The organism is Streptomyces sp. TG1A-60, assembly GCF_037201975.1.
Lineage (GTDB): Bacteria > Actinomycetota > Actinomycetes > Streptomycetales > Streptomycetaceae > Streptomyces.
Map to the genome: position 1 here is coordinate 7,702,085 of NZ_CP147520.1, position 54,971 is coordinate 7,757,055.

Consider the following 54,971-nt stretch of genomic DNA (forward strand, 5'->3'; position numbering starts at 1 on the left):
CGCTCCAGCTCCTGCGCGGTCCACGTCCAGTCGATCCGGCTGTCCTCCGGGGACCGCTTGTGGAAGAAGCTCGCCCGGGAGCGGTCCTGCGGCGTCCACACGGCCTCGCCGGAGGCGATGAGTTCGAGCGAGTCGGCGACGAGCGGACCGATCAGGTCGACCGTGCGGTGGAACAGGTCCGTCGCCGTGTCGTGCGGCCCGACCGGCACCGAACGCTGCAACAGGACGTCGCCCATGTCGAGTTCGGCGTCCATGCGGTGTGCGGTGACACCGACCTCCTTCTCACCGTTGATGAGCGCCCAGATGAGAGGTGAGAACCCCGCATAGGTGGGGAGCAGCGAGTCGTGGATGTTGAGTGTGCCGTGCGGCGGCAGGTCGAAGATCTCCGGCGGCAGCCAGGTGCGCCAGTTGTTCGCCACGATGAGGTCCGGACCGGCCTCCTTGAGGGTGCGCAGGAGTTCCTCGTCGCCCGGACGGTTGCGCAACAGCACGGGCACACCGTGCTGTTCGGCGAGACCGGCGACCGAGTCGCTCCAGATCTTCTCGTACGCGTGGTCGCTCTTCGGATGGGTGACGGCCAGAACCACCTCGTGTCCGGAATCCAGCAGAGCCTGCAGCGTCCGGTGTCCCCAGGTCTGGTACCCGAACATGACGACCCGCATATGAGTCCTCCTCAGCCGTTGCTAGGTAAGGCTTACCTTATTTAACATGACTCTGCTTGGGGGAGGCTGTGTTCCAGCTTGGGAAACTCCATGACCCCTGTTTATGGGAGGCGATGACGCGGTGACGACGCTGCAGACCGGGCCGGATTCCATCTACGACGTACTGGGCATCGGATTCGGGCCATCGAATCTCGCACTCGCCATCGCACTCCACGAACACTCCGTCAACAGCGTTGCGCCGGACGGTCTTCGGGTCGGTTTCCTGGAGAGACAACCCCGGTTCGGATGGCACCGCGGCATGCTCATCGACGACGCCACCATGCAAGTGTCCTTCCTGAAGGACCTGGTGACGATGCGTGACCCCACCAGCGACTTCAGCTTCCTGTGCTACCTGCGCGACCGGGGCCGCCTCGTCGACTTCCTCAACCTCAAGACCCTCTTCCCGCTCCGCATCGAGTTCCACGACTACTTCGAATGGGCCGCTGCCCGCGTCGCGCATCTCGTCGAGTACTCCGCCGAGGTCGTCTCCGTACGGCCCGTCACCCGGGACGGCGAGATCCGCTACTTCGACGTCACCAGCCGCGTCCCCGGCGACCCCGAGCGGCTGACCGTCCGGCGCGCCCGCAACATCTGCGTGGCCACCGGCCTGGAACCACACCTCCCGCCCGGCGCCGCCCTCTCCGAACGGGTTTGGCACAACAGCGAGTTGCTGCCCCGTGTCGACCAGGTCCGGCGTTCCGGACAGCCGGTACGCCGCGCCGTCGTCCTCGGCGCCGGCCAGAGCGCGGCCGAGGCCGTGGACTACCTCCACCGCAACTTCCCCGAAGCCGAGATCTGCTCCGTCTTCGCCAAGTACGGCTACACACCCGCCGATGACAGCCCCTTCGCCAACAAGATCTTCGATCCCGAGGCCGTCGACCTGTACTACGGCGCGCCCCGCGAGGTGAAACGGTCGCTCTTCGACTACCACCGCAGCACCAACTACTCCGTCGTGGACATGGACTTGATCGAAGCCCTGTCCCGGTCCATGTACCAGGAGAAGGTCCAGGGCGGGGAACGGCTGCGGATGATGAACGTCTCCCGCCTGCGCGAGGTGGAGGCCGGCCCGGACGACGTACGGGTGACCGTGGAGTTCCTGCCGACGGGGGAGCGCGAGGTCCTCTCCTGCGACCTCCTCGTCTACTCCACCGGATACCAGCCCCAGGGCGTCGGCGACAGCCTCGGGGAGGTCGGCAAACTCTGCCTCCGCGACGACGAGGACGCGCTCAAGGTGGGCCGCGACCACCGGGTGGCGACCGCGCCCAACGTCACCGCCGACATCTACCTCCAGGGCGGCACCGAACACACCCACGGCCTCACTTCGACCCTGCTGTCCACCACCGCCGTACGCGCCGGGGAGATCTGCGCCTCCCTCCTCGCCCGCCGTGCGACGGGCCTGACGAGGACGGGCCTGACGACGGCGGACGGATGACGAAGGGCGGATGACGAAGGACCGGATGTCGGCGAGCGGGTCGCGCGGCTGGTGGCGACGCGCGCCGGCCGTCCGGCGGGTCCCGCGCCGACGCCGGTGGTGACGGTGCGACCCGCCGAGTCGCCGGGTGTGACCGGCCCGAGCGGCTGACACGGGGGGCACGGGCGCCGCGCAGCGCACGTCCCGCCTACCGGCGGTCGGAGGCCGGGCCGATCGCACCCCGTCGTCGTACGCGCTTCGCCAGCAACCCGCCCAGGAACCCGGTCACCAGCCCCCAGAGGACGGCGAGGCCCAGCGCGGACCACATCCGGGGTCGCAGGAACAGCTCTCCGCCCAGGCCGCCGCCGAGATCGCCGATGCCGAGCACCGACAGCCCGTAGTGCGCGGCGATCCGGGCCACGAGGCAGATCATCAGGACGGTGAGCGTGAGCGCGACCGCCATGTGCGCGGCGTGCTGCCGCGGCCGCATCCGGGCCGGGGAACGGGCGGCCATCACGAACGCCGCGCCGAGCAGCAGCACGGCGTTCACGACCACCAGCCACCACACCCTGCCGTCGTGCTCGGCGAGCGAGCCCAGGTTCAGCGTCGAGACGTCGGGCCCGCGCATCACCTGGTCCAGCACCTTCGGCATCGGCAGCCCGAACGGCCCCTCGACCTGGCTGTCCCAGGTGGCGCCCAGGCCGATCGTGAAGGCCAGCCACACCACGTTCGGCAGGCCCAGGAGGGCGACCGCGGCCGTCTCGGCGGCATGCCCTCGGGTCAGCGCCACCACCAGCGCGATGGCCAGACCGAGACCGACATACGTCAGCAGCAGGACGACCATCGCGTACGCGGCCGGGCGGACCGATTCCTGGAACCGCACCAGCCGCGCCGGAAGTGGCGCCCCCCGCGACACCAGCAGCGCCAGGACCAGGACCCCGGCCAGCCAGAGCAGCCCGAAGAAGACCGTCGGCGCCACGGCCGCCTCGACCCCGACAGCTGCGGACGTGCCGAAGAAGTCGCCCACATCACCGAGCGGGATGTCGAAGGTGTGCCGGGCCGCGAGCGCGAGGCCGATCAGCGCCGCCAGCCACAGGACGGCGATCCGGGTGGCCCAGCCCGCCAGTTCGGTCGCCCCCGTGACCGCCCGGTTCCGCAGGGGCCGCAGAAACCCGGCGGCGATCACCAGCGCGCCGACCAGGGTCACCGACAGCGGGATCACGGTCAGACCCGCCCGGGTCTCGGCGATGGACCCGGCGCCTCCGGAGAGCTCGATGGTGCCGCCGACCGCCGTCACGACGGTGGCCGCGACGACCCGAGGGAGGGCGCCGTCCGGGAGGTCCGCCGCGCCCGCGGCCCACAGTCCGAGCGCCGCCGCCACGATCATCACGATCAGACCGGCCAGGACCGTGCCGAGGGCCTGGAGCCAGCCGTGCCGGGCGACCGCCGGTTCGTGCGCTGTCTGCCGAGGACGCGGGGTCTGAGGTCTCACTCTTGCCACGCTAAGCACGGCGGGGACACTCCGCGCGCCGGGAGGACCGGGCCTTGCCGGCTTGCGGGCAACATGGGGCCAGGGCACACAATAGGCCTGTCATGGAAGAAAGCTGCAGTAAAAGGTGTGAATAGCTCATTCGGTATCGAGTGCGTTGATCGCCGCGGAATCCAACGGCGGGAGAAGACCCGTGAGCGTCGAACAGCCGTCCTCCGGCCGCCCGACCGGACCGCCCTCCGGCCCGCTGTCCGGTCCGTCGCAGCCCGGCCCCACCCCGTCCGGCCCCACGCGGCCGAGCGGCCAGGCGCCGCCCGAACCGCCGAGTGATGCCTCGGGCCCGGGCGGAACCGGCGGTCCGGGAGATCCCGGCGGGTCGGGCGGCGGTCCAGGGGGCCCCGGCGACTCCGGGCAGGGGTCCGGCGGCCCCGGACAGCCGTGGTGGCGTTCCGTCCCCCGTATCGCCCTCATGGCCACGGCGGTCGTCGTCGCCGTGGTCCTGACCGTCGTCTTCACCCGATCCGACGGCTCGGGCGGCTCCGCCGACGGGGAGGTCTTCCTCCAGGCCGCCGGCAACTCCGGCCCCGACCCCTTCACCGAGTCGACGGCGACGGACAGCTCCACCCCGCCCGAGACACCCACCGCGACGCCGAGCAGGTCAGAACCCGCCAACGTCACGCGCGCCGTGGACGGTGCGGCCCCCGGCCTCTACGGCGGCACCCGCAACGTCGCCAGCTGCGACGTGGAGAAGCAGATCAAGGCGCTGCAGGCGGACCCGGCCAAGAGCAACGCGTTCGCCTCCGTCCTCGGCATCAAGTCCTCCGACGTGCCCGGCCATCTGCGCTCGCTCACTCCGGTGCAGCTGCGCGTGGACACCCGTGTCACCAACCACGGCTACCGCGACGGCGCCGCCACCAGCTACCAGGCAGTCCTCCAGGCCGGCACCGCCGTCCTCGTCGACGACCGAGGGGTGCCCCGCGTGCGCTGCGCCTGCGGCAACCCGCTGAAGCCGCCGGTCGCGCTGAAGACCACGCCCGAGCCGAAGGGCGACTCATGGCCCTCGTACCGACCGGAGAACGTCGTGGTCGTCGAGCCCTCGACCGTGACCATCAACGTGTTCGTGCTCTACGACCCCGACCGCGACGACTGGTTCAGCCGCCCCTCCGGCGACACGGGCGAGAAGGACAAGAAGACCACCCCGCCCGTCAACCAGCCGTCCCCGTCGGCGTCGACGTCGTTCTCCGAGGAACCGCCCACCGAGTCGCCCGAGCCCTGCCCCTCGTCGCCGGACGGCGCTCCGAACCCGGAGGACGACGAGAGCCCGTGCCCCTCGTCGTCCTCGGTGACACCGTCGTCCCCGCCCCCGTCCGAGCCGGAGACCGAGACCTCCGAGCCGGAGACCGAGACCTCCGAGCCCACGACGGAGCAGGAGAGTCCCGAGACGGCCGACTCGCCGCCGGCCGACACCACGACGACCGGGTCGGCGTCCCTCCACAGCGTCCCGGAGTCGATCGGGACCCCCGCCTCCTGACCGCCGAGGCGGCGACCGGAGACCCCGAGGCTCACCCGTCGATCGCCGACCCGAACAGCGCGGCCACGTGGGGAACGGAAAAGCGGTGGCGGGCCGCCGTGGCGACGGCCGATGCTTCTTCGCATGAGTGGCCATCGTGTGACGCGATCCGACGAACAACCGTTGCCGGAGCGGAAGACGGGGTGGGACGACGGGTTCGTCGGCCCCGAAGGGGATCCGCGCGGCGAGGGAGGGTTCGAGGGGGAGCGGGCCACCCTGGTCGGATATCTGCGCGACCAGCGGCTGACCCTGGAGATGAAGTGCGCCGGGCTCGACGCCGAGGCCCTGGCCCGCCGCCCGGTGCCGCCGTCGAGCATGTCGCTGCTGGGGCTCGTGCGCCACCTGGCCGGCGTGGAACAGTACTGGTTCCGCGAGGTGTTGGCGGGCCGGGCGGTGCCCCGCCACTACCGCGCCGGCGACGACCCCGACGGGGACTTCAACGGTGCCGTGGCCGACCCCGAGGCCGTCGCCGACGCCTGGCGGACGTGGCGCTTCGAGGTCGGCTTCGCCGAGCGGCTCGTGGCCGCGGCCCCCGACCTCGCCGTCACCGGCCGCCACCGCGAGGAGCCCATCGCCCTCCGCGAGGTTCTGGTCCACATGATCGAGGAGTACGCCCGCCACAACGGCCACGCGGACCTCCTGCGCGAACGCATCGACGGCCGCGTCGGCCAATGACACCCGGGCCGGGATTTCCCTGAGGGCGGAACGCCGACCCCTTCCCCACGAGCCCGGAGTTCCTAGGCTGAAGAGGTGACCCGACCAGTGTCGAACGAAGCCCGCGTCATCCCCCTCCGCCCGGTGACGCCCCGCCCCGCCGGCCCGCCCGCCAAGGAACCCCTGTGGCGCGACCTCGTCGGTGACGTGCTCCGGCGCGAGCGACTCGCCCAGGACCGCACACTGAAGGACGTGGCCGACGCGGCGCGGATCTCGATGCCGTACCTCTCCGAGGTGGAACGGGGCCGCAAGGAGGCATCGTCGGAGGTCCTCGCAGCCGCCGCCCAGGCCCTCGGCCTGGGCTTGGGCGACCTGCTGTCCCTGGCCCAGACCGAACTGACCCGCCATGCGATGATCACCCGCAGGACGACGGGGGCTCCGCACGGGCTGTGCCTCGCTGCCTGACAGGGGCTCATCACCCGCGCCCCGAGAGGGGCGCGGGGAAACCGCGCGAGGCGAGCAGGTACGAACGCCCAGCCGCCGCTCAGCGAGGCGCGTCCATGCCTGCGAGACCTCAGACCTCCACCAGCCGGCGACTCAACACCTCATCGGCGAGCCCGTACGCCACCGCCTCCTGCGCGGTGAACACCTTGTCCCGGTCCATGTCCGCGCGCAGATCCGCCACGTCACGGCGCGTGTGCCGGGCGAGGACCTCCTCGACCTGGGCGCGTATGCGGACCATCTCCTTGGCCTGGAGAGTGAGGTCGGAGACCGTTCCCTGGCGCCCACCGCTCGCGGGCTGGCCGAGGAGCACCCGCGCGTGCTCCAGCACGAACCGCCGCCCGGGGTCCCCGCCCGCGAGGAGCACCGCCGCGGTGGAGGCCGCCTGCCCGACGCAGAACGTCGAGACCGGCGCCCGTACGTACGTCATCGTGTCGTAGATCGCCATCAGCGAAGTGAACGATCCCCCGGGCGAGTTGATGTAGATCGCGATCTCGCTGTCCGGCGTCGACGACTCCAGATGGAGCAGCTGCGCGATGACGACGTTCGCCACCCCGTCGTCGATCTCCGTGCCGAGGAAGATGATCCGCTCGGACAGCAGCCGGCTGAACACGTCGTACGACCGCTCGCCCTGCGGGGTCCGCTCGACCACGTTCGGAATCGTGTACGTGCCCATCACTGCAGCCCCATCCGTCGCCGTGAGGAGGCCGGCCGCACGTCGTCGAGTGACTCGACGACCCGGTCGACCATCCCGTACTCCCTGGCCTGATCGGCCGTGAACCAGCGGTCGCGGTCGCCGTCCTTGGAGATCGTCTCCTCGCTCTGACCGGTGTGCTCCGCGGTGATCCGCTCGATCGTCTTCTTGACGAACTCCAGGTTCTCCGCCTGGATCTCGATGTCGGCGGTGGTGCCCCCGATGCCCGCCGACGGCTGGTGCATCATGATCCGTGCGTTCGGCAGCGCGAACCGCTTGCCGGGCGTGCCCACGCTCAGCAGGAACTGGCCCATGCTCGCCGCGAAGCCCATGGCCAGCGTCGACACGTCGTTCGGGATCAGCCGCATCGTGTCGTAGATGGCGAGGCCGGCGGTCACCGCACCGCCCGGGCTGTTGATGTACAGGCCGATGTCGGTGCGCGGGTCCTCCGCCGACAGCAGCAGCAACTGCGCGCAGACCCGGTTGGCGGAGACCTCGTCGACCTGGGTGCCGAGGAAGACGATCCGCTGGGCGAGCAACTGTGCGGCGAGATGGTCGTCGAAGCGTGACGGCGGGGTGTCGCCCTCCTCGGCACGCGGGGCGAGCGTCCGGGCCCAGCCGGTGAGCAGTGGAGCCACGATTCCTCCCTGTGGATGCACGCGGCCTTCGGTGGCCGCTCCCTCCACTCTCCCCACGGACCGTCCCTCACCCGGACTTTCTCTGCCCACGGCAGATTCGCCGACAGCAGAGCGCCGGCCGCCCGCCTCCGTACGCCGCAACTCGTGCCCGCGCCCGCTGGGCGGTTCCCGCGAGAGGTTCTCCCACCAGGGGGTGTAGCGGTGTCTCGGCAGTTCGTTGCCCTGTCCGGGCAGCGGTCGCACAGGAAGCCGGTGAGGCTCTGCCGTGCGCCACCTGTACCTCTTCGTCTTCGTCCTGATCATGGCGAAGTTCTCCCCGCTCGGTGACGTGCCGCCGTGGCCCGATCCGGGTCACGGCGGCACACTGCCCGAGAAGTGCAGGCGCCTCGCGGTTCAGGGGCTCGCGTCGGCGATCGCGCGCGTGATCGCCCGGGCGAACCGTGTGATGCCGGGCGAGAGCACCGGACACGGCTTCGGCTTGGACGTCGTGAGGGCCAGACAGAAGTGCAGCAGGTCCTCGTCGTGGTGGAGGGCGGTGCGGTCCCGGCCGGGCTGCGTGCAGTGCCCGTCGTGCTCGCGTTCGTACGCGGTGCACGGCAGGTACTGGGTCCAGGTGTAGCGGTCGGAGGCCGGGCTGACGGCCTTCCCCGCGTCGGCGAGGAGGTCACCGGAAGCCTTGGCCTGCTTCCTGTACAGCGCGTTCACCCGACGGATCCGGTCCGGGGTGAACGGGTCCGGGCCCTGCAGCACCCACACGATCTTCGGCCGGTGCGTACCACCCGCGTTCGCGATCTGCTCGGTGAGCTGCTCGGTGGCCGCCGTGTACCGCTGGAAGTACTCCGTGCGGGCCTTGTCGTACGTGATGCCGTCCATGCACGGCGTGTAGTCCCAGGCGTTGCCCCAGAACTGCAGGACGACGTAGTCCGGGCGCAGCCGCCGTACCAGCGCGGCGGCCTTGTCCTTCGTCGGGACGAGCGACCGGTCGGAGGTGCCCTCCAGGTAGTCGCACAGGGTGGTGCCCGAGTACGGGGCGCTGGTGTAGCGGGCGTCGAGGTCGTCCTTGAGGAAGTCGCCGAGCACCTTCTGGTTCTCCATGGCGAGCGAGTCGCCGAGATAGAGGACCTCGGGCGCCGGCTTCACCGTGTCGGCGCCGGGGGAGGCGGTGGCGGCCCGTTGACGGGTGGTGGGTGATGCCTCCGGCGCCGACGCCCGCGGCGGTGCCTCGTCGGGCGCGGACTCCGGATCCCCGCACGCGCCGAGCAGCAGTGCGGCGAGCACCGCCCCCACCACTCCCGCGATCCACGGCTTGCGCATACGGCGACTCCCGTCCCGGCCATCGAAACGGCTCCCCAGGCAAGCACAGCCGGGACCGAGGGGGAAGACCGGTGTCGGCCAGAAGGGGCGCCCGGCCCGGCCGGACGCCCCCGTCCACCGTCAGGTCACGGTGTCATGCCGCCGGAGCACGCGGCACCCGGCTCCGGCGTCTGCTCGCCCTGCACGTACTTGTCGAGGAACTTCCGCACCCGAGGGTCGGATGCCTTGTCCACCTTGAGCTGGTGCTCCCAGGCGCTCAGCACGATCGGCGAGGACTGGTCCTCGTACGGGCTCATGAAGGTGTACGTCGTCTTGTTCACCAGCCCGGTCAGCGACTCGACGTCGGCCTTGGCCGCCTTGTCGTTGTAGGTGATCCAGACGGCGCCGTGCTCCAGCGCGTGCACGGCGTTCTCGTTCGGCACGGCCTTGGTGTACACCTGCTTGTCGCAGTTGACCCACACCTGGTTGTGGTCGCCGCCTACCGGTGGGCTCATCTTGTAGTCGACGGCCTCGGTGACATGGTTCTGGGTGAGCTTCGACCAGTTCTTCACGCCGTCGATGGGCGCGGCCTTCGCCGCCTCCTTCTCCTGCGCGGCGTTGATCAGGTACCAGCCGCCGCCGACGAGGCCGGCGAGGATCGCGCCGGTGACGCCGAGCGTGATCAGGCGCATACGCCGCTCGCGGGCCAGCTCCGCCCTGCGTATCTCCTCGACGCGGGCGCGCCGCGCCGCCTCCCTCGCCTTCGGGCTGTTGTTCTTGCCCTTCGCGCCGCTGTTCTTGGCCTTCGGCCTGGATGAAGCCATGGGAATGTCCTTCTCCCCGCCGTGCCCGCACGGGCGTGGCGGTCCTGCGAGTCGTCTCGGGGGTCTGTCGCTCGGGGGCCGGTGGCGGCCTAGAGGCGGAGCAACTGCAGTTCGTGGAGATCGGGAGGGCGGGCCCGTCCCGGCTTCCCGGATCCGTCGAAGGCGACCGGGGCCGGAGCCGTCGAGGGCTGCCAGCGTGCGGCCGTAAGGTCCGCACCGGACAGCGGAGCGTGGCCGAGGACCGCGCGCGGGTCGGGGGAGTGGCAGCCGTGCTCGCCGGGGCGGTGCTCGGGGCCGTGCTCCACCTGGCCCGCCTGCGCGGCGACCTCCCGCTCCGCCACCGGCGCCGCCGACACCGCGTGCGGACGCTGCGCCGGAGCCTCACCGGGCGGCGCGCCCGAACAGAACAACAAGAACGTGGCCAGGGCCAGCGAGACCACGAGCACCAGGCGGGCCGGCCGGCTCCGGGCGCACGGCATCGCCGTACGTCTGAACGGTCGGCCGGACATGGAGGCACCTGACGAGTCGAGGCGAACGAAAGTGCGAGTGCCGCTGAAATTATCAGACGCCGCGCAGCCGTGGTCCCGCCCCGCGGAACCCGTGCCGGATTCACGCGCTCTGCCTCGTTCGGCGCGCGTCCGCGCCCCGCCCTGGCTAGCGTGAGAGCCGGGGAAACCACTTGTCGAACCGAGGAGAGTGCCAGTCATGGCCGCACATCCCGAGGGAACGCCTTGCTGGGCCGACGCCATGTTCAGCGACGTCGAAGGGGCGAAGAGTTTCTACGGCGACGTGCTGGACTGGACGTTCGGCGAGTCGTCCACCGAGTACGGCAACTACACACAGGCGTACGCGGACGGCAAGGCGGTGGCCGCCGTCGTCCCGCCGATGCCCGGACAGGAGGGCCAGTCCGCCTGGTGCCTGTACTTCGCCTCGCCCGACGTGCACGCCACCGCCGTCAGAATCCGTGCCAACGGCGGCGAGCTGCTGATGGAACCCATGCAGGTCGGCGAGTTCGGCTCCATGCTGCTGGCCCGCTCCCCGGACGGCGTCGTCTTCGGCGTCTGGCAGTCCGGCGCCCACAAGGGCTTCGAGGTCACGGGCGTGCCCGGTGCGTACGTCTGGGCCGAGATCTTCACCCGCGACCCCGAGAAGTCCGACACGTTCTTCCCTGCCGTCTTCCCGTACCGGGTCAAGCAGATGGACGACCCCGACAACCCGCAGATGGACTTCCGGGTCTTCGATCTCGGGGGCGACCCGCTCATCGGCCGTATGAAGATGACCGAGGAGGACTTCCCGCCCGAGGTGCCGTCGTACATCAACGTCTACTTCACCGTCGCCGACTGCGACGACGCCGTCGCCAAGGCCACCAAACTGGGCGGCGTCCTGCGCTTCGGCCCCATGGACACCCCCTTCGGCCGTTTCGCGGCGCTCAGCGATCCGCAGGGCGCGTCGTTCTCGGTCATCGACGTCACCAACACGCGGGGCGAGATGCCGGCGCTGACCGACGTCGACTGAACGGACACGGCGGTGCGCGCGGGGCAAGAGGCCCGGGGACGGTTCCATGCCCCCGCGCATGGCATGATCGAGGCCATGCCGGAACGTGTTGTGGCCGCCTGTGACGGAGCGGCCAAGGGAAATCCCGGACCAGCGGGCTGGGCCTGGGTGGTCGCCGAGAACGACGAGATCCCTGTCCGCTGGGAGGCCGGCCCGCTGGGCAGGGCCACCAACAACGTTGCCGAACTCACCGCGCTGGAGCGGCTGTTGACGGTCACCGACCCGGCTGTCCCGATCGAGATCCGGATGGACTCCCAGTACGCGATGAAGGCGGTCACCACATGGCTGCCCGGCTGGAAGCGCAACGGCTGGCGCACGGCCGCCGGCAAGCCGGTCGCCAACCAGGAACTCGTGGCCCGTATCGACGAGTTGCTCACCGGCCGCTCCGTGGAGTTCCGCTACGTCCCCGCGCACCAGGTCGACGGCGACCGCCTCAACGACTTCGCCGACCGCGCGGCGAGCCAGGCGGCCACCGTCCAGGAGTCCGCCGGCACCGACCTGGGCTCGCCGGAACCGCCGGCCGCACCCGACACGGTCCCGGCCCGCAGGGCCCCGGCCAAGAAGAAGCCCGGCACGCCCGCAGGTCGCACCGGCTCCTCCTCGCCCCGCACCATCAAGGCGAAGTTCCCCGGCCGCTGTGTGTGCGGTCGCCCGTACGCGGCGGGGGAGCCCATCGCCAAGAACGACCAGGGCTGGGGCCATCCGGAGTGCCGTACGGCGGAGAAGGCCGGGGCCCGGTAGCCCTGGAAGGGAGGGGTGCGGTGGTCACACGACGGTGCCGCGCCACTGCCCGGTCTCCTGGCCGCGCTCCTCGATGAACCTCTTGAAGCGCTCCAGGTCACCCTTGGTCTGCCGCTTCACGACCCCCAGCTTGTCGGCGACCTTGTCGACGGCGCCCTCCGGCTGGAACTCCATCTGCAGCATCACCTTGGTGCGCCCCTCGGCGAGGTGGTGGAAGGTGACGACGCCGGCCTGCCGCGCCTCACCGGCGACGGTCGTCCACGCGACCCGCTCGTCCGGGACCTGCTCGGTGATCTCCGCGTCGAACTCCCTGCGCACGCCGTCCACCTTGGTCACCCAGTGGGTGAGCGTGTCAGACCGCTGTTCGATCCGCTCGACCCCGCTCATGAACTCGGGGAACGTCTCGAACTGAGTCCACTGGTCGTAGGCGGTCCGTACGGGGACCTGGACCTCGATGGACTCCTCGATCTGCGTCATCGGTCGCCTCCTCACATCGTCGGCGTATCGGTCGCGGCCGATCGTCCCGGCCGCGTCCGGCGCGGGTACCCCGGGACCCCGCGGATCAACATGATCAGACCGCGTCGAACGTGTAGTGCGCGGTGTGGTCGAGCATCGCGGCCGGGGTCGTGTCGTTCCACGGCCTCATGGTCTCGTCGAGGTCGACCACGTTCGGCGTCCCGGCCGCAGGCAGATACGTGGCACCGGGGTGGCGGCGCTGCCAGTCGGCCCACAGCTTGTCGACGAACGCGTGATGGAGCCAGAAGACGGGGTCGTGGGGGAGACACCGGTGCCCATCTGGCCGCCCACCCAGACGTGCACCCGGTAGTGGAGGTTGACGCCCCGCCCCCCTTCCAGGTGATTGCGGAAACCGTCCGAGGCGCTGTTCCAGGGCGCCATGTCGTACGTGGACATCGCCAGCACGGAATCCACCTCGACCCGGGTCGGCAGCTGCCGCACCGCGCCCCCGAGGGACCGCCGCGGGTAGGTGCGGTCGTCGATGCGCACATTGATCGACCAGTTCCCGGTGGACGCCGCGAACGGGACAAAGTGACGCGAACCTGCCCGCGTGGCGCACTGCTACTCTTCGTGGTCGATTGATTGCTTTATGTAGTGAAATGGGAGTGTGTGTGAAGATCGTGTGCGTCGGCGGCGGACCCGCAAGCCTCTACCTCTCGATCCTGATGAAGCGGCGGGACCCGTCCCACGACATCACCGTCCATGAACGGAACACCGCCGGATCGACGTACGGCTGGGGCGTGACCTACTGGTCCGGGCTACTGGGCAAGCTCCGCGAGAACGACCCCGAGACGGCCCTCGCCATCAGCGAGAACTCCGTCAACTGGAACAGCGGGGTGGCCCACGTCCGTGACCGTACGACGGTCCAGCCCGGCGACCAGGGCTTCGGCATCGGCCGGCGCCGCCTGCTCGAACTGCTCGCCGAACGGGCCGGGGCCCTCGGCGTACGGGTGGAGTACGAGCACGAGATCACGGCCGACGACCTGCCGGACGCCGACCTCGTCGTCGCGGGCGACGGAGTCAACAGCGTGGTGCGCGGGCGGTACTCCGAGCACTTCGGCAGCGGCATCGCGCTCGGCCGCAACGTCTACAGCTGGCTCGGCACCACCAAGGTGTTCGACTCCTTCACCTTCTCCTTCCAGGAGACCGACCACGGCTGGATCTGGGCCTATGCCTACCCGTTCAGCGGCGAGCAGAGCACCTGCGTCGTCGAGTGCGCCCCGAAGACGCTGAGCGGCCTGGGCCTGGACCGCCTGGACGCGGCGGACGGGCTGGCCCTGCTGGAGAAGCTCTTCGCCGACATTCTCGACGGCCATCCGCTCCTGGGCCGCGCCCAGGACCACGGCACCGCCCAGTGGCTCCACTTCCGCACCCTGACCAACCGCACCTGGCACCACGGCAACGTCGTCCTGCTCGGCGACGCCGCCCACACCACGCACTACTCCATCGGCGCCGGCACCACCCTCGCCCTGGAGGACGCCATCTGCCTGGCCGAATCCCTCGACGCCCACCCCGAGACGGAGGCCGCGCTCGCCGCGTACGAACGACGGCGCACGTCCGACCTGCTCCGGCTGCAGAGCGCGGCCCGGCACAGCGCCCAGTGGTATGAGAGCATCCAGCGCTACATCGACCTCCCCCGGAGCAGATGTTCGCCCTTCTCGGCCAACGCCACTCCCCGCTGCTGCCGTACCTGCCGCCGCAGCTCTACTACCGGCTGGACCGCGCCGCCGGCCGTCTGGAGGCCCTGCGCCGCCTCAAGGGCTGGCTGGGCCCGAGGCTGGCCCGGACATCCCAGTCGCGCACGCCGGCCGCCCGGAAGTAGCCGCGTCCCCAACCTCACAGGGCAGTACCCCTAGCGCACGCCGCGAGGACGGAACTGGACGCTGATGCGCGGCCCCACGGCCCGTGTCGACTTGGGGACCGCGTGGTCCCAGGTGCGCTGGCAGGAGCCGCCCATCACGATCAGATCGCCGTGGCCCAGCGGGAACCTGAGGGTCTCCCCGCCACCGTGCGGGCGCAGGGCCAGATCGCGCGGGTCGCCCACGGACAGGATGGCCACCATCGTGTCCTCCAGGGCGCCCCGCCCGATCCGGTCGCCGTGCCAGGCCACGCTGTCCCGGCCGTCGCGGTAGTAGCACAGCCCCGCCGTGGCGAACGGTTCGCCCAGCTCGACGGCGTAGCGCGCCGAAAGCGCCTCCCGGGCCTCGTCCAGGACGGGGTGCGGAAGGCGCTCCAAGGCGCCGTAGAACGCGAGCAGTCGGGGCACGTCCACGACCTGCTCGTACATCTGCCGCCGTTCGGCCTTCCAGGGCACTTCCTCGGCGAGCCGCGTGAACAGCGTGTCGGCCCCGCCGAGCCACCCGGGCAGCAGATCGACCCAGGCCCCGGTGCCCAGCTCACGGCGGCCCAGCCCGTCGAGGGGGCCGAGGCGCAGATCGTCGGACTGGTCGAAGAGGGAGCCCTGGAGGTGCATGGCCATACACGCAGCGTACTCCACATTCGAAAACGTGTTCGTTCTCGCCTGTGGGGTCCGCCCCCGGTGGCATGGGCTCTCCTCGTCGCCCACCCTCTCTCAGTGCTGCTGAGCCTTCTGCGGAGTCAACTCGCTCGGCCGTACGACCACGAAGCCCTCGCCCTCCAGCTTCAGCTGGACGGCCTCGCCGGAGCCGCCGCGGATCATCGAGCCGAAGGACTGGGAGCGGTGCAGCGAGGTGTGGAGGTTGGCCGTCCAGCCCACGACCGCGTCCGTGTCGACGAACACGGGCAGCTGCGGGGAGACCGGGATGACCAGCGGGCTGCCGTCACAGACGAGACCCAGCCTGCCCTGCCCGGTGAAGACACTGTTGAACAGGCCGCCACCGGTCACGCCGGCGCCCTTCACGGTCTTGATCTCGTACGACAACGAGGCGTCGAAGCAGAGCACGTTCCGGCCGTTGACGGTGAACACGTCACCCGCCTCGATGTCGACGACGAAGCAGTTCTGCGCCTCGTGCGCGAACCAGGCCTCGCCCTGCCCGCGCACCGCCATCAGCGGCAGCCCCTCCCCGGTGACCGCGCGCTTGAGCATGCCGCCCACGCCCTGGCCCTTGCGTTCGAACTGCAGGTTCCCCCGATGGGCGATCATCGCGCCCTGCCGGGCCAGCATCTCGCCGTTGACGGCATACCTGATCGACTTGGTGTTCTGGACGCTCATCCCCGGCGCGTACGCCGGCTGGACCATGTTCTCGTTCGAGAAAAGATCGCTCTTCATGTGGGCATGCTGTCCCGGAGCGCCCGATTCCGCCAAGCGACGCGCGCGTCGCGTCACTTGAGGCGCCTGACAACGTCCTGACCGGAATGGTAAAAGCGGACATGACCAACAAGACCGTCGGCGTCGACATCCCGGACCGCCGGGGCCGCACCGGGCTCGACCGCACGGGCCGGGACCTCAGCGGCAACCCGCGGGTCAAGGTGCGGGACGTGAAACTGCTCTCCAGCCACTGGTACGTGGAGCGCGCCACCACCTTCGACTTCCAGCACACCGACGGCACCTGGAGCACCCAGGAGCGCGAGACGCACGACCGGGGCAACGGCGCCACCGTCCTCCTCTACGACGCCGAACGCGAGACCGTGCTGCTCACCCGGCAGTTCCGCTACCCCGTGTACGTCAACGGCCACCCCGACGGGATGCTCGTGGAGACACCGGGCGGCTTGCTCGACGAGGAGGACGAGCACCCCGAGGTCGCCGTGCGGCGCGAGGTCGTCGAGGAGACCGGCCACACCATCGGCGAGATCCAGCACGTCTTCGACATCTACATGAGCCCCGGCTCGGTCACCGAACGCGTGAGCTTCTACGCCGCCCCGTACGGCCCGTCGACCCGCACCCACGAGGGCGGCGGCCTCGACGAGGAGGGCGAGGACATCGAGCTCGTCGAACTGCCCTTCCGTCGGGCTCTGGAGATGATCCGCAGCGGGGAGATCGCCGACGCCAAGACCGTCATGCTGCTGCAATGGGCGGCCCTGGAAGGCCCGTTCAAGACCTGACCGCCACCGCTGCCGCGTCCGTCAGCCGTTCTCCAGCGCCTCGGCCGCCACAGCGGCCACCGCCTCCGCCGCCGCCGTCAGCGCGGGGGAGTCGAGCCTCCACTGCTGCCAGAACAGCGGCGCGTCCACGGTCCGCTCCGGCGCCAGGTTGACGAGCCGTCCGGCGTCGAGCAGCGGCCCGGCCTGCACGGCGGGCACCATGCCCCAGCCCATGCCGGTGACCACGGCGTCGACGAAGCCCTCCGACGTCGGCACGTAATGCCGCCGGGCACTGGCCGGGCGGCCCCGCGTCAATGCCCGGACGAACGTGTCCTGGAACTCGTCCCGCCGGTCGAAGAACACCACCGGCGCGTCGACGATCGCCTCCTTCAGCGGCACATCCGACCCGGCGCCGAGCCACCTCCGCGCGAAGGCGGGAGCGGCGACGGGCACGTACCGCATCCGGCCCAGCGCCCGGACCGAGCAACCGGCCACGGCGTCGGGCGCCGAGGTCACCGCCGCCATCACCAGCCCCTCGCGCAGCAGCCGGGCCGTGTGCTGCTCGTCCTCGCGGAGCAGCTCGTAACAGGGGCGCAGCTCCTCCGGCACCCGCGTGAGGGCGGGCAGGAACCAGGTGGCCAGCGAGTCGGCGTTCACCGCGATCGACACGCGCGCGGCCTCCCCGGAGCCCGTCATACCGAGCGCGGTGTGCGTGTCGTGTTCCAGCCGGGCCAGTTGGCGCGCGAAGCGGACGATCACCTCACCGGACTCCGTCGGCCGCACCGGCTTCTCCCGGATCAGCAGCACCCGGCCGACCCGCTGCTCCAGCGCCTTGACCCGCTGGCTGACCGCCGACGGCGTCACATGCAGGCCACCGGCCGCCGCGTCGAACGTACCCTCGTCCACCACCGCGAGCAGGGTGCGCACCAGATCGAGCGGAAGCTGCGACATCATGGTTGCTAATGATACGTAAGAATCTTTAGCTGTACGCATGGCAGTGGATTTCCTAGCGTCGTCCGTGTGATCAGTGAAATGACCGCCCTCGCCGCCGGATTCGGCACCGGCCTCTCCCTCATCGTCGCCATCGGCGCCCAGAACGCCTTCGTCCTGCGCCAGGGACTGCACCGCGACGCCGTGCTCCCCGTCGTGGCGATCTGCGCCCTCTCCGACGCGGTCCTGATCACGCTCGGCGTCGCCGGGGTCGGTGCCGTGGTCGTCGCCTGGCCCGCCGCCCTGACCGCGGTCGCCCTGGTCGGCGGCGGCTTCCTGCTGGTCTACGGCGCTCTCGCCGCCCGCCGCGTCCTGCGGCCCGCGGGCGAGGCGCTGCGCACCGAGAACGGGACGACGGGCTCCCGGCGCCGGGCCGTCCTCACCTGTCTGGCCCTGACCTGGCTCAACCCGCACGTCTATCTCGACACCGTGTTCCTGCTCGGCTCCATCGCCGCCGATCGCGGCTCCCTGCGCTGGACCTTCGCCCTCGGCGCCGTCTTCGCCAGCCTGTGCTGGTTCGCCGGCCTCGGCTTCGGAGCCCGGCTGCTCAGCCGCTTCCTGGCCCGCCCGGCGGCCTGGCGCGTCCTCGACGGCCTGGTCGCGGTGACGATGCTCGCGCTCGGGGGCATGCTGATCGCCGGAGCGTGAGCGACGCCACCGGGCACGTGCGTCGACAGCATGTGAGACGGCGGCGAAATCGCATGTCCCGGCGGTGGCGCCCGCCGCGATAGTGATGTCCGTATCGAAAGATGTACCGAGCATCAGGACGCGCGTGGACACCACCGAGAGCAGCACCGGCGACAACAGCGCCCCGGAGGGCGACTCACTGACGACATCCCGCCGTGGCCGCCGCCGCTGGGCGATGGACACCCGCCCCTCGCGCCGTCCCGCCTACCGGCGCCTGTGGTCCTCGACCATCGTCACGGCGGTCGGCAGCCAGCTGACCGCCGCCGCCGTGCCCAAGCAGATCTACGACATCACCGGCTCCTCCGCCTGGGTCGGCTACGCGAGCCTCGCCGGCTGGTGCCCCTCGTGGTCTTCGCGCTGTGGGGCGGCGCGGTCGCCGACAGCGTGGACCGCCGCACCCTGCTGCTCATCACCAGCACCGGCCGGCCCTACACGCCCCGCGCGATCAGCGGCCACTGAGCCGGTCGGCGCCGACGACGAGCGGCGGTCGGCTGCGTGCCGGGCTCCGTTGCGGGGAAGCGGGCGTCACAGCCGGGCGTACTCCAGGCGTACGGTGGTGGCGAGGCGGGCGAGGGCTTCCTCGGCGCCCCCGCGGTCGGTCTTGTCGAGGAGGGCGAGGGCGTCGGCGGCAGCCAGGCGTACGCGCTGGGGCACTTCGTCGAGGGCGGCCATGCGGTAGGCGATGGTACGGCGGGCCGCGCGCTCCTCGGCGCTGACGCCGTTCGGCCCGGTGCGCGGGAAGACGGCGGCCTCGTAGGCGGTCACATGGATGAGTACGCCGTGGGCGATGCCCTCGGCGTAGCCCCGCTGCCCGGCCTGCCGCTGGGCGGTGGCGAAGTGCGCCATCGCCCGCCGCCGTGCGATGAGCGAGCCCACCATGCCGACGAGCCCCGCGCAGACGGCCGCCCCCAGGGCGATGAAACCACCGCCGAGCAGTGCGCCGATGAGCGCGCCGCCGGCCATCAGCAGGCAGGTCAGCCCGGTGGTGAGCATCAGCAGGGCGCGCGCGGGAGTGAAGGAGGCCATGACGTGCAGTGTCTCAGCCCGAGCCGGGTGCCTGCAGGGAGGGCCGGGTCACGGGCGGGCGCGGTGACCGTGCATGTCGGCAGGTCGCTGCCCGGGCTGGCGGGTCGCTCGTCGTCACGGGGCCCCGGACCTCGGTACGGGCGGCCATGTGGTGAGCACCGTTTCGAGTGACCCGGGCTCCGCCGAGTCGACGGATCCGGCAGACGGCGTTCGTCGCCAAGGGGTGCCGCATGCTCCGGTTCCGCTGTCAACTACCCACTGGCGTACGAAGATCGGGTGTCTGCATAGGGTGGGGCTTGTGAGAAGCAGCGACACCGGTGAGGCGGTCGCGTACCGGAGCGCGACCGAGGGGGAGACCGCCGTCCGATGAATCAGATCCTGTATGCCGGGGCGATCGGCCTGTTCCTGACACTGGTCGGCACACCGCTGCTGATCAAGCTTCTGGCCCGCAAGGGCTATGGGCAGTTCATCCGTGACGACGGCCCGCGCGGCCACCACGGCAAGCGCGGCACCCCCACCATGGGCGGTATCGCCTTCATCCTCGCCACCCTCGTCGCGTACGCCGTGACCAAGATCATCACCGGTGAGAGTCCGACGTACCCCGGTGTCCTGGTGCTGTTCCTGATGGCGGGCATGGGTCTCGTCGGGTTCCTCGACGACTACATCAAGATCGTGAAGCGGCGTTCGCTGGGACTGCGGGCCGGCGCGAAGATGGCCGGCCAGTTGATCGTCGGCATCCTCTTCGCTCTCCTGGCCATCCGGTTCGCGGACGACCGGGGCCAGACGCCGGCCTCTCTGAAGCTGTCGTTCGTCACCGACTTCGGCTGGACCATCGGGCCCGTGCTGTTCGTCGTATGGGCGCTGTTCATGATCCTGGCCATGTCGAACGGGGTGAACCTGACCGACGGTCTGGACGGCCTCGCCACCGGCGCGTCGGTCATGGTCTTCGGCGGCTACACGTTCATCGGCCTGTGGCAGTTCCAGAACTCGTGCGCCAACGCCATGGAACTCACCGACCCTGCCTCCTGCATCGAGGTACGTGATCCGCTCGACCTCGCCGTCGTCGCCGCGGCGCTGATGGGCGCCTGCTTCGGGTTCCTGTGGTGGAACACCTCACCCGCCAAGATCTTCATGGGCGACACCGGCTCCCTCGCCCTCGGCGGCGCCCTGGCGGCCCTCGCCATCTGCTCCCGTACCGAACTGCTCCTCGCCGTCCTCGGCGGGCTCTTCGTCCTCATCACGCTGTCGGTCGTCATCCAGGTCGGCTCCTTCAAGCTGACCGGCAAGCGTGTCTTCCGCATGGCCCCTCTCCAACACCACTTCGAACTCAAGGGCTGGTCCGAAGTCCTCGTCGTCGTCCGCTTCTGGACCATCCAGGGCATATGCGTGATCGTCGGCCTCGGCCTCTTCTACGCGGGGTGGGCCACGAGCTGAGGCACGTGACCGGCGGCGGCAACGGGCCCGCACAGTCCGGCCGTCCCCACGGCGTCGGCGCACCCTGAAGAGTTATAGGGACCGCTCGAACAGCGCGGCACGTAGCTTGGCCCTGGCCGCACGGCCGAATGCCCACAACGAGCCAGAGGAGAGCGGGACATGAGGATGACGGCGAAGCGGCTGACGGCGGTCGCGGGCGGACTGGTCATGGCGGCCGGCGCCCTCACGGTCGGCACCGCGTCCACCGCGTCGGCCGCGACCTGCTACGGAGGCGCGGTCGGCAAGACCTTCAACATGGGGCAGGACGAAGCCGAACACCGCTTCGGCCCCTACACCACCTCATCGCGGTGCAACGACATCAATCTGAAGATCACCAGCTGGGGCAACGCCAACCCGCTGTTCGTGCGGGTCTGCTTCCACCCCTCGTCCGGTGGGACGACGTGCAACGCGTGGAAGGAGTTCACCAAGAAGGGCGACCTGAACAAGTGGCGCGTGATCGCCACCGACGTCAAGGACGGCACCAGGTACAGCGTCTCCATGGACTTCGCCAGCAACACCTTCAAGGGGGACCTCGCCCACTGACCACGGCCGGGCCTGTCGGCTACGAGGCACGCGGCGCCAGCCTGAACACCACGTTCCGCCGAAGCGGCCCCGTCGGCACGCTCGGGTCGTCGAAGTCGTCGGCCGGGTCGCGGGTCATGCCGAGGCGCCGCATCACCGCCTGGGAGCGGAGGTTGGCGGCGGTGGTCACCGCGGGGATCTCCGCGAGGCCGAGGTCCCCGAAGCCGTAGCCCACTTCGGCCCGCGCGGCCTCGGTGGCGTAACCGCGGCCCCACGTCGAACGGCCCTCCGGTTCCGGCGGGTCCGTGCCGCAGTCGTCCGCCGACGCGGCTGCGAAGGACAGCCCGCACCCTGACCCGGCACCCGAGTCCGCGGCCCGTGGCCGGGGCGGCGCGGGCGGGGGATCGGCGAGCGTCCCGCGCGGTTGGCGCTCGGAGCACTCCAGGGTGACGCCGGCGGTGTCGGCGGGATCGGCGTTCGCGCGCCGGACCGCGTTGGTGGGGAGTCCGCCGGTGGCGAAAACGGCGTCATCGGGGACCGGGGAGCGTTCCCCGTGGGCGAGGCGCGCCGCCGTGTGCCGTGCCCCGGCGGCGCAGGACGGATGCGCGGGTGCGGCCATCCGGACGAGGCGGGGCCTCCTGCACGCGATCAAGGCAGCCTCACCGCGTCCGGGTAGCGCTGCACCCCGCCGGACGGGGCGTCATGGACGCTCCACCCGGGGGTGTCCGCTGCTGCGGCAGGGCTCCGTCGGCGGGACGCGCCGACACTGACTGCCGTCATCGAATCCTCCTTGTCGCTCAGGGCGGTGGCACGGGCCGAGGTGGCGGGCCGCCGGTGCTGTTGTCGAAGACAACAGCACCGGGCACACAAAACACCAGGTGGTGGAGGGGTTGTGCGGGTGCGGGCGGGTAGTGGCGCGAGCTGCAATTGTTCCTCAGTATGGCGAGCGTCGACGAGGGCCCGTCCCTTGGGGAGCGGCACGTCCGTGCCGGCTGGCCCGGCATGCGTGGCAAGAGGGTGGTGGTCACCGGGGGCAGCCGGGGCCCGGGTGAGGGCGTCGTGGCTCCTGCTCGCCGAGGGCGCCCGGGTGGCGACCTGCGCGCGGACGGCGGCGTACCGACGGGCGTTCGGCGGCGTGCCCCGGAACGTGCCGATGGCGGCGGGAATCAGGTGGTCGGGTCGGAAGGAGCGTCAGGCCGCGGCCCCCAGCACCACCCGTGACCGGTGTTCGAAGTCCTGGACGAGGGGCTCGTGGCGGCGGGTGGTGAGGCGGCCCCGGAAGTCGCGGAGGGCCTGGATGGAGCGTTCGCTGTGGACGCCGCTGAGCGTTTCGAGGGCGTCGGTGGCGGTGGCGATGGCCTCGTCGAGCCGGTTCTGCTGGAGGTGGGCGGTGGCCAGGACGGACCGGCTGATGGCCTGGCGGCGGCGCCGGTCGGCGTGGGCGCGCACCGACTCGCGTGCCGTGTGCTCGGCCTGGGCGGCCAGGCCCAGGTCACGGAAGCACAGGGCGGACTCGGCCTGGAGGTAGTGGTGGTCGAGGAACCGCACCCAGGGCGACTCCTGGGCGGTGCCCCGGCTCGCGTCGAGCTGCTTCTCGGCCGCGCGCAGGGCCTCGGCGGTCTCGCGGGGCCGGCCCAGTGCCGCGTGGCCGCGCGCGGACATGGCGTGCAGCCGCATCAGGCCGAGGGGACTGCCCGCGTCCTTGGCGGTGGCGACTCCGGCGCGGGCCAGCGCCACCCCCTCGTCGGGGCGGCCCAGACTGGTCGCGAGGTGGGAGAGTCCGGCGAGGATCTGCCCGCCCAGCACATGGTCGCGGCCCTCCGCACAGAGCCTGAGCCCCTGTGTCATGTACCGCTGGGCCAGGCCGTACTCCCCGGTGTCGTACGAACTCCAGCCCGCCATGGCGGCGAGCCGGCCGGCGGCGGCGAACAGCTCGCGCCGGTGGTGCGGCGGTGTGCCCCGCTGCTGGAGCAGGGGGACGACCCCGGTGGTGAGGTACTGCACGATGCTCGTGCGGACTCCGCCGCCCCCGTAGTGATTGTCCATCTCGTCGAACATGCGGAGCATCGCGTGGACCTGCTCCACCGGCCCGCCCCCCGGCACCGGCGCGAGCCTGGGGGAGTCCCGGCTCTCCACCAGCCACAGCAGCCAGGCCCGCTGAGGGCCTGTCAGCGCGCCCGGTACGAACGGCACCGGACCGAGCAGAGTGCGCCGGGAGGTGTCGGTGGAGCCCAGCTCGACCAGGGTGTGCAGGGTCTCTGCGACGTTCTCCATGTACATCAACGCCCGTCCCGCCACTGGTCGTCCGCGGTCGAGCGGGAAGCCCAGGTCCGCCGGAGTGAGCGCGCGGCCCACCCGTTCACCGAGGACCGCGGCGATCAACTCCGGTGTGTTCCCCCGTGGTTGCTGGCCCTGGAGCCAGCGGGTGACGGAGGCCTTGTCGTAGCTGGTCTCCGCGCCCTGACAGCGGCCCAGTTCGTTGACCCGGAGGGCGAGCGAGGCATACGAACAGCCCGCCTCCTTCAGGGCTGCCGCCAGCGGCTTGTTGGGCCCACCGGCCCCCTTGACCGGGTTCCTCGATAATCCGTTCGTCACGGCGGCCATCCAGGTGTCGCATCGTGCCGGCGCGGCTCGAGTCGTACCCGCCCGGCGCCGACTCCGGGGCGGGCCGGAGGGAGTCAGAGAGACACTGCGCACCGTGTGTGGCAGGTCACTCGATCACTATGGTGGCCGAAGAACTCAGCCCGCAACCTGCGTTCTGATAATTTCAGAACGAACTGCGAGGATCTGTTCGTGTCAACGGATCGCGTGGCACACTGCACGCTGTGGATCCCGCCCCGGGAGGTTGCGCGTGAGTGAGACCCGCGTCGGAGGGAACGCCCCAGCGGCGCCCACGGTCCTGCGCATGGTCCTCGGAAAACGGCTCCGGCAGCTGCGGGAGCAGGCCGGAGTCTCCTTCGACGACGCCGCCCGCGCCATCGAGGTCACCGCCCTGACGGTCCGACGGATGGAGAAGGCCGAGGTCGGTCTCCGCATCCCCTACGTGAAGGAGTTGCTGCGCACCTACGGGGTCTCCGGCACCGAGATCGAGGGCTTCCTCTCCCTCGCCCGCGAGGCCAACAAGCCTGGCTGGTGGCACAAGTTCCGTGACGTGCTGCCCGAGTGGTTCAGCGCGTACGTGAGCCTGGAGAGCGAAGCCGCTGTCATCCGCCTCTACGAACCCCAATACGTACCCGGCCTGTTGCAGACCCACGACTACGCCGCCGCCCTGATGCGCGTCGGCTTCCCGAACGAGAGCCCCGACGACGTCGACCGCCGGGTCGCGCTGCGTCTCAGGCGCCAGGACCTGCTGGTCAAGCCCGAGGCACCGGCCATCTGGGCCGTCCTCGACGAGACCGTGCTGCGCAGGCCGGTGGGCGGACGCGAAGTGATGCGGGCCCAGATCGACCGGCTCGCCGAGGCGACCGAGCGGCCCAGGATCAGGATCCAGATCATGCGGTTCGCGGCCGGGCCCCACCCCGGGGCGTACGGCCCCTTCCACTACTTCCGGTTCGGCTTCTCCGAACTCCCCGACATCGTCTACACCGAGGGCCTCGCGGGCGCTCAGTACGTCGACCAGCCCGCGGACGTCGTGACCTATCTGGAGGTACTGGACCGGATGTCCGTGCAGGCGGAACCGGTGGCCCGGACCAGGGACATCCTGGCGGCACTACGCAAGGAGTTGTGACACATGGCAAGGACACCCGACGGCCCCGTCCACAGCGGCATGCCCGCTCCCGAACTCGGCGCCGAGGGCTGGCGCAAGCCCTGGAGCGGCACCAACGGAGGATCCTGCGTCGAGGCAAAGCGCCTGCCCGACGGCAGTGTCGCCTTCCGCCAGTCCACCGACCCCGACGGCCCCGCCCTCGTCTACTCGCGGGAGGAGATGGCGGCGTTCCTGAAGGGCGCCAAGGCCGGCCAGGCCGACTTCCTCATCGCCTGACGACCACCCGCGACTCGCCCCGCCCAACGGCCACCCGACGGTTCTGCTTCGCTTGGTGACCGCCCGCCGTTTCGCTCTGCCTGTCGGCTCTCCGCCACTTGGTTCCGCGCGACGGCTGCCCGCCGCCTCGCTCCGCCTGACCCGCCGCGCTGCCTTCCCCTCGGCCCAAGGGCCGTCCGCCGTTGCGCTCCGTCCGAGGGGAGCCGGCGGCTCGGCTTGGCGTGGCGGGCGCCTGGCTTCTGCGCTCGGGCCGGTGGCTCCCAGGGATTCCGCTCGGGCTGAGGGCCGCCCGAGCCCTCCGTTTCGTTCGATGGCCGACCGCTGTTCGGCGCTGTCTGCCGGCCGCCCCGTCGCCTGGTTCCGCTCGACGGTCGCGTGGCCACGCCGCTCGGCGGCTGCCCGGCTGCCCGGCTGCCGCGCTCGGGCCGATGGCTGTCAGGCGATTCCGCTACGTCCGTCGGCCGCTCGGGCACTGCGTCGATCACTACGCCCGCACAACCGGACAACCCGTCCACGCACTCCCGTCGCCTCCCGGCCGCGCACAGACTGGGGATTCGACACCCGCCGCGTACCACCGAAGGGAGCGGCATGCGTACGCCGCCTCGTGTCCCGGGCCGGGCCATGCCGCCCGCCGGGCACGCCGGCCGCCCCGGCCGGGCCGCTCCCGAGGGGCGGGGATGATCCCACCGCCCATGCTCACCCGGTACCGGGCCCTGATCGTCGAGGGTCACGAAGGACTCGGCCGGACCCACCTCCTCGGAGAGCTGGCCCACCTCGGCTTCCAGGCCCGGCACCTGCCGCCCGTCCTCCACCATCCGGACCCGGCCCTGCCCTACCGCGAACTCCTCGTAGGGCCCGGCCGCCTGGCCGTCGCCGCGCATCTCGTCGCGGAACTCGTCCACGGGCCCGCTGCGCCGGGGCCGTTCCCGGCTCACCTGGATGCAGGCCCTGGACCCCGTCGACGCCGTCGCCGAGCGCGACGGGGCGATGGTCCACCTGACCACCACCGAGGTCACCGAGACCGCCACCGCCTACGCCCGGGCGTTCCGCACTCTCGCCCAGCACGTACCCGTGGTGACCCTCGATGTCGGTGAGCCGGGCGGCCCCATCCGCGCCCCCGCGTCTTGGAAGTCCCAACCTCGGGCGGCGACACCGTAGTTGACGGTAAGTTAGCGACGACCACGCGATGTGAGGCAGGAGAGTTCCCATGGCAGACGGCCACCCCACTCCCGATCAGGAAGCCCTGTCGAAGATCGACACCACGGTGCCGCACTCGGCCCGCATCTGGAACTACTGGATGGGCGGCAAGGACAACTACGAGGTCGACCGTGTCGCGGGCGACGCCTACCGCGAGATCGCGCCCAACATCGAGTCGATGGCCCGCGCCTCCCGCGTCTACCTCATCCGCACGGTCACCTTCGTGACCCGCGAACGCGGCATCCGCCAGTTCCTGGACGTCGGCACCGGCCTTCCGACGTACGACAACACCCACCAGGTCGCCCAGAGGATCGCCCCCGAGTCCCGCATCGTCTACGTCGACAACGACCCCCTGGTACTGCGGCACGCCCAGGCGCTGCTCACCAGCACCCCCGAAGGGGTCACCGACTACGTCGACGCCGACCTGCGCGACCCGGACGGCATCCTCGAAGCGGCCGGGAAGGTCCTCGACTTCAGCGAGCCGGTCGCCCTGATGCTGATGGGCATCCTCGGCCACATCCAGGACTACCAGGAGGCCCAGGACATCGTCCGCCGCCTCCAGGCCGCACTGCCGTCCGGCAGCTACTTCGTGCACTACGACAGCACGGACACCGACGCCGAACTCAAGCGCGCCCAGGAGGGCTACGACGACACCGGCGCCGTCCCGTACGTGCTGCGCAGCCCCCGGCAGCTGAACGCGTACTACGAGGGCCTGGAACTGCTGGAGCCCGGCATCGTGTCGTGCCCGCTGTGGCGCCCGGAACCGGGGACGAACCCGGAGCCGACGGACGTGTACGGAGGAGTGGCGCACAAGCCGTAGGACCACCGTTCCGGCGCGCCAACCGGGTGACGCGGGAGCGTGCGATGACGGTCGTGTACTCCCGGACACTTCGGGTAGGCCCCCCGCATGACCGGCCCCGCCGACTTCGACCGGCAGGTCCTCGACGCTGTGGAGGACCTGGTGCCGCTCTGGTTCTCGGTGGTCGAGGACGTCACACCGCGGCTGTCCCCGAGACAGATCCTGGCGCTCAGAGCGGTGCGCCGCCGACCCGAGCTGAACCTCACCGCCCTGGCCGAGCAACTCGGGGTCGGCCTGCCCACGGCCAGCCGTCTCTGTGACCGGCTGGAAGCGGCCGGCCTGCTCCGGCGGTGCGCCCGGCTCGGCGACCGGCGTGAGGTGCACCTGGAGGTGACCGCGCGTGGCCGAGGGTTCCTCGTGGAGGTGAGCGAGCGTCTGGCGGCGCTTCTCACCGATGCCTTGGGGGCACTGCCGCCGACGGAGCGTGCGCGGGTCGAACAGGTGCTGCGGGCCCTGCCGTGACGGGTCAGGCGAGCTGGGCCGTGAGATTCCCCGCGCCGCTGTGCACATGGCACAGCAGCAGGCACACGTCGTCCTCATGCTCCTCGTCCAGCAGGGGGTGCAGGAGCCGGTCGGCCGATGCCTTGAGATCGTCGTCGAGGGTGGCGGGCGGAAGCTTCCCGAGGGTCGAGGCCAGCTGCTCGATGCCCGGGTCTATGCCCTGGGCGCGGCGTTCCACCAGCCCGTCCGTGTAGAGCGCCAGCGTCGAGCCCGGCGGCAGCGGGACGGTGTGGTCGGCGATCTCCTGGTGGAGGGGGATGCCGAGCATGGCGCCGGGTTTGGCGTCCAGGATCCGCACCTGTCCGTCGGGCGAGCGCAGCACCGGCGGCGGATGGCCCGCGGCGGCCCAGGTGAGGGTGGGTTCGTGCGGGTGGAACCGGGCGATGACGGCGGTGGCGTACAGGTCGGGCTGGAGATGGTGCAGGAACAGGTGCAGATGGGTGAGGAGCTGGCCGGGGCTCTTGCCGTCGACCGCGTAGGCGCGCAGCGCGGTCCGCAGCTGGCTCATCATCACCGCGGCGTGCAGACCGTGCCCGGTGACGTCGCCGATGACGGTGATCAGGCTGCCGTCGGGCTGGCGGAAGGCGTCGTACCAGTCGCCGCCGATGTTCAGGCCCCGGGTGGCGGGCAGATAACGCGCGGCGAGCCGCAGCCCCGGCGTGGTGGGCAGCTCGGTGAGCAGGGCGCGTTGCAGGGTCTCCGCGATGTCGCGGTTGTGCTCGAAGCGCCGGGCGTTCTCCAGGGCGACGCCGGCCCGCCGGGCCAGCTCGATCAGCATGAAGGCGTCGTCGGCGTCCCAGCGCTCGTCGGACGGTGACAGCGTGAGCACGCCCAACGGAGCGCGCCGGGTCATCAGGGGGACGCACAGCAGCGGCCGGGCCGGGTCGAGCGCCGAGGGCGGCTGGTCGTCGACCCCGGGCAGACCGCCGGGGTGGTCGGCGGCGTACTGGGGGCGCCCCCGGCGGGCCGCGAGGACGGCGGCGGCCGGACGAGGGCCGCCACGAGCCACGTCGTCCTCGCCGTCGAACAGCCATACGTCGGCGGTGCGGGCGTATCGGGGCACCAGGAGCTTCGGCAGCAGCCGCACGATCGCATCCGGGTTGAGGGACGCGGTCAGGGCGGCGCTGGCGTCGGCGAGGAAGGTGAGTCTGCCGCGGGCGTTCTCCGCCTCCTCGCGGGCCTTCTGCTCGGCGGCGAACAGTTCGCGCTGCGCGAGCCCTGCCGCGTCGAGCTCGGCGTGCAGGGCGAGGACGCCCTGGTTGGTCTGGTGCAGTTCCTCGCGGTGGAACGCGACCAGCGCCTCCTGCTCGTCGAGCTTTTCCAGCAGCAGCGCGGCGTCCTCGTCGGCCCCGAACAGGGCCTCCGCGAGCGTCGCCTGATCACCCGCCACATGCTCGGAGTCCGGCAGTTCCGCCTCCTCGGAGCAGGCGACCGTCAGCCGCCAGGGCTGCCGGAACTCGCCCGGCCGCCGGTTCGCCGACGTCACCTCGACCAGGAACCGGCTGCCGCCCGGCTGCGCGGTGGTCGCGCGGGCGCTCAGCAGCCAGGTGCCTCCCTTGGTGAGGCACTGCCGCAGCTGGGCGCTGAGCATGGACACCAGGCGGGCCCGGTCGGTCGGGGACACCCTGTGCGCGGTGGCCAGGCGCGCGGTGGCGATACGGGCCCGAGCCGCGTCGGTGACGGAACTGATGTGCCAGGTACGGGTCATGGGAGGCGGTCCGGCGGGGAGGGGCTCAGTACCGCGACGGTGGTGTCGTCGCGTACCGGCCGGGCGGGGCTGCTCGCGTCACGCACGATCACGGCGGCGATCGCAGCGGGGTCGAGGGAAGGGCTGTGGGCGGCGGGGCCCGGGCTCCAACGGCTCGGCAGGCCGTCGCTGTGCAGCACGAGAAGGCAGTCGTCCCCCCAGGCCACCTCGTGCTGCGGCAGGTGCGCCGCGCGATGGGCGCCGACTATGCCGGGCCGTGACAGCAGCGGCTGCCAGGTCGCGCCGTCGCGCAGCCGCGCCCCGATGTTGCCGACGCCGGAGAACAGCAGCCGTCCGGCGGCGATGTCGAGTTGGGCGACGGCGACGGCCGCGCCCCGGGTGTCCCGCAGCGCCCCCTCCAGCCGCCGCAGCAACTGGGCGGGAGGCAACTCGGGCGTTCGGCACAGCTGCTCCACGGCCGCCGAGGAGGCACGTGCCGCCGCCAGGCCGTGCCCCAGCCCGTCGGCCAGCATCAGCGTGGTGAGGTCGCCCGCCCGCACCCACGCCCAGGCGTCGCCGGAATACTCCGCGCCGGCGAAGGGGAGGTTGACGCCCCCGGCGCGCACGGGCGGGGCCGGGGCGGGGGCCCGGGAGCCGCGGCGCTTGGGACGGGCGCCTATCCGCGCCAGGGCGACGGTGCCCCGGCCGACCGTGCTGTGCAGGTCGAAGTCGTCGGCGATCCGGCGGCAGGTGCCGAGGCCCGCGCCGAGCGAGGACGTGGTCGAGAAGCCGTCCCGCAGTGCGCCCGCGACGTCCCGCACCCCCGGCCCGTGGTCGATCGCCACGATCTGCACCAGCGAAACCGCGCCGTCCGCGCGGCCCGGCTCGGGGCGGGCCACGACGTCCAGCAGCATCTGCCCGCCGTCCGCGTGCTTGAGCAGGTTGGTGGCCAGTTCGGTGGCCACCAGCGCGCAGGCGGCGGCGCGGTCCTCGTCGAGCCCGGCGCGGGCCGCCGCGGCCTCGGCGGCCACCCGGGCGTCCCGCACCCGGGTCGAGTCGTGCACCGGTACCTCCCAGACGCGCGGCATCACCGCTCCTCGCGCGGGCGCGGCGCACCCGGAATCCAGGACGTCACCGTCACCGAGGTACCCGAACCGGGGCGGCTGTCGATCGCGAAGTCGTGGACCAGTCGCCGGGCCCCGCCCAGCCCCATCCCCAGGCCCTCGCCGGAGGTGTAGCCGTCGATGAGGGCCTGGTCGAGATCCGCGATGCCCGGACCCTCGTCGCTGAACGTCAGCCGCAGCCCCCGCGCGCCGCCCTTGTCCACGGGGGCGCACTCCATCTGGCCGCCGCCGCCGTGGACCAGGGTGTTGCGGGCCAACTCGCTGGCCGCGGTGACCAGTTTGGTCTGCTCGACCAGACCGAAGCCGAGCTGCGCGGCAGCCTGCCGCACATGCTGCCGTACCCACACCAGATCGAGGTCCGAGTGGATCGGCAGGCAGGCGGAGATGCCGCCGGCGGTCTGCATCACGGACTCTCCTGGCGGGCGTGCCCACGGCGGGGGAAGGTCGGGTCCGGTTCGCCGAGGAGGCGCAGCGCGTCCTCGGTGGTGAGCGCGGTGCGCAGTCCCGGCAAGGTCAGGCCCAGCTCCACGAGGGTGATCGCGACGGCGGGCCGCATGCCCGCGACCACCGTCCCGGCGGCGAGCAGACTTGTCTGGGCGGCGATGTCGCCGAGCACCCGGCCCAGGAACGAGTCGACGATCTCCACCCCGGAGAGGTCGATGACCACACCCGTGGCCCCGCTGCGCGCGACCGTGTCGCTGATGTCGCTCTGGAGCTGCTCCGCCGCACCGTCGTGCAGGTCGCCCTGGAGCGACACCAGGAGGACGCTGCCGAGCTTGAGCACGGGCACGGCTGTCCCGTACGGGGACGGCCCGCCGTACGCGGTGGGGAGAGTGCCGCTCACCTGGGCTCCGAACCGGCGGTGTCGCTGGACACGATGTCCGTGCCCAGCTTCCGCAACGCGTAGGCCAGGGCGTCCGCGAGGCTGCTGCGGGTGAGCACCGAGCTCAGGTCGATGCCCAGATGGACGATGGTCTGCGCGATGGGCGGCCGGATGCCGGAGACGATGCACTCGGCTCCCATCAGCCGTGCCGCCGCCACGGTCTTCATGAGGTGCTGGGCCACCAGGGAGTCGACGGTCGGGACCCCGGTGATGTCCAGGATGGCGAACCGGGCGTGCTGTTCGACGATGGAGTCGAGGAGCCGCTCCATCACGACCTGGCTGCGCGCGCTGTCCAGCGTGCCGATCAGGGGGACGGCCACGACGCCCTCCCACAGCTTGATCACCGGCGTGGCGACCTCCATCAGCTGCAGGCGCTGCCGGGTGATGAGCTCCTCGCCCTCGTTGAGCGCCGTCTCCAGCACCACCAGACGCAGGGTGCCCATCAGGACCGTCAGGGTCGTGGTGCACTCACGCAGATGTACGGCCGGCGAGGCGCCGAACTCGGCGAGGAGGAGGTCGGTGACGGGTGGCCGCAGCGCGTCCACCTCGGCGGAGATCTGTGTGACGGTGGAACCGGCCCTGGCCCGGGCCGCCGCCGTCCGCGCGAGCTGCTCGCGTACGACATGGAAGCCGCCGGCCTCCGCGTCCTCCACACCGTCCGCGGCGGCCACGGCGGCGAGCGCGTCCACGACCGCCCGGCCCGCCTCCACCGCCTCGTCCCGGGAGTGGGTGAAGACGGTGCGGAACAGGGCGGCGTCGGCCCAGCGTTGCGCGATCTGTTCCTGGCGGTTGCGCAGGAAGGTCGCCACTTCCTGCACCGGTGTCAACTGCTGGTCTGCCGTGTCCTGTTCCGGCACGGGTAACTCCTCACGTGCTGTCGAGCTCCCCGCTGCGGGGAACGACTGATGGACGAACTCATCGGTGGGGCCGGCCGGCCTCTTCTCGGCCGAACCAGTCGAGACAGACCACGAGCGCGTCGTCGTCCGCCACGGTGGTGCCGCGGTGACCGGAGAGTTCTCGGAGCACCGCGCCGGGAACCTCGGCCGCGGGCAGCAGACTCGTGGCCGTCACGGCCCGGGCCAGCGCCCGTTCGCCGTATGTCTCCCCGCTGGGCGTGGTGACGGAGTACACCCCGTCGCTGACGAAGACGAGCCGGTCACCCCGCTCCACGGCCAACTCCTGGGCCACGTAGTCCGTCTCCTCGAACATACCCAGCGGCAGTTGCGCCTCCAGGTCGACGTGGGTGACGGCCCTGTCGCGCATGAGCAGCATGCGCGGGGAGCCCGCGTCGACGACCTGAAGACGTCCGGTGGCCAGTTCCAGATCCAACAGCAGCACCGACAGATGGGCGGCTCCGCCGTACCGGGCGTGGACGGCCTGGTCGGCCAGGGCCGCTTGGTCCGCGATGGGGATGCCCGCCCGGCGGGCGTTGCGCAGCGCGTTGATCCCGAGGTTGGTCAGCAGGGATGCCTCGATGCCCTCGCCCATGCCGTTGGTGATGTACAGCTTCAGGTGGTCGGCGTCGGACGACCAGTCGAAGTTGTCGCCGAAGATCCCGTAGGCGGGCTCCAGTTGGCCGCCAAGCGCGTATTCGGGCCGGGTGGAGGAACGTCCCGGCAGCAGTTGCCACTGCATCTCCGCCGCCAGGGTGAGCCGGCTGGAGCGACGTGTCCGGACGTACAGATCGGTCTCCCGCTCCGCGCCGACCAGCTCGTGTCCCAGGACCTCGGCGAGCTCGGTCAGGCCGGCCAGGCCCTCGTCGGTGTGCGCGGTGGACGGCAGTGTGATGCGCAGCACGCCGAGCCGGTCCCCGCGCACGGTGACCGGCAGATGTGCCCGCACCCGGCCGTCGCCGCGCTGCTCGACGTACGGCTCCTGCGACCCGAACGCCCGGCCGGCCGGGCCGTCGTGCACCGGCAGGGGCTGCGGTGGATTCGGACGGGTGGCCACGGGCTGCAGCGTGGTGAGCGAGTAGTCGGCCAGGTAGAGCTCGACGTCCCGCGCCGACCAGCCGTCGCTCAGCACGTCACGGAGCGCGTCCACCAGGCGGTGCGGAGCAGCGGAGCGAAGTGCTCGTGCGGCTGCCACGAATCTGTTCACGATGTCGGATACGCCATTCTTTCCACAGGGACGGCACGGCTCCTGCCCTGCCGAGGACGCCGCGCGCCGGGACTTGTGCACCTGTATCTGGCGGTATGTGCAGTTCGTCCGGCCTGACGGGCTGACAGTGTTCGAGAAGCCTGCAAGAGTGGGGGGTGACTTCCTCCGCCTCGCAGCCGCGGCCGGACGAGGTGGCGCGTATGGCCTCCCAGACGGCCGAGCTGTTGGAGGTCCTGTGGGGGCGCGCCTCGACGGCGCCGGTGTCCGCCTCCCAGCTCCGTGTGCTGTTCATCCTGGAGCACAACGACGGCATCAATCTGCGCATGCTCGCCGACGCACTCGGCTCCACGCCGCCCTCCACCAGCCGGCTGTGCGACCGCCTGGAGGCCGTGGGCTTCGTCGAGCGCCGGACGGGCGCGGCCAGCAGGCGCGAGGTGTGTCTGCGGCTCAGCCGGCGCGGACGGTCCTTCCTGGCGGACCTGCGTGCCCGCCGTGAGCACGCCCTGCAGTCCGTACTGGAGCAGATGCCGACCGTGAAGCGGACCGCGCTGCTGGAGGGGCTGGAGGCGTTCTGTGCCACCGCGGCGGTACAGATCCACGAGGGCGGCGCCACCGACGCTCGGAGCGCCTGACCGCCGCCGACCCGGTTCCGGTCCGACAGCCTCATCCCAACCCTTCCCACGCGCTTGGCCCAGGCTCACTCTGTTGCCTCCCGGCCATAGTTGTCAAACGACAAGTAACGGCCACGGGTAGGCCCGGCACACCGACGGACCAGACCAAGCGGCATGGTCCGTCGGCGCGCTTGCGGACGGGCTCATTCCTGCGCCGGAGGCTCCTCCGGATGCCGGGCGACCTGCCCCGAATCCACGGCGGCCAGCGCCTCGTCGACGCTGTCCACCGTGGCCACGGTGAGGCTGACACCGGTGAGATCGAGGATTCGCCGCACCGCCGGCGCCGGGGAGATGATGTAGACACCGCCGGGGATCAGCCGCACCTCCTGGTACGTCCGCAGGATGATGTTCATCCCGGACGAGTCCATGAAGGGGACGGCCGACACGTCCAGCAGGAAGTGCCGTCGGCCGTGGCGCAGTTGGTTCGCCAGGTGATGTTGCAGCTCGGTCGCCGTGTCGATGTCCAGTTCCCCCTCGATCGTCAGCAGCACGGCGTCCTCACGAGGAAGTTCGACCTTGATCGACAGAGGATTCTGGGCGAGGGACACAACAGCCTCCACAGGCGCTACCGATCGGGACGGGTGCCCCGATCCACGGATTCGACGCATCGTCCGGCGATGCGCCGTGCGCATACCCGCGAATCGTCCGGACACACAGCGCCGATATCACGCGACTCCGGGTTCCAGGAGTCCCGCACGCAGCCGCTTGATGATGCGGCTGATCAGCCGCGACACATGCATCTGGGACACCCCGAGCTGCCCGGCGATCTGCGACTGGGTCAGTTCCTCCACGAACCGCAGATGGAGGATCCGGCGCTCACGGTCGTCGAGTTCGGCGATCAGCGGCGCCAACGAGTGGAAGTCCTCGACGAGTTCCAGCGACGGGTCCTCCTCGCCGATGAGGTCGCCCAGTACGGCGTCACCGTCCTCGCCGCCGACGGAGGTGAGCGCCGCGTCGAGCGAGGAGGTGTTGTAGCCGTTGGACGCCTTGCGCGCCTCGATGACCTCCGCCTCCGACAGGGACATCAACTCGGACAGTTCACGCGTCGTCGGCATACGTCCCAGCCGGGACTGCAGCTCGTCCGTCGCGCGGGCCAGCTCCACCCGCGCCTCCTGCAACCGTCGGGGCACATGCACCGCCCAGCTCGTGTCCCGGAAGAACCGCTTGATCTCGCCGATGATGTAGGGCACGGCGAACGTGGTGAACTCCACCTCGCGGGACAGCTCGAACCGGTCGATGGCCTTGATCAGCCCGATGGTCCCGACCTGGACGATGTCCTCCAGGGAGTCCTCACGGCCACGGAAACGCGAGGCCGCGTACCGCACGAGCGACAGATTCATCTCGATGAGCGTGTTCCGTACGTACTGGTAGGCGTGAGTGCCCTCGTCCAGCATGGCCAGCCGGTCGAAGAACTGCCGCGACATCTCACGCGCGTCTTTCGGCCTGACCTGCGACGGGTCCTCGATCCGAGGCAGGCCCGACTCGTCCGTCATGACCGTCCCTCGTGCCGTGGCCGTGGTCCGTGCTGTCACGGCTGCCATGCTGTCCACCCCTCTCGCCCGATGCCTTGCTGCCATCCCACGCTTGCCCCGGTACTCGCGACTCAGTCCAACTCCGCCGCGAAAGAAAGGGTGTCGCTCACCACTCTGGCCTGAAGTCGCCGTCGGCCCTCGCGGGCGGGGATCGCCGCGGCTGGCGATGCGTCACCACGAATGCGCGCCCCCATTGTTTGCCCACCGGATCGAGGGGCAAGCGGAGTTCCACGCCTCCGATCGGAGGCACGCCGACGGAAACGGTGAACCGTGCACGGGCCTTGGTCGCCCGCCCACCGTTGTCCGCCGCGAGTCCCTGAAAGCGTCGTTCAGGAGCGATAACCCATGCTGGTCAATGTGTCCGCAAACGGCCCCGGCACGTCCGCTCGTCCCGCCGCCCCGGACCGGAGGGCGCACGACGACGCACCCGACACCGCCGCCGCCTTCGCCCGCCTCGCGGAGATGGACGAAGGACCCGAGCGCGACCTCGTACGAGACGAACTCGTCCGAGCCTGGCTGCCCATGGCGCACCGCATCGCCGGCCGCTTCCGCAACCGCGGCGAGTCGGCGGAGGACCTGCGCCAGGTCGCCGCGATGGGTCTGGTCAAGGCGGTGGACCGCTATGAGCCCGAACGGGGGGCGTTCGAGAGCTACGCCGTGCCCACCATCACCGGAGAGATCAAGCGGCACTTCCGCGACCGCATGTGGACACTCCGCGTCCCCCGCCGCGTCCAGGACCTCCGCAACAAGGTGCGCGTGGCGCGTCGCGAGATCAGCCAGACCTCCGGCGGCGGCGCCGAGCCCTCGATCGCCGAGATCGCCGCCCACACCGGGCTCACGGAGGAGGAGGTCAACGCGGGGATGGAGGCGCTCGACAGCTTCAGCGCCCTGTCCCTGGACGCCGAGATGTCCTCCGGCGACGACGGCTACAGCCTCGCCGACACCCTCGGCGCACCCGACACCGCGTACGACATCGTCGTGGACCGCGAGTCGGTCAAGGAAGGGCTGCGCCGGCTGCCCGAACGCGAGCGCGCCATCCTCTACATGCGCTTCTTCGAGGACATGACGCAGAACCGCATCGCCGACCGCCTCGGTATCTCCCAGATGCACGTCTCCCGCCTCATCAGCCGCAGTTGCGCCCGCGTCCGTGAGGAGGCCCTCGGCCGGACCACCCTCTCTTCCTGACCCCTCCGCCGCACCTCGCGGTCCCGATCACGAAGGAGCGACACAGATGCTGACGCCCCACCCCGCGACCCTGCGCAGGCTCATCGATGAGTACGAGTCACTCGTGGCCCACGAGGGCGAGCGGAGCGACCCCCAGAGCGCTCGCCGCACGCAGGACCTGGCGTACACGTTGTGCGTGTCCACGGGCACCCGCGACGTCCGCCGGGCGCTGGACGCTGCACGCAGGCAGCTCGCCGCAGCGCAGGCGACCGCGACGGCCGAGCTGTGCGGGCACCGGGTGGGACGTCCCGGAGAACTCGACAGCCATGGTCCGGGCGCGAGCGGGTATGCGGCGACTCATGAACACTGATGAGCCCAGCCGTCCTGAATCGCCGACCCCGCGCACACGATGACATCGATGGAACGCCACCCGATCCGAAACCGCGGCACCGTCTCCGTGGAGATCTCGCCCGCCCGGGCGGACCGGCCGCCTGTCACGATCACCACCGCCGCGGCGGCCCGCCGCTACGTACGGTCGGTCGTGGGGGAGCGGTGGCGTTCCCCGGGCGGACCGCCGACCGAGGAATCGATGATCGACCTCATCCTCGTCGTCTCCGAACTGGTCACGAACGCCGTCCGGCACGGCGGCGGGATCGCCGGTTTCGACGTCACCCTCACCCCTGAAGGCGTGTGGCTGAGGGTACGGGACTACAGCACCGCCGTGCCCGTGGGCATCCACGGGCACGGCGCGCTGCCCCGCGCCCACGAGGGCAGCGGATACGGCTGGCCCCTGATCAACCGGCTGTCCACCGAGATCGCCGTCGAACGCTGCGCGGCCGGCGGCAAGACCATCAGCGTGCTGGTACCACTGACCTGACACCTCACCAGGGCAGGAAGACGTGGATGTCCTTGCCCTGGTCGTGCATCACGACGCTCACCTCGTCGCACAGCGTGTGGATCAGGTACCAGCCGATACCCCCGCCCCCCTTGTTGGGGCTGAAGGGGCGCGGCGCGGGCGAGGTGGTGCTCGTGTCCCCCAGCGTCACATGCACTCCGTCGAGGGTGCGGCGCATCGTCAGTTCGAAGCGCCCCGGAGCGTACTGCACCGCGTTGGCGGCCAGCTCGGTCACCACCAGCAGAATGTCGTCCCAGTGCTCGGCGGCCCCCGGCGAGGACGTGCGCGCGAGCATGCTCAGGAAGCCCTCGGCGGCCGTACGGGCGCTCGTCACGTCGCCGAGCTCTCCGTCGAAGGCGGCGTGAATGTCGTAAATCTTCTCGGAAGGCAGTGTCTCGTCCCTACGCGGCTCTGTTGCCATCTCGTCTTTCCCAGCTCGGCTGTTCGAGGCGGACGCGATGTCGCGTTCCCCTACCACGCCCGTGTTTCCCGAGCACAGACCGGCTACGCGTGTGAAAGCGTAGGGATGTGTGGGACCTTGGCGAAAAGAGTGGCCCCCGGCCGCTCTAGAGCCCCTCACCCCGCTCACCAACCTCGGTCGGCGTCCGGATGACCAGGAGGGCCACGTCGTCGTCGTTGTCGACGGGACGGACGCGCTCCAGGAGCAGGTCGCAGAACGCGTGCAGGGGACGGTGGGCGAGCGCCGCCGCGTGCTGGCGCAACCGGGCCATCCCCCGGTCGAGCGTGTGGCCCGGGGACTCGATCAGGCCGTCCGTGTACAGCACGAGAGTGGACAGCGGCGGGAGCGGGGTGAGCGTGTCCGTACGCGCCCGGATCAGACCGGTGCCGAGCAGGTGGTCGTGCTCCTCGTCCAGGAAGCGGGACCGCCCGTCGTGCGTGATCAGCAGTGGTGGCGGATGCCCGGCGTTGGTCCACCGCAGTGCCCATCCGTCGTCACCCTGCTCGACCCGGCCGAAGATCACGGTCGCCATGGACGCCTCGGTCACGTGCACCACGGCCTGGTCCAGCCGCTCCACGATCGCGCTCGGCGGCTCCTCCAGCGCCCAGGCGTAGGCACGGAGCATGTTGCGGACCTGCGCCATGCCGGCCGCCGCGTCGATGTTGTGCCCGACGACATCACCGATGGCGACCGCCGTGGCCCCGTCCGACAGAACGAACGCGTCGTACCAGTCGCCGCCGACCTGCGCGGACTGTGACGCCGACACATAACGCGCGGCCATCCGCAGCCCCGGCACCTCCGGCAGTTGCGGCAGCAGATGGCGCTGCATGGTCTCCGCGATGTGCCGCTGGCGCTGGTACAGCCGTGCGTTCTCCAGGGCAAGCCCGGCCCGGCGCGCGATGTCCTCCAGCAGGGAGAGCTCGGCGTCCGCGAAGGCCCCCGGCCGGTCGCTGAGGCCCAGTGTGAGGGCCCCCAGTACCGCGCGCGGCCCCCGGATGGGCGCGATCGCCGCAGAGCGCAGACCCGTCACCTGGAACAGCTTCTGCTGCGCGACCGTGATGCCCGAATCCGGCGGACCCTGGTACGTCTCCGGCCCGGCGAGCGCCGACGCGGCCCCGCGCAGCGCCCGGGACAGTGGCATCAACGACTCCTCGTGCACCGGCGGCAGCGGACCCTCCAGTTCCTCGCAGCGCACCACGACCCCGTTGTGATGGGTCGCCACCGTGGTGCGCCAGACGTCGTCGCTCTCGGTGATCAGGTCCACGACCGCCCAGTCCGCCAGCCGCGGCACCACCAGCCGCACCAAACGCGCGACCGCCTCCTCGGCGTCCAGCGTGGAGGTCAGCCGGGTCGTCGTCTCGGCGAGCAACGCCAGCCGGTCGAGCTGCGACAGCCCCGGAGGCTCGGGGGCCGGGGAGGCACCGGCCGCCGGGCCGGACTCGTAGAAAAGAACCGCGGCGCCCGTCACGTCCTCGTCGAGACGGCACGGTGTGACCAGCCAGGACACCGGCAGCAGCGTGTCGTCGCCGCGCCGGAACCACTCGCGGTCCCCGGCGCCCGTACGACCGCTCAGGAACGCGTGCATCATCGCGCACGCCGCCCGGGGCATCGTCTGCCCGAGAGGGTCGCGGTGCAGCAGTTCGTGCGCGTCCCGGCCGGCCAGTTCGCCGGCCGGGACACCGAGCAGGGCCTCCGCCCGGGCGTTCACCGTGACGATGCAGCCGTGGTCGTCCACGACGTACATGCCGGCGTGCACGAGGTCGGGCAGCTCGTCCGGAGACCCCACAGCCGGGCGGGACGGCTGCCGGTCGGTGTGATCCGGACTCCACGCGCTCATGTTCGGATTCCTCCGGCTCCGATCTCGGACGGGACTGTCGCACACAGGCGGTCGGGTCCGCCGCACGTGTCCACGCATTACCCCCTCATCGGCGACCTACGCGCGCGAGATCCTCGACCCCGGGTCGGTGCCTGACGCATTCCATGGCGGCGCGTGCCGCATGTCCATGCCTGACGCGTGCCTCCCGCGAACGCCACGCCCCCTGGCTGGCACCCGTGCCCGTCGTACGCGCGCGCCGACGGTCTCATGCCTGCGTGTGCCGTACGCAGGTGGTGACCACCTCGCGCAGGCGTGCCCGTCGTACGCGCGCGCCGACGGTCTCATGCCTGCGTGTGCCGTACGCAGGTGGTGACCACCTCGCGCAGGCTCCCCGTCCGCTCCATCACCTCACGCTGCACCCGGGCCCCGTTGCCGCGCCCCGTCAGCTCGGCGACGGCCGCTCGGGCCCGGTCGGCGTCACCGTTGTCGACGAGGGCCTGCTCGACATGGTCGAGCAGCGCGTGGATCACCTCCAGGGCGGGCCGGGGCCGCATCGTCGAGGGGTCCAGGAGGTTCTCCGACATTCCGGAGCGGGCGGCACGCCACGTCGCAAGCCGCAGCAGTCCCGCGCTGTGTCCCAGTGGCTCCTGGCCGGCCCGCCACTCGCGGGCCGCGGTGTCGACGAGCCCTCGGGCGAGGGACGCGACGAGGACCGCGGTGTCGGGGTGCAGACAGACGTCGGCGACCCGGATCTCGACGGTCGGATACCGCTGGGAGAGCCGCGCGTCGAAGTAGATCATGCCCTCGTCACGTACCACCCCCGTGTCGATCATGCCCGCCACGCACCGGTGGTACCGCTCCGCCGAGCCGAAGATGTCCGCCGGGCCGGCCATCGGCCACATGTCCCATACCTGGCTGCGGTAGCTGGCGTACCGGCTGTCCCGGCCCTGCCAGAAGGGCGAGTTCGCGCTCAGGGCCGTCAGCACGGACAGCCACGGCCGCATCCGGTCCAGGACGGCGACACCCTCGTCCTCGGACTCGACGGAAACGTGCACATGACAGCCGCAGACGAGCTGTACCTGCGTGGGCAGCCCGAACTCCCGCGCCATCCACAGATACCTGCTGTTCATGGTGATCGTCGGGCTCACGGGCAACGGCGACGTGGCCAGCGCCACGACCGCGGTGCCGAGCCCCTCGGCATGGCGCGCCGCGTCCTTGCGGCAGCGGATGATCTCGGCCCCCAGGTCCGCCATGTCCGACTGGGGGTGCGTGGCGAACTCCACCTGCTCGTCGTGGAGCTCCTTCTCGAACACGTCCTGCCCCGTGCCCTCCTGTGCGGCGCGCGCGAGCACCGCCGCGGCCCGCGCCTGGGGTTCGCCGGTCTCGGGATCGACCAGGAGGAGTTCCTCTTCCACTCCGACGGTACGCACGTCATGTGGCCCTTCTGCGCTAGGTGGTGTCAGCCGTGTGCCCTCGGACGACGCCGGAACACCTCGCCGGGCGGCGCACGGACGGGGCCCGTGTACGGGGCGACGGTCCGGGTACCCGTGCGACGCCACGGGAGCCGTGCCGGGCAGGCGCGGCCTCCCCGTCCGCGACACGGAGGAGGAGAACGTGACCAGCACCGAGACCGGCCACGTGACCGGTACCGCCGACAAGGACTACAACCTGATCTGGTACGTCGAGGCCTGCCTGGACAACGTGCTGCGGCTGGAGACGTACGTCCAGGACGCGGAGCGGGAGAAGGACACCGAAGTCGCCGAGCTGTTCCGCAAGGCGCAGGCCGACAGCCGCAAGGGCGCCGAACTGGGCAAGGAACTGCTGCGCCGGCGCATGAACGACTGACGACCTCCCGGGGCTGCCTCCCGTACGCCCGGGTGAGGCATCGACCTCGCCCGGGCGTACGGCGTTCCGTACGCGAACGACACGCCGCAGGGCCCGCTCTGCGCCGCCGACGAGCGCGGGCGGTCAGCTCGGACACGGCCTGCCGTACCGGCGAGGAAGGGAGCGAGGAAGGCCATGAGCCCGACGCACGTGCCAGGAGAAGCACGGGAACGCGGCTCGCGTAGCACGCACCGGGCGCGACCTCATCCGCCCTGTCCGCCGGCGCCACGCCGTGCTCACAAGGTGACCGCACGCGTCCGATGCCGACCTGCCGGGCGCACGCGCCGCTCCGCCCGCCCAGCGCCATGGTGAGCACGGCCGGGACCGTCCCGAGAACCGGCAGCGGAGATACTCGGCAGGGAGGCCGCCGACCGGAACAGTCGCCCGGTACCATCCCCAGCCTGGCAGTTCGTGAACCCAGCAGCGGCGACCGCGCGGCGGGCCGGCGGCAGCGCGTCGAGAGGCCGGGGCGGCGGCTGCCGGGCTCTTGTGAGGCCGACCGCTCACCGCCCACGATGCTGCGATGACCCCGCCTCCCGCAGTACGCCCTTACCGCCCCGAGGACCACGAGGCCCTCCACGACATCTGCGTCCGCACCGCCCACAACGGCGGCGACAGCCGCCCCGCCTACAGGAACCCCGAAATCTTCCCGGCGACCTTCGCCACCCCGTACGCCCACCTGGAACCGGAGCTGGTTTTCGTACTGGACGACGGCCGGGGACAAGCGGTCGGCTACATCCTCGGCACCGCGGACACCCCCGCCTTCGCCGCGGCCTTCCGCGACAGGTGGCTCCCCTTGGTCGCGGACCGCTTCCCGGCACCCATCGGCCCTCCGGTCACCCCCGACGAGGCGATCATCCAGCTCCTGCACCACCCCGAACGCATGGTCCTCCCCGAACTCGCCGCGTACCCGGCCCACTTGCACATCGACCTGCTCCCCGCCTGGCAGGGCCAGGGTCATGGCCGAGCCCTGATGCAGACCTTCCTCCGGGCACTGCACACCAGATCGGTCCCGGCCGTCCACCTCTCCATGGTCACCACCAACACCCCCGCCCGCGCCTTCTACGACCGCCTTGCCTTCCACGAGATCGAGGTGCCGAACCCCGGCCCTGTGACGTACCTGGGGCGCACGACGCAGCAACTCGACACCGGCCGGGAGGACTGAAGCACGCGGGCGCGCGCGAAGCCGCAGCCGGACCGGCGGTGCGTCACCGGCGAGCCGCCTACCGCGCTCAACCGAGCGCGAACGACACCCGCCGCTGCCACCCGCGATCCGTCGTGGACCATGAGATCGACCGAGGACTCGCCGGCCACAAGGGGAAGCCGGCTGTGAAGGCCGGCCTCCGCCTCATCCAAGAGGGCTCCGTCCTGTCCCTGAGCGACTGTGAGATGCGGGACCACGTCGTGCGAACTTGCCCGACGAGCGGCGGGGTCCGCGGCCACCGATCCGCGATCGCCCCGGTGAGCCGGCAGAACGACGTGTCCGGTTCGACGGCGAGATACAGAATCCCGGGAAACCGCAGCACGGTGACCTGGGCGGGCGGGGGCACCCGTGCGGGCCGACGGATCCAGCCGTCGCTCCACGCTCGAGCAACAGGCTCGGCCGCCGGGATTTCCACGATCAGTCCGGACTGGGCGATCACCCGTCCTCGGCCGCAGGCCCCACGCCCCACCGCCACGGCAATCTCCGCACGCAAGGACCTTGACGGCGGGCTGACCCGCGATTCACGGTCTCCCCCTGGCTCTCGCTCCCGGGCGTCGGCTCGGCGAGGTTCCCGGCAGCGGACGCCGACTGCGGTGGAGGGTTCACTGTTTCCTGAATTCACGAATCCGTGTATGGTCATGAGGTGCTGACCATCGCTCCGGAGGTCGAGGTGCTCGCGCGCTTCGGCCGTGCTCTCGCCGACCCCATCCGCTGCCAGCTGCTGCTGGCCCTGCGTGACGCTCCCGCCTACCCGTCCGACCTCGCCGACCGCATCGGTGTCTCGCGGACGCGGCTGTCGAACCACCTGGCCTGCCTGCGTGACTGTGGCCTGGTCGTGGCCGTTCCCGATGGACGCCGCACCCGCTACGAGATCGCCGACCCCCGCCTCGGACACGCACTCGAGGACCTGCGCACCGCTGTTGTCGCCGTCGAGACCGACCGCACCTGCGTCGACGCCGAGCAGAAGGGCTGCTGCTGATGGTCTCCCCGTCCCTCGGCCTCAGCCCGGCCCGCCGCGACGTTCTGACAAGGCGCATACGGCTGTTGGTCGCCGTGACGATCACCTACAACGTCATCGAGGCGATCGTCGCCCTCACCGCCGGCACGCTCGCCTCCTCCACAGCCTTGATCGGCTTCGGTCTCGACTCGATCATCGAGGTCTCCTCGGCGGCGGCGGTCGCCTGGCAGTTCTCGGCCGCCGACCCCGCCGTCCGTGAGGCCCGTGAGAAGACGGCCCTGCGGATCATCGCCCTCTCGTTCCTCGCGCTCGCCGCGTATGTCACTGTCGACGCCGTCCGCGCGCTGACCGGCACCGGCGAGGCCGGCCACTCCGTTCCCGGCATCGTGCTGGCGGCCCTGTCGCTGGCGATCATGCCGTTCTTGTCGGCCGCCCAACGCAAGGCGGGCCGCGAACTCGGCTCCGCCACCGCCGTCGCCGACTCCAAGCAGACCCTCCTGTGCACCTACCTCTCGGCGGTGCTGCTGATCGGTCTGCTGGCCAACCTCCTGCTCGGCTGGACCTGGGCCGACCCGATCGCCGCCCTCGTCATCGCCGCCGTCGCGGTCAAGGAAGGCCGCGACGCCTGGCGCGGTGACACCTGCTGCGGCCCGATCCCGACCGCTTCCCCGGTCCTGGTGCCGCGACAGGCGGAATTCGCCCCGTCGCGACGCCCGGCACGCCCTCTCGCCGCCCCGGTGGAGAGCCCGAGTACGCCCAGTACGAGGACGTCCGGCGGGCACACCGAGAGCACGCACCGGACGCCGCTCCTTGACGGGCGAACGTCGCCTGCCGCGGCACTGGCCCAGGCCGATGCCTGCGGTTGCCGGCAGGGCTGCGCCTGCTGCTGAGGCTCGCGGCCGAGACGTACGCGCGGCGATGGATCCGGCGACAGCGCGATCCGGGAGTCGAAGGCCCCGCGGCCTGCGGAGCGGGTGTCTCGGTCATGGCTTCCTCCTGCATCGCGGGACAGGGCCGCCGAGTTCGTTCGCGGAGGGCCTTGTGGTCCATCACATCGACCGCGGGGTTCTTGCCGAGGGCACTGATCAGTGCCTCCTCGTTCGCCGCGCTCTCGCCCCCGTGGCTGCGCCGCGTGCGAGGCGACGTCCTCCGTGGCGACCAGCACCGACGACAGCATCGAACGGGGCCAACAGCTCACCCGCCCAGCGCGTACACGTCCGGGTAGCCAGAAGTGGCTCGGCTCGGACGGGGAGAACGCGCCCTACACGCTGGGGCTGCTTCCGCCTGCGTGTGCTTCGGCGAGGAGGAGGTAGCTGCTGGCGGTCCAGGTGTAGGCGCGGTCGCGCAAGCCCGTTCCGGTGAGGGCGTCGAAGTTCTCGGCGAAGCCGTGGGTCTCGCACAGGGTGCGAAAGCGGGCACTGATCTCGTCCGCGAGTCGGGCGTGTCCGCCGCGACGCAGGCCGTCCTCGATGAGGACCGTGGCAGGGGCCCAGATAGGTCCGCGCCAGTAGCCGTCGGCGAGGTAGTGCGGCGAGGCCGGCGACTCGGTGGCCAGGCCGTGCGGGGTCAGGTGGGCCTCGACGCGGTCGGCCAGCACGTCCCTGATCTCGTCCGGCAGTTGCTCGCCGAGCACGATGGGCATCAGGTCGAGGAGGCTGGAGCTGTGCCAGGTGTCCCCGCTGTCGACTCCCCGGGCGACGAACCGGTCACCTCTCCAGAGCTGGTCGAGCATCGCCGACTGGGTCGCCTCGGCCGCTCCCGTCCACCGGCGGGCCTCGTCCGGTCTGTTCAGGTGCGTTGCCAGATCGGCGAGTTCCCGGAGCTGGAGGACGAGGAAGGCGGCCAGGTCCGCGGTGACGACCACGCGTTCGGGGTCGAAGGTGGTGGCGTTGTCCCAGCCGCTGTCGTTGCCGTGCTGGTAGTGGGGCAGTGCGGCGCCGGGGGCGCGCCGCGCGGTGAGCCAGAAGTCCGTCCAGCGTTCCAGCCTGTCGTACGTCTCGGCCAGTTCCGCCCGGTCCGGGGGAGTGGTCAGCCGACGGCGCAGGCGGGCGAAGGCCCAGCCGTGGATGGGTGGTTTGACGAAGTTGTGGAGGACCTCGGAGTGGGTGACGGAGTCGGGCAGCGCCCCGCTCTCGTCCTGGTGGTCGAAGGGCAGGTGGAACTGGTCCAGGGCCAGTTCGGGGAGCCCAGGGGCCAGGGCGAGGGCGTTGAAGCAGTGGTCCCAGCTCCAGACCTTGTCCATCCAGTGCTTGGACATCAGGACGGCGGGACGGGTGACCAGCCCCGCCGGGCGTACGGTCGCGGACCACACGACGTAGGCGGCGAGTTCGGCGGCGGGGGTGGCGGACGAGCGCCAGGGGGCCACGGTGTCGACGAAGCCGGCGAAGGCGTTCTGCGCGGTCTCGACGACCTTGCCGAAGGTCGCCGTCGACGTGTACGGAGGGCGTGCGGTGTCGAGTTCCTCGACCGCGATCTCCCAGGGATCGTCCGTGTCGGCTGCGACGGTGAGGCCACGCTCGGCGCTGCTCAGTGCCTGGCTGCCGACCGTGTCGGTCACCGTGCCGGAGAGAACGGTGACGTGGTAGCGGCGGCCGGTCTCGTACGACGTGAACACGTACGCGTCGGCGGTCGCGTCGTGGAAGAAGTAGGTGCCGCCGAACGGGGTCAGCGCCCGGGCCGCCGCGGAGACGCGCAGCGACAGCCCCGCACCGCGCAGGCGTACGGTGTCCGGCGACTCGTAGGAGAGATCGACCCGACCGGTCGCGTTGATCCAGCTCAGCAGCCCCGGTGTCGCCTCCAGGCGGGTCTCGGCCCGCTCGCCCGTCGCGGCGTCGAGCGGCAGGAGGCGCAGGACGGCGTGCATGCCGTTCTGGTGCGAGACGAGGTGGAGGTCCTCGGCGCGGGTCTTCTCCGCCACCACGGGGGAGATGCCGAACCAGGATCCGTACGTGCTGAACGGGATGTCGTGGACGGAGAAGGCCGGGCCGGGGCGGTCGGCGGTCATGAGGTGTCACTCGTTTCTCGGTCAGGGGCGGCGGGCCGTCCGGGCGTACGGACGGTGGGCCGCGGTGAGATGAAGCGGTCAGTCCTTGACGGCGCCGGCGGTCACGCCGGCGGCGACGTAGCGCTGGGCGAGGACGAGAATGGCCGCGGCGGGCAGCGAGGCAACGGTGGCGGTGGCCATGATGGCGTTCCACTCCTGGTTGTTGTTTCCGATGTAGTGGTAGATGCCGAGGGTGATCGGCTCGTGCGCGCCACCGTTGACGAGGGTGCCGGCGAAGACGAAGTCGGACCAGGACCACAGGAACGCGAACAACGACACCGTGACGACGGCGTTGCGGCTCATCGGCAGGACGACGGACCAGAAGGTGCGCAACGGCCCGGCGCCGTCTGTTTTCGCCGCCTGGAGCAGTTCGTCGGGTATGCCGGACATGAAGGCGGTGAAGATGAGCACCGCGAAGGGCACGGCGAGGGTGGAATCGGCGACGATCAGACCGGGGACGGACTGGAGCAGGCCGAGCTGGAGGTAGATGGCGTAGAAGCCCATCGCCATGATGATGCCGGGGATCATCTGGGCGGCCAGCAGGACGAATCCGAGGAGTCCGCCGCCACGCGGGCGCAGCTTGGCCAGTGCGTAGCCGGCGGGTGCGGCCAGGGCCACGGTCAGGGCGACGGTACCCAGGCCGATGACGAGGCTGGTTCCGAGGTAGGGCAACTGCTCGTCCAGCACCTTGCGGTAGCCGTCCAGTGTGCCGTGGGCGGGGAACAGATCAGGCGGGCTCTTGCGCATGTCCTGTTGGCGGGTGAAGGACACGTTGAGCATCCAGTAGACCGGGAAGAGCATGATCCCGGTCAGCAGGAGGCCGATCGTCGTCCTTCCCCACGTGCGCCGGCCGTGTCGGTTCATGACGACGCCTGCTTTCTCTGGGCCCGGACGTGGACCAGGCCGAAGACCAGGGCGGCGACGACCAGCAGGTTTCCGACGGCCGCCCCTGTGCCGAAGGCGGGCAGGAGGTTGCCGAAGCCGAGCTGGTAGGACCAGGTGGCGAAGGTGGTGGACGAGTCCGCCGGGCCGCCCTTGGTCATGATCCAGATGATGTCGAAGACCTTGAGCGTGTAGACCAGCCCCAGCAGCAGCGTGATCGCGGACACCGGCCGCAACAGGGGGAATGTGATGCTCCAGAACCGTCGCCAGGCACTCGCCCCGTCCAGGGCGGCGGCCTCGTACAGGCCGGCCGGGATGGACTGCAGGCCGCTGTAGAGCACGACGAGGTTGAACGGCACGCCGATCCAGATGTTGGCGATGATCACGGAGGTCAGCGACCACGAGGGCGACGTCAGCCAGTTCACCGGATCGATACCGACGGTCCCCAACAGCGCGTTGACGACGCCCGATTCGCTGTTGAGCATCCACGACCAGGTGGAGGCCGACACGATCAGCGGCAGCAGCCAGGGCACCAGGAAGAGGGCCCGCAGGGTGGCGGAGAGCCGGAAGTGCTGGTTGAAGAAGACCGCGAGGGCCAGGCCGATGGCGTACTGGAAGAAGAGGCAGACGGCGGTGAACACGACCGTGTGGAGCAGGGCCGGGGCGAAGGTCGGATCGTCGAGGACGGCCCGGTAGTTCTCCAGGCCCGTGAACGGCGCGTCGCCCTGGACGAAGGAGCGGACGGTGTAGTCGCGCAGACTCAGGTCGAGGTTGCGGTAGAGCGGATAGGCGTAGAAGAGGACGAGGTACAGGGTCACCGGGGCGAGGAACGCCCAGGCGGCCCACTGCTGGGAGGCGGGGCGGCGCCGTGCCCGGGGCGGTGCGGCGGGGGCCGCGCCGCTGTGGCCGGGCACGGGCCGGCGGTGCGGCACTTGCGTCGTGTGAATCATCGACGGGCCTCGGAGATCGCCGTCACCTGACGGCGGACTGGGCGGCGCTCAGCGCGTCCTTCGGGGACTTCGAGCCGCTGAGGGCGGACTGGACGGCCTTCCACATCTGCTCGGAGATCTTCGGGTACCCGGTGCCCAGATCGTCGCTGGTACGGCCCTTGGCCGCCTTGACCGCCTCCACCCAGGGCTTCAGGTCGGCGTCGGCCGCCACCTGCTTGTCCTGGACCTCGCTGGTGGGAGCCACATAGGACAGCGTGGTGTCGGTGTCGTACAGGTTCTGGGTGCTGGTCAGGCAGGTCGCCAGTTTCTGGGCGGTGGCGTAGCGGCCGGTGTCGCCCTGGACCGGGATGGTGACGAATTCGCCGCCGGTCGGGGCGGCGGCGCTGCCGCCGGAGACGCCGGGGACGGGGATGACGCCGTACTCGAAGCCGGCCTTCTCGGCATGGGTGAGCTGCCAGGTGCCGTTCTCGGCGAAGGCGTAGTCGCCGCTCGCGAACTCCTGCCAACTGGTCGTCTGGGTGTTGTTGATGACCGAGTTGGGCGCGTACCCCTTCTCCAGCCAGTCGGTCCACAGCGACAGCGCCGAGACGGCCTCGGCGGAGTCGAGGTCGGTCAGCTGAGCGCCCGAGCCCCAGAACCAGGGCAGGAACTGGAAGCTGCCTTCCTCCGTGCCGATCGCCGAGAACGTGATGCCCTTCTTGCCCGCCTTCTTCACCTTCTCCAGCGCCGCCGTCAGCGACTCCCAGTCCTTGACCGAGGCGATGTCCACGCCCGCGTCCTTGAGGACTTCCTTGTTGTAGTACAGGGCGAGTGTGTTCGCGCCGATCGGCGTGCCGTACGTCTTCCCGCCCGACTGGCCGGCCGCGAGGAGGTTGGGGTCGACCTTCGAGGTGTCCAGCTTGTTGTCGTCGGTGCTGGTGAGGACCCCCGCCTCGGCCAGGGTCGACACCACCGGGTTGTCGACGATGAGGACGTCCGCGGAGTTGTCCTGCTGCGCCGCCAGCAGTGCCTTGTTCGACAGGTCGCTGGTGTCGAACGCGGTCCGCTTGATCTTCACGCCGGCCGTGGTGCCGCAGTCGTCCAGCAGCTTCGCCCAGTCCGAGCTCTTGTCGAACTGCGGGTACGGGTCCCAGATGGTGTACGTGCCGCTGTCTGCCGCTTTCGTCCCGGTGCCGCCCGAGCCGGATGCGCAGGCGGTGGCACTGGTGGCGACCGCCAGGGCGGTCAGGACTGCGGCGGTCAGACGGCGCGGTCTGGAGTAGCTGTTCATCGCGGGTTCCTCTGTTTCTGGCGTGCGGGTGCCGAGGGGCTTCGGGCATGCGGGTGCCGAGGACAAGGGGTTGCTAGAGCTGGCACGCCGAACGGCACCGATGTGCGGTTCGGGTGTTCGGCGGAGTGAGGAAGGGGTGAGGAAGGAGGACGGAGGGTCCGGGGGGTGGTCAGGGCGTCGTGACGGTCCCGGTGTCCACGGGAGGCGGGGCTCCCGCGGGCCCGGTGCTGGCCCGCAGCGAGATCGGCGGTGCGAGCAGGTGGTGCCGGGGCGGCGCGTCGGGCTCGTCGAGCCGCTCCACCAGCAGGTCGACGGCGAGACGACCCAGCTCGGCCGCCGGTACGTCCGCCGCGGTGAGCTGCGGGGTCACCGTCTCCGCCCAGCGGCCGGCCACGACCCCGGTGACGGAGAAGTCGCGCGGCACATGGCGGTCGGCCCGGGCCAGTCCTCGGTAGAGGCCGCCCAGCGCGGCCTCGTTGAGCGTGACCAGGGCCGTGGTCGCCGGGTCGTCGTGCAGGATCCGTTCCACGCAGGTCTGGCCCGAGGCGGCGTCGTCCCCGCAGCAGTAGGTCCGGACCGTCAGCCCGCGCTCGGCCGCGGCCTTCGTGAAGCCGTCCAGACCGCGGTGCGCGGACTCGTACCCGGCCCGCAGCAACTGCTCGGGACGGTTGACGAAGGCGACTCGGCGGTGGCCGAGATCCGCCAGGTGGTGGACGCAACGCTCCACCAGCGCCGTGTGGTCGAGGCCCACCCACCAACCGCCCTCGGGCCGAGCGGTACGGCCGATGGTGACGGAGGGGAAGCCAAGAGTGGTGAGATGGTCCACCCGGTCGTCCTCCAGCCTGATCTCCATCAGGATCGCGCCGTCGACCCGCCGCTCGCCCAGCAACCGCTGGAAGGAACGGTCGCTGTCCATGCCGCTGGGAGAGAGCAGCACGTCGTAGTCGTAGGCCGCGGCGGCCTCCACCACACTGCCGATGAAGTCCAGTTGCATTCCCGTGTAGTGGTTCCCGGCCGGTGGGAAGACCAGGCCGATCGTGCTGGTCCGCCCGTTGGCCAGGGCACGGGCACTGGCGCTGGGCCGGTAGCCCAGTTCGTCGACGACCCGCTGGATCCGCCGGCGCGTGTCCTCCGAAACCGGGCGCTTGCCGCTCAGCGCGTAGGACACCGTGCTCCGGGAGACACCGGCCCGCCGGGCGATCTCACCGATGTTCACGCCGACTCCTTGCTCGAACCGGTTCGATACCCCGGAGGAGAGTACCGCTCGCCGGCCGTGAGGGGTGGGATGGGACGAGGATCGCTGGCCGGTCGTCGAACCGGTTCGCGTGAAGCGAAGGTAGGAACTGCCGGAACATCTGTCAACACCCTCGCCCACACTTCAGTGATCCTGGCGGAGGCCCGGGAGAACCTGGGGTCGGAGGGATTGCTGGCCGAGTGTCCCGGTGCTAGCTTCGCCGAACCGGTTCGATGAAGTGATCCTTCCGGCAACCCTGGGCCGCTTCGCACGCGCCGGAGCACAGAGCCGCCGTCCCCGCCCACCTCCTGCCCGTGTGGCGCACGGAATGGAACCGGTGCGGCCCGCACCACGTACGCGCCTCCTCACCGGAACGGCATACGGACGAGGAGCCGACCGAGGTGGCCCGACCGGAACCCCGCTACTCAAGGATCGAGGACGTGAATCCATGCCATCCGCTGACAGATCCGCCCGCCGCCGAACTCCGGCCGCCATGGCCCTGACGCTCGGCGCGGGCCTGCTGGCCGCACCCGCAGTCCCCGCCCAGGCGGCCGACACGCCCCAGCCCGCCGCCCGCTACACCTTCGATCAGGACGACCTCACCTCCGGCAGCATCACCGACAGCTCCGGCAACGGCCTGGCGGCGACCCTGGTGAACGGCTCCACCGCCCGGTCCGTCACGGGCACGGACGGTGGCAAGGCACTGGCCCTGCCCGGCGGGGCACCCACCTCCGACGGCGCGTACGTCCGGCTGCCCCGCGAAGTGCTCGCCGACGCCGACGACTTGACGGTCTCGGCCCGCGTGAGGTGGAGCGGCGACACATCGTCCTGGCAGCGCATCTTCGACCTGGGCACCAACACCACCAAGTACCTCTTCACCACGCCCTACAGCGGCAACGGTCTGCTGCGCACCGCCGTCACCACCGGCGGAGGAGGTGCGGAGGCACAGGTCAACGGGTACGCGATGCTTCCCGCGGACGCGTGGAAGACCGTCACCGTCACCCTGGACACCTCCGCAGGCCGGGTCACCACCTACCTCGACGGCGTGGCGGTCTCCTCCGCCGAGACCGGCGTCAAGGCGAAGGATCTGCTGGACAGTTCGGCCACGGCCGCCGGTTACATCGGCAAGTCCCTATGGCCGGACCCGCTGCTCAAGGGCGCGATCGACGACTTCACCGTGTGGCACTCGGCGCTCAGCCCCGAGCAGGTGGCCGGTACGGTCGGGGACGTGCCGACCGCCCGGGAACTCTCGAAGACGTCCTTCGACGTCCGTACGACGACCGGGACCGCCCCGTCCCTCCCCGTCGCCGTCCGCTCCTCCTTCTCCGACGGCTACGACCGCGACACGCCGATCACCTGGGACACCGTGCCGTCCGAGAAGTACGCCCGGCCGGGGACGTTCACCGTGGCGGGAACCGCGGCCGGGCGCGCCGTGAAGGCGGCCGTCAGCGTGGTCCGCGAGGGGCAGCTCACCGTCGACCTCGGTTCGGACACCGGCGCCTTCCACGGCGGCGCCTCCGGCACCCTCTACGGCGTGTACGGACCGGACGTCCCCACCAACAACCTCATGGAGGGCATGGGTCTGCGCACGGTCTCCACCAAGGCGCAGGACGGCCCGCAACACCCCGGCGCCGACGCGCTGGAGGTGGTCAAGCCCCTGGCCGACTCCACCGACGGTGATGTGTACATCTACATGACCGACATCCACCGCGGCTTCCCGTACCAGTGGCCGGGCGACACCCCCGAGGAGAAACTCAAGCTCTACAAGGAGAAGGTCGCGGACCAGGTCGACCAGGTCCTGAAGCTGCCGAAGGAGTACCAGGACAACATCGTCCTCGTGCCGTTCAACGAGCCCGAGGGCAACATGTTCGGCACCGGCGAGTGGAGCTACGACAAGGTCAGCTGGCTCAACGACCCGGACGACTACTTCGCCGCCTGGGACGACGTCCACAAGCTCATCAAGAGCAAGATGCCGAGCGCCCGCATCGCCGGCCCCAACACCAGCGTCCTGTACGACCAGGTGAAGGGCTTCCTCACCCACACCCTGGCCGCCGGTACGCTCCCGGACGTCATCACCTGGCACGAGCTGAGTCACCCGGAGGCGGTGCGCGAGAGCGTCGCCAAGTACCGGGCGTGGGAGAAGGACCTGTTCCGGGGCACCGACAAGGCGGGTACCGAACTCCCCATCAACATCAACGAGTACGCCTTCAACTACCACACCTCCGTCCCCGGCCAGATGATCCAGTGGGTGTCCGCGATCGAGGAGTCCAAGGTGGACGCCGACATCGCGTACTGGAACATCGACGGCAACCTCTCCGACTCCGCGGTGCAGTCCAACCGCGGCAACGGCCAATGGTGGCTGCTGCACGCGTATGCCTCGATGAGCGGCCACACCGTGGAGGTGACCCCGCCGTTCCCCGGCGAGAACTACACCATGCAGGGCGTCGCCACGCTGGACGAGAAGAAGCGGCAGGCACGGCTGATCTTCGGCGGTTCCACGGGCGAGGGCCACATCACCTTCGCGGGCGTCCCGAAGAAGCTCTTCGGCGACCGCGTGCACGCATGGGTGCGGGAGATCGAGTGGAGCGGACAGCTGGGCGACTCCTCCGGCCCGAAGCTGCTCACCGAGACGAACCTGACGGTCGGTGACGACGGCACGGTCGTCGTCGGCTTCGGTGAGGGCGGGCTGCCGGCGCTGAAGGAGTCATCGGCGTACGAGATCGTCCTCAGCCCGGCCGGGAAGGCGAAGGGCACGCAGTCCCCGCCCGTGTCCTGGCAGGCGTCGTACGAGGCGGAGGACGCCGCCCACACCGGGTCCGGCTACTCGAAGAACGGCCCGGAGGGATCGCCGCGCGACGTGTCGAAGTTCTACACCTCCGGCGGCTACAACGTGGGCGGCCTGCGCACCGGTTCGGACGTCATGCTCGACTTCACCGTGGACGTGCCCGAGGACGGCACGTACGACCTGAGCGTCTTCGCCAACTCCCTCAACACCTTCGACAAGGTCAAGGAGCAGGGCCCCACCAACGTCTTCCTGCGCGTGGACGGCGAGGCGGACAGCGAGCAGGAGCTGTACCTGCCACTGGGCTACAAGTGGGTGGTGTGGGATCACACCGACACCAAGGTCCACCTCACCAAGGGCAAGCACACCCTGACGCTCGCCGCGAAGAGCCTCGACGGCAAACGTGCCACCCAGGGCGACGCCGTCGTCGACCGCCTCACCCTCACCCTCCCCGAGGCTTCGGCCACCACACAGGTGTACGAGGGCGAGTTGGCGTGGCTGGACGGCGGGGCACGGCTCGTTTACGACCTGCCGAAGCAGACCGCAACCCCCGCCACCGGCTCGGGCGCGGTCCGGCTCGCGAAGGGCCAGACCGCCACGTTCTGGG

General features: G+C 70.9%; 54 protein-coding genes and 4 pseudogenes (2 of these 58 running past the window's edge). 26 read left to right on the top strand and 32 right to left on the bottom strand.

Annotated features, from left to right (window positions below; genetic code table 11):
- A protein-coding gene (locus WBG99_RS33890) for a methionyl-tRNA formyltransferase (RefSeq protein ID WP_338900023.1) crosses the window boundary here: on the bottom strand, positions 1 to 662 show its 5' portion. Its footprint begins 286 nt before the window's first position; only the first 662 of its 948 coding nucleotides appear in the window; its start codon is at positions 660 to 662; the stop codon falls past the left edge of the window.
- Between the two features lie 121 nt (positions 663 to 783).
- On the opposite strand from WBG99_RS33890, the gene WBG99_RS33895 reads away from it, so the two are divergent.
- Complete coding sequence (locus tag WBG99_RS33895) at positions 784 to 2,133, top strand: lysine N(6)-hydroxylase/L-ornithine N(5)-oxygenase family protein (RefSeq protein WP_338900024.1); 1,350 nt, start codon at positions 784 to 786, stop codon at positions 2,131 to 2,133.
- Positions 2,134 to 2,320: 187 nt separating this feature from the next.
- Here WBG99_RS33895 and WBG99_RS33900 read toward each other — a convergent pair whose 3' ends face one another.
- Positions 2,321 to 3,604, bottom strand: coding sequence for a streptophobe family protein (locus tag WBG99_RS33900; protein WP_338900026.1), 1,284 nt, complete (start codon positions 3,602 to 3,604; stop codon positions 2,321 to 2,323).
- Between the two features lie 190 nt (positions 3,605 to 3,794).
- Between WBG99_RS33900 and WBG99_RS33905 the strand changes: the two genes are divergently transcribed.
- The 3 genes from WBG99_RS33905 to WBG99_RS33915 all read left to right on the top strand — a co-directional run bounded on the left by WBG99_RS33905 (position 3,795) and on the right by WBG99_RS33915 (position 6,290).
- Entirely contained in the window at positions 3,795 to 5,132 is a 1,338-nt protein-coding gene (locus WBG99_RS33905; protein ID WP_338900027.1) for a DUF6777 domain-containing protein, read from the top strand.
- Positions 5,133 to 5,255: 123 nt separating this feature from the next.
- Complete coding sequence (locus WBG99_RS33910) at positions 5,256 to 5,846, top strand: DinB family protein (protein ID WP_338900028.1); 591 nt, start codon at positions 5,256 to 5,258, stop codon at positions 5,844 to 5,846.
- Positions 5,847 to 5,921: 75 nt separating this feature from the next.
- Positions 5,922 to 6,290, top strand: a complete 369-nt coding sequence (locus tag WBG99_RS33915; protein ID WP_338900029.1) for a helix-turn-helix transcriptional regulator — start codon at positions 5,922 to 5,924, stop codon at positions 6,288 to 6,290.
- Positions 6,291 to 6,399: 109 nt separating this feature from the next.
- On the opposite strand, the gene WBG99_RS33920 is transcribed toward WBG99_RS33915, so the two are convergent.
- From WBG99_RS33920 to WBG99_RS33940, 5 genes are all read right to left on the bottom strand, one after another.
- A complete protein-coding gene (locus tag WBG99_RS33920) occupies positions 6,400 to 7,002 on the bottom strand; it encodes an ATP-dependent Clp protease proteolytic subunit (protein ID WP_338900030.1) in 603 nt (200 codons plus the stop codon).
- Positions 7,002 to 7,658 (bottom strand): ATP-dependent Clp protease proteolytic subunit, encoded by a 657-nt coding sequence (locus tag WBG99_RS33925; protein ID WP_338900031.1) that lies wholly within the window; start codon positions 7,656 to 7,658, stop codon positions 7,002 to 7,004. The genes WBG99_RS33920 and WBG99_RS33925 overlap by 1 nt, the downstream gene beginning before the upstream one ends.
- A 393-nt stretch (positions 7,659 to 8,051) precedes the next feature.
- Complete coding sequence (locus tag WBG99_RS33930) at positions 8,052 to 8,972, bottom strand: SGNH/GDSL hydrolase family protein (protein WP_338900032.1); 921 nt, start codon at positions 8,970 to 8,972, stop codon at positions 8,052 to 8,054.
- A gap of 125 nt (positions 8,973 to 9,097) precedes the next feature.
- Complete coding sequence (locus WBG99_RS33935; protein WP_338900033.1) at positions 9,098 to 9,775, bottom strand: DUF3105 domain-containing protein; 678 nt, start codon at positions 9,773 to 9,775, stop codon at positions 9,098 to 9,100.
- Between the two features lie 89 nt (positions 9,776 to 9,864).
- Entirely contained in the window at positions 9,865 to 10,284 is a 420-nt protein-coding gene (locus WBG99_RS33940; protein ID WP_338900034.1) for a DUF6153 family protein, read from the bottom strand.
- A 196-nt stretch (positions 10,285 to 10,480) separates the two neighbouring features.
- Here WBG99_RS33940 and WBG99_RS33945 point away from each other — a divergent pair, with 196 nt between their 5' ends.
- Both WBG99_RS33945 and WBG99_RS33950 read left to right on the top strand, forming a co-directional pair.
- The gene (locus WBG99_RS33945; RefSeq protein ID WP_338900035.1) at positions 10,481 to 11,290 is read left to right on the top strand and encodes a VOC family protein; all 810 of its coding nucleotides are present in this window, start codon (positions 10,481 to 10,483) and stop codon (positions 11,288 to 11,290) included.
- Between the two features lie 63 nt (positions 11,291 to 11,353).
- A complete protein-coding gene (locus WBG99_RS33950) occupies positions 11,354 to 12,070 on the top strand; it encodes a ribonuclease H (protein WP_338900036.1) in 717 nt (238 codons plus the stop codon).
- 24 nt (positions 12,071 to 12,094) lie between these two features.
- Here the strand turns inward: WBG99_RS33950 and WBG99_RS33955 are convergent, their stop codons facing one another.
- Positions 12,095 to 12,547 (bottom strand): SRPBCC family protein, encoded by a 453-nt coding sequence (locus WBG99_RS33955; protein ID WP_338900037.1) that lies wholly within the window; start codon positions 12,545 to 12,547, stop codon positions 12,095 to 12,097.
- Positions 12,548 to 12,641: 94 nt separating this feature from the next.
- Positions 12,642 to 13,111, bottom strand: a pseudogene (locus WBG99_RS33960) (tyrosinase family protein); the annotation flags it as partial.
- A gap of 86 nt (positions 13,112 to 13,197) precedes the next feature.
- On the opposite strand from WBG99_RS33960, the pseudogene WBG99_RS33965 reads away from it, so the two are divergent.
- Positions 13,198 to 14,408: pseudogene (locus tag WBG99_RS33965) on the top strand (FAD-dependent monooxygenase).
- Positions 14,409 to 14,438: 30 nt separating this feature from the next.
- Here the strand turns inward: WBG99_RS33965 and WBG99_RS33970 are convergent.
- Both WBG99_RS33970 and WBG99_RS33975 read right to left on the bottom strand, forming a co-directional pair.
- Positions 14,439 to 15,065 carry an alpha-ketoglutarate-dependent dioxygenase AlkB gene (locus tag WBG99_RS33970; protein WP_338900038.1) on the bottom strand — a complete coding sequence of 209 codons (627 nt, stop codon included), beginning with the start codon at positions 15,063 to 15,065 and terminating at the stop codon, positions 14,439 to 14,441.
- A gap of 93 nt (positions 15,066 to 15,158) precedes the next feature.
- Positions 15,159 to 15,836, bottom strand: a complete 678-nt coding sequence (locus WBG99_RS33975) for an AIM24 family protein (protein ID WP_338900040.1) — start codon at positions 15,834 to 15,836, stop codon at positions 15,159 to 15,161.
- Between the two features lie 101 nt (positions 15,837 to 15,937).
- Here WBG99_RS33975 and WBG99_RS33980 point away from each other — a divergent pair, with 101 nt between their 5' ends.
- Positions 15,938 to 16,609, top strand: coding sequence for an NUDIX domain-containing protein (locus WBG99_RS33980; protein ID WP_338900041.1), 672 nt, complete (start codon positions 15,938 to 15,940; stop codon positions 16,607 to 16,609).
- Between the two features lie 21 nt (positions 16,610 to 16,630).
- On the opposite strand, the gene WBG99_RS33985 is transcribed toward WBG99_RS33980, so the two are convergent.
- Entirely contained in the window at positions 16,631 to 17,542 is a 912-nt protein-coding gene (locus tag WBG99_RS33985; RefSeq protein ID WP_338900042.1) for a LysR family transcriptional regulator ArgP, read from the bottom strand.
- A gap of 66 nt (positions 17,543 to 17,608) precedes the next feature.
- Here WBG99_RS33985 and WBG99_RS33990 point away from each other — a divergent pair, with 66 nt between their 5' ends.
- Together WBG99_RS33990 and WBG99_RS33995 are read left to right on the top strand one after the other, a co-directional pair.
- Positions 17,609 to 18,226, top strand: coding sequence for a LysE/ArgO family amino acid transporter (locus WBG99_RS33990; protein WP_338900044.1), 618 nt, complete (start codon positions 17,609 to 17,611; stop codon positions 18,224 to 18,226).
- A gap of 85 nt (positions 18,227 to 18,311) precedes the next feature.
- A pseudogene (locus WBG99_RS33995) lies at positions 18,312 to 18,688 on the top strand (MFS transporter); the annotation flags it as partial.
- A gap of 102 nt (positions 18,689 to 18,790) precedes the next feature.
- On the opposite strand, the gene WBG99_RS34000 reads toward WBG99_RS33995, so the two are convergent.
- Complete coding sequence (locus WBG99_RS34000) at positions 18,791 to 19,291, bottom strand: hypothetical protein (RefSeq protein WP_338900046.1); 501 nt, start codon at positions 19,289 to 19,291, stop codon at positions 18,791 to 18,793.
- A gap of 366 nt (positions 19,292 to 19,657) precedes the next feature.
- On the opposite strand from WBG99_RS34000, the gene mraY reads away from it, so the two are divergent.
- Both mraY and WBG99_RS34010 read left to right on the top strand, forming a co-directional pair.
- Positions 19,658 to 20,725 (top strand): phospho-N-acetylmuramoyl-pentapeptide-transferase, encoded by a 1,068-nt coding sequence (gene mraY / locus WBG99_RS34005; protein WP_338900047.1) that lies wholly within the window; start codon positions 19,658 to 19,660, stop codon positions 20,723 to 20,725.
- Between the two features lie 159 nt (positions 20,726 to 20,884).
- Entirely contained in the window at positions 20,885 to 21,307 is a 423-nt protein-coding gene (locus WBG99_RS34010; protein WP_338900048.1) for a hypothetical protein, read from the top strand.
- A gap of 19 nt (positions 21,308 to 21,326) precedes the next feature.
- Here the strand turns inward: WBG99_RS34010 and WBG99_RS34015 are convergent, their stop codons facing one another.
- From WBG99_RS34015 to WBG99_RS34025, 3 genes are all read right to left on the bottom strand, one after another.
- Positions 21,327 to 21,905: a GNAT family protein gene (locus tag WBG99_RS34015; RefSeq protein WP_338900050.1), complete on the bottom strand. Its 579-nt coding sequence runs from the start codon at positions 21,903 to 21,905 to the stop codon at positions 21,327 to 21,329.
- Between the two features lie 29 nt (positions 21,906 to 21,934).
- A complete protein-coding gene (locus WBG99_RS34020) occupies positions 21,935 to 22,066 on the bottom strand; it encodes a hypothetical protein (RefSeq protein ID WP_338900052.1) in 132 nt (43 codons plus the stop codon).
- A gap of 411 nt (positions 22,067 to 22,477) precedes the next feature.
- Positions 22,478 to 23,890, bottom strand: coding sequence for a hypothetical protein (locus WBG99_RS34025; protein WP_338900054.1), 1,413 nt, complete (start codon positions 23,888 to 23,890; stop codon positions 22,478 to 22,480).
- A gap of 301 nt (positions 23,891 to 24,191) precedes the next feature.
- On the opposite strand from WBG99_RS34025, the gene WBG99_RS34030 reads away from it, so the two are divergent.
- From WBG99_RS34030 to WBG99_RS34050, 5 genes are all read left to right on the top strand, one after another.
- Positions 24,192 to 25,013, top strand: a complete 822-nt coding sequence (locus tag WBG99_RS34030) for a helix-turn-helix transcriptional regulator (protein WP_338900579.1) — start codon at positions 24,192 to 24,194, stop codon at positions 25,011 to 25,013.
- A gap of 3 nt (positions 25,014 to 25,016) precedes the next feature.
- Positions 25,017 to 25,268, top strand: coding sequence for a DUF397 domain-containing protein (locus WBG99_RS34035; protein WP_338900055.1), 252 nt, complete (start codon positions 25,017 to 25,019; stop codon positions 25,266 to 25,268).
- 939 nt (positions 25,269 to 26,207) lie between these two features.
- Entirely contained in the window at positions 26,208 to 26,426 is a 219-nt protein-coding gene (locus WBG99_RS34040) for a hypothetical protein (RefSeq protein ID WP_338900057.1), read from the top strand.
- A 49-nt stretch (positions 26,427 to 26,475) separates the two neighbouring features.
- Positions 26,476 to 27,285 (top strand): SAM-dependent methyltransferase, encoded by an 810-nt coding sequence (locus tag WBG99_RS34045; protein ID WP_338900059.1) that lies wholly within the window; start codon positions 26,476 to 26,478, stop codon positions 27,283 to 27,285.
- Positions 27,286 to 27,372: 87 nt separating this feature from the next.
- Positions 27,373 to 27,786 carry a MarR family transcriptional regulator gene (locus tag WBG99_RS34050; RefSeq protein ID WP_338900060.1) on the top strand — a complete coding sequence of 138 codons (414 nt, stop codon included), beginning with the start codon at positions 27,373 to 27,375 and terminating at the stop codon, positions 27,784 to 27,786.
- 4 nt (positions 27,787 to 27,790) lie between these two features.
- Here WBG99_RS34050 and WBG99_RS34055 read toward each other — a convergent pair whose 3' ends face one another.
- From WBG99_RS34055 to WBG99_RS34080, 6 genes are read right to left on the bottom strand one after another with little or no spacing between them, the layout of a single operon-like run.
- Entirely contained in the window at positions 27,791 to 29,533 is a 1,743-nt protein-coding gene (locus WBG99_RS34055; RefSeq protein WP_338900061.1) for a SpoIIE family protein phosphatase, read from the bottom strand.
- Positions 29,530 to 30,600, bottom strand: a complete 1,071-nt coding sequence (locus WBG99_RS34060) for an ATP-binding SpoIIE family protein phosphatase (RefSeq protein WP_338900062.1) — start codon at positions 30,598 to 30,600, stop codon at positions 29,530 to 29,532. The genes WBG99_RS34055 and WBG99_RS34060 overlap by 4 nt, the downstream gene beginning before the upstream one ends.
- On the bottom strand, positions 30,600 to 31,040 hold the full coding sequence (locus tag WBG99_RS34065) for an anti-sigma regulatory factor (protein WP_338900580.1): 441 nt from the start codon (positions 31,038 to 31,040) through the stop codon (positions 30,600 to 30,602). Before WBG99_RS34065 ends, WBG99_RS34060 begins: the two co-directional genes overlap by 1 nt.
- A complete protein-coding gene (locus WBG99_RS34070) occupies positions 31,040 to 31,480 on the bottom strand; it encodes an STAS domain-containing protein (protein ID WP_338900063.1) in 441 nt (146 codons plus the stop codon). The genes WBG99_RS34065 and WBG99_RS34070 overlap by 1 nt, the downstream gene beginning before the upstream one ends.
- The gene (locus WBG99_RS34075; RefSeq protein WP_338900064.1) at positions 31,477 to 32,376 is read right to left on the bottom strand and encodes an STAS domain-containing protein; all 900 of its coding nucleotides are present in this window, start codon (positions 32,374 to 32,376) and stop codon (positions 31,477 to 31,479) included. Before WBG99_RS34075 ends, WBG99_RS34070 begins: the two co-directional genes overlap by 4 nt.
- A gap of 58 nt (positions 32,377 to 32,434) precedes the next feature.
- Positions 32,435 to 33,619, bottom strand: coding sequence for a PP2C family protein-serine/threonine phosphatase (locus WBG99_RS34080; protein WP_338900065.1), 1,185 nt, complete (start codon positions 33,617 to 33,619; stop codon positions 32,435 to 32,437).
- A gap of 200 nt (positions 33,620 to 33,819) precedes the next feature.
- Here WBG99_RS34080 and WBG99_RS34085 point away from each other — a divergent pair, with 200 nt between their 5' ends.
- On the top strand, positions 33,820 to 34,251 hold the full coding sequence (locus tag WBG99_RS34085) for a MarR family transcriptional regulator (RefSeq protein ID WP_338900066.1): 432 nt from the start codon (positions 33,820 to 33,822) through the stop codon (positions 34,249 to 34,251).
- Between the two features lie 182 nt (positions 34,252 to 34,433).
- On the opposite strand, the gene WBG99_RS34090 is transcribed toward WBG99_RS34085, so the two are convergent.
- Both WBG99_RS34090 and WBG99_RS34095 read right to left on the bottom strand, forming a co-directional pair.
- Positions 34,434 to 34,838: an STAS domain-containing protein gene (locus tag WBG99_RS34090; RefSeq protein ID WP_338900067.1), complete on the bottom strand. Its 405-nt coding sequence runs from the start codon at positions 34,836 to 34,838 to the stop codon at positions 34,434 to 34,436.
- A 117-nt stretch (positions 34,839 to 34,955) separates the two neighbouring features.
- Positions 34,956 to 35,783 (bottom strand): RNA polymerase sigma factor SigF, encoded by an 828-nt coding sequence (locus tag WBG99_RS34095; protein ID WP_338900581.1) that lies wholly within the window; start codon positions 35,781 to 35,783, stop codon positions 34,956 to 34,958.
- A gap of 384 nt (positions 35,784 to 36,167) precedes the next feature.
- On the opposite strand from WBG99_RS34095, the gene WBG99_RS34100 reads away from it, so the two are divergent.
- Genes WBG99_RS34100 through WBG99_RS34110 form a run of 3 tightly spaced genes read left to right on the top strand, consistent with a single transcriptional unit; the run spans position 36,168 to position 37,863 of the window.
- Positions 36,168 to 37,007 carry a SigB/SigF/SigG family RNA polymerase sigma factor gene (locus WBG99_RS34100; protein WP_338900069.1) on the top strand — a complete coding sequence of 280 codons (840 nt, stop codon included), beginning with the start codon at positions 36,168 to 36,170 and terminating at the stop codon, positions 37,005 to 37,007.
- A 46-nt stretch (positions 37,008 to 37,053) separates the two neighbouring features.
- Positions 37,054 to 37,356, top strand: a complete 303-nt coding sequence (locus tag WBG99_RS34105) for a DUF5133 domain-containing protein (RefSeq protein ID WP_338900070.1) — start codon at positions 37,054 to 37,056, stop codon at positions 37,354 to 37,356.
- 48 nt (positions 37,357 to 37,404) lie between these two features.
- Positions 37,405 to 37,863, top strand: a complete 459-nt coding sequence (locus tag WBG99_RS34110; RefSeq protein ID WP_338900071.1) for an ATP-binding protein — start codon at positions 37,405 to 37,407, stop codon at positions 37,861 to 37,863.
- A 4-nt stretch (positions 37,864 to 37,867) separates the two neighbouring features.
- Here the strand turns inward: WBG99_RS34110 and WBG99_RS34115 are convergent, their stop codons facing one another.
- The 3 genes from WBG99_RS34115 to WBG99_RS34125 all read right to left on the bottom strand — a co-directional run bounded on the left by WBG99_RS34115 (position 37,868) and on the right by WBG99_RS34125 (position 41,587).
- Positions 37,868 to 38,302, bottom strand: coding sequence for an ATP-binding protein (locus WBG99_RS34115; RefSeq protein ID WP_338900072.1), 435 nt, complete (start codon positions 38,300 to 38,302; stop codon positions 37,868 to 37,870).
- Positions 38,303 to 38,447: 145 nt separating this feature from the next.
- Positions 38,448 to 40,178: a SpoIIE family protein phosphatase gene (locus WBG99_RS34120; RefSeq protein ID WP_338900073.1), complete on the bottom strand. Its 1,731-nt coding sequence runs from the start codon at positions 40,176 to 40,178 to the stop codon at positions 38,448 to 38,450.
- Between the two features lie 320 nt (positions 40,179 to 40,498).
- Positions 40,499 to 41,587 carry a glutamate--cysteine ligase gene (locus tag WBG99_RS34125; RefSeq protein WP_338900074.1) on the bottom strand — a complete coding sequence of 363 codons (1,089 nt, stop codon included), beginning with the start codon at positions 41,585 to 41,587 and terminating at the stop codon, positions 40,499 to 40,501.
- 184 nt (positions 41,588 to 41,771) lie between these two features.
- Between WBG99_RS34125 and WBG99_RS34130 the strand changes: the two genes are divergently transcribed.
- From WBG99_RS34130 to WBG99_RS34145, 4 genes and pseudogenes are all read left to right on the top strand, one after another.
- On the top strand, positions 41,772 to 42,002 hold the full coding sequence (locus tag WBG99_RS34130) for a hypothetical protein (protein WP_338900075.1): 231 nt from the start codon (positions 41,772 to 41,774) through the stop codon (positions 42,000 to 42,002).
- Between the two features lie 562 nt (positions 42,003 to 42,564).
- Complete coding sequence (locus tag WBG99_RS34135; protein ID WP_338900076.1) at positions 42,565 to 43,206, top strand: GNAT family N-acetyltransferase; 642 nt, start codon at positions 42,565 to 42,567, stop codon at positions 43,204 to 43,206.
- Between the two features lie 682 nt (positions 43,207 to 43,888).
- Positions 43,889 to 44,224, top strand: coding sequence for a metalloregulator ArsR/SmtB family transcription factor (locus WBG99_RS34140; RefSeq protein WP_338900077.1), 336 nt, complete (start codon positions 43,889 to 43,891; stop codon positions 44,222 to 44,224).
- Positions 44,224 to 44,838: pseudogene (locus WBG99_RS34145) on the top strand (cation transporter); the annotation flags it as partial. The gene WBG99_RS34140 and the pseudogene WBG99_RS34145, both read left to right, overlap by 1 nt.
- A 626-nt stretch (positions 44,839 to 45,464) precedes the next feature.
- On the opposite strand, the gene WBG99_RS34150 reads toward WBG99_RS34145, so the two are convergent.
- From WBG99_RS34150 to WBG99_RS34170, 5 genes are all read right to left on the bottom strand, one after another.
- Entirely contained in the window at positions 45,465 to 47,207 is a 1,743-nt protein-coding gene (locus WBG99_RS34150) for a trehalase family glycosidase (protein ID WP_338900078.1), read from the bottom strand.
- A gap of 78 nt (positions 47,208 to 47,285) precedes the next feature.
- Positions 47,286 to 48,110 carry a carbohydrate ABC transporter permease gene (locus WBG99_RS34155; RefSeq protein ID WP_338900079.1) on the bottom strand — a complete coding sequence of 275 codons (825 nt, stop codon included), beginning with the start codon at positions 48,108 to 48,110 and terminating at the stop codon, positions 47,286 to 47,288.
- Entirely contained in the window at positions 48,107 to 49,078 is a 972-nt protein-coding gene (locus WBG99_RS34160) for a sugar ABC transporter permease (protein ID WP_338900080.1), read from the bottom strand. The genes WBG99_RS34155 and WBG99_RS34160 overlap by 4 nt, the downstream gene beginning before the upstream one ends.
- 22 nt (positions 49,079 to 49,100) lie before the next feature.
- Positions 49,101 to 50,348: an extracellular solute-binding protein gene (locus WBG99_RS34165; RefSeq protein WP_338900081.1), complete on the bottom strand. Its 1,248-nt coding sequence runs from the start codon at positions 50,346 to 50,348 to the stop codon at positions 49,101 to 49,103.
- A gap of 169 nt (positions 50,349 to 50,517) precedes the next feature.
- The gene (locus tag WBG99_RS34170; RefSeq protein ID WP_338900082.1) at positions 50,518 to 51,564 is read right to left on the bottom strand and encodes a LacI family DNA-binding transcriptional regulator; all 1,047 of its coding nucleotides are present in this window, start codon (positions 51,562 to 51,564) and stop codon (positions 50,518 to 50,520) included.
- Between the two features lie 466 nt (positions 51,565 to 52,030).
- Between WBG99_RS34170 and WBG99_RS34175 the strand changes: the two genes are divergently transcribed.
- Positions 52,031 to 54,971, top strand: the 5' portion of a protein-coding gene (locus WBG99_RS34175; protein WP_338900083.1) for a LamG-like jellyroll fold domain-containing protein. The gene runs 722 nt beyond the window's last position; the window shows 2,941 of its 3,663 coding nt (coding positions 1–2,941); it begins with the start codon at positions 52,031 to 52,033; its stop codon lies beyond the right edge, outside the window.

What these genes read in the sequence shown, in the direction of transcription:
- WBG99_RS33975 (WP_338900040.1), bottom strand. Translation starts at nt 15,836, where the DNA reads ATGAAGAGCGATCTTTTCTCGAACGAGAACATGGTCCAGCCGGCGTAC.
- WBG99_RS34110 (WP_338900071.1), top strand. Translation starts at nt 37,405, where the DNA reads ATGGAACGCCACCCGATCCGAAACCGCGGCACCGTCTCCGTGGAGATC.
- WBG99_RS34030 (WP_338900579.1), top strand. Translation starts at nt 24,192, where the DNA reads ATGGTCCTCGGAAAACGGCTCCGGCAGCTGCGGGAGCAGGCCGGAGTC.
- WBG99_RS34105 (WP_338900070.1), top strand. Translation starts at nt 37,054, where the DNA reads ATGCTGACGCCCCACCCCGCGACCCTGCGCAGGCTCATCGATGAGTAC.
- WBG99_RS34025 (WP_338900054.1), bottom strand. Translation starts at nt 23,890, where the DNA reads ATGGCCGCCGTGACGAACGGATTATCGAGGAACCCGGTCAAGGGGGCC.
- WBG99_RS33945 (WP_338900035.1), top strand. Translation starts at nt 10,481, where the DNA reads ATGGCCGCACATCCCGAGGGAACGCCTTGCTGGGCCGACGCCATGTTC.
- WBG99_RS34100 (WP_338900069.1), top strand. Translation starts at nt 36,168, where the DNA reads ATGCTGGTCAATGTGTCCGCAAACGGCCCCGGCACGTCCGCTCGTCCC.
- WBG99_RS34015 (WP_338900050.1), bottom strand. Translation starts at nt 21,905, where the DNA reads ATGGCCGCACCCGCGCATCCGTCCTGCGCCGCCGGGGCACGGCACACG.
- WBG99_RS34160 (WP_338900080.1), bottom strand. Translation starts at nt 49,078, where the DNA reads ATGATTCACACGACGCAAGTGCCGCACCGCCGGCCCGTGCCCGGCCAC.
- WBG99_RS34120 (WP_338900073.1), bottom strand. Translation starts at nt 40,178, where the DNA reads ATGAGCGCGTGGAGTCCGGATCACACCGACCGGCAGCCGTCCCGCCCG.
- WBG99_RS34000 (WP_338900046.1), bottom strand. Translation starts at nt 19,291, where the DNA reads ATGGCCTCCTTCACTCCCGCGCGCGCCCTGCTGATGCTCACCACCGGG.
- WBG99_RS33940 (WP_338900034.1), bottom strand. Translation starts at nt 10,284, where the DNA reads ATGTCCGGCCGACCGTTCAGACGTACGGCGATGCCGTGCGCCCGGAGC.
- WBG99_RS33955 (WP_338900037.1), bottom strand. Translation starts at nt 12,547, where the DNA reads ATGACGCAGATCGAGGAGTCCATCGAGGTCCAGGTCCCCGTACGGACC.
- WBG99_RS34095 (WP_338900581.1), bottom strand. Translation starts at nt 35,783, where the DNA reads ATGACGGACGAGTCGGGCCTGCCTCGGATCGAGGACCCGTCGCAGGTC.
- WBG99_RS33950 (WP_338900036.1), top strand. Translation starts at nt 11,354, where the DNA reads ATGATCGAGGCCATGCCGGAACGTGTTGTGGCCGCCTGTGACGGAGCG.
- WBG99_RS34035 (WP_338900055.1), top strand. Translation starts at nt 25,017, where the DNA reads ATGGCAAGGACACCCGACGGCCCCGTCCACAGCGGCATGCCCGCTCCC.
- WBG99_RS34055 (WP_338900061.1), bottom strand. Translation starts at nt 29,533, where the DNA reads ATGACCCGTACCTGGCACATCAGTTCCGTCACCGACGCGGCTCGGGCC.
- WBG99_RS33930 (WP_338900032.1), bottom strand. Translation starts at nt 8,972, where the DNA reads ATGCGCAAGCCGTGGATCGCGGGAGTGGTGGGGGCGGTGCTCGCCGCA.
- WBG99_RS33980 (WP_338900041.1), top strand. Translation starts at nt 15,938, where the DNA reads ATGACCAACAAGACCGTCGGCGTCGACATCCCGGACCGCCGGGGCCGC.
- WBG99_RS33985 (WP_338900042.1), bottom strand. Translation starts at nt 17,542, where the DNA reads ATGATGTCGCAGCTTCCGCTCGATCTGGTGCGCACCCTGCTCGCGGTG.
- WBG99_RS34010 (WP_338900048.1), top strand. Translation starts at nt 20,885, where the DNA reads ATGAGGATGACGGCGAAGCGGCTGACGGCGGTCGCGGGCGGACTGGTC.
- WBG99_RS34165 (WP_338900081.1), bottom strand. Translation starts at nt 50,348, where the DNA reads ATGAACAGCTACTCCAGACCGCGCCGTCTGACCGCCGCAGTCCTGACC.
- WBG99_RS34020 (WP_338900052.1), bottom strand. Translation starts at nt 22,066, where the DNA reads ATGACGGCAGTCAGTGTCGGCGCGTCCCGCCGACGGAGCCCTGCCGCA.
- WBG99_RS33910 (WP_338900028.1), top strand. Translation starts at nt 5,256, where the DNA reads ATGAGTGGCCATCGTGTGACGCGATCCGACGAACAACCGTTGCCGGAG.
- WBG99_RS34045 (WP_338900059.1), top strand. Translation starts at nt 26,476, where the DNA reads ATGGCAGACGGCCACCCCACTCCCGATCAGGAAGCCCTGTCGAAGATC.
- WBG99_RS34135 (WP_338900076.1), top strand. Translation starts at nt 42,565, where the DNA reads ATGACCCCGCCTCCCGCAGTACGCCCTTACCGCCCCGAGGACCACGAG.
- WBG99_RS33935 (WP_338900033.1), bottom strand. Translation starts at nt 9,775, where the DNA reads ATGGCTTCATCCAGGCCGAAGGCCAAGAACAGCGGCGCGAAGGGCAAG.
- WBG99_RS34115 (WP_338900072.1), bottom strand. Translation starts at nt 38,302, where the DNA reads ATGGCAACAGAGCCGCGTAGGGACGAGACACTGCCTTCCGAGAAGATT.
- WBG99_RS34050 (WP_338900060.1), top strand. Translation starts at nt 27,373, where the DNA reads ATGACCGGCCCCGCCGACTTCGACCGGCAGGTCCTCGACGCTGTGGAG.
- WBG99_RS34085 (WP_338900066.1), top strand. Translation starts at nt 33,820, where the DNA reads ATGGCCTCCCAGACGGCCGAGCTGTTGGAGGTCCTGTGGGGGCGCGCC.
- mraY (WP_338900047.1), top strand. Translation starts at nt 19,658, where the DNA reads ATGAATCAGATCCTGTATGCCGGGGCGATCGGCCTGTTCCTGACACTG.
- WBG99_RS33970 (WP_338900038.1), bottom strand. Translation starts at nt 15,065, where the DNA reads ATGGCCATGCACCTCCAGGGCTCCCTCTTCGACCAGTCCGACGATCTG.
- WBG99_RS34155 (WP_338900079.1), bottom strand. Translation starts at nt 48,110, where the DNA reads ATGAACCGACACGGCCGGCGCACGTGGGGAAGGACGACGATCGGCCTC.
- WBG99_RS34065 (WP_338900580.1), bottom strand. Translation starts at nt 31,040, where the DNA reads ATGCAGACCGCCGGCGGCATCTCCGCCTGCCTGCCGATCCACTCGGAC.
- WBG99_RS34150 (WP_338900078.1), bottom strand. Translation starts at nt 47,207, where the DNA reads ATGACCGCCGACCGCCCCGGCCCGGCCTTCTCCGTCCACGACATCCCG.
- WBG99_RS33920 (WP_338900030.1), bottom strand. Translation starts at nt 7,002, where the DNA reads ATGGGCACGTACACGATTCCGAACGTGGTCGAGCGGACCCCGCAGGGC.
- WBG99_RS34040 (WP_338900057.1), top strand. Translation starts at nt 26,208, where the DNA reads ATGCAGGCCCTGGACCCCGTCGACGCCGTCGCCGAGCGCGACGGGGCG.
- WBG99_RS34060 (WP_338900062.1), bottom strand. Translation starts at nt 30,600, where the DNA reads ATGCCGCGCGTCTGGGAGGTACCGGTGCACGACTCGACCCGGGTGCGG.